The sequence below is a fragment of the Kitasatospora indigofera genome (assembly GCF_014655955.1).
GTDB lineage: Bacteria > Actinomycetota > Actinomycetes > Streptomycetales > Streptomycetaceae > Kitasatospora > Kitasatospora indigofera.
Map to the genome: position 1 here is coordinate 1 of NZ_BNBO01000049.1, position 56524 is coordinate 56524.

51 protein-coding genes and 1 pseudogene (1 of these 52 cut by a window edge) are annotated in these 56524 nt (G+C 76.1%); 29 read left to right on the top strand and 23 right to left on the bottom strand.

Annotated features, from left to right (window positions below; all coding sequences use genetic code 11):
* Nucleotides 1-791: 791 nt before the first annotated feature.
* The 3 genes from IE329_RS30395 (at nt 792) to IE329_RS30405 (ending at nt 3950) form a co-directional block, all read left to right on the top strand.
* Complete coding sequence (locus IE329_RS30395; protein ID WP_190214216.1) at nt 792-2177, top strand: MBL fold metallo-hydrolase; 1386 nt, start codon at nt 792-794, stop codon at nt 2175-2177.
* 235 nt (nt 2178-2412) lie between these two features.
* A complete protein-coding gene (locus tag IE329_RS30400; protein ID WP_190214217.1) occupies nt 2413-3042 on the top strand; it encodes a rhodanese-like domain-containing protein in 630 nt (209 codons plus the stop codon).
* A complete protein-coding gene (locus IE329_RS30405; RefSeq protein ID WP_190214218.1) occupies nt 3039-3950 on the top strand; it encodes a sulfite exporter TauE/SafE family protein in 912 nt (303 codons plus the stop codon). Before IE329_RS30400 ends, IE329_RS30405 begins: the two co-directional genes overlap by 4 nt.
* A 55-nt stretch (nt 3951-4005) precedes the next feature.
* Here the strand turns inward: IE329_RS30405 and IE329_RS30410 are convergent, their stop codons facing one another.
* The 4 genes from IE329_RS30410 to IE329_RS30425 form a co-directional block, all read right to left on the bottom strand.
* Nucleotides 4006-4260 carry a hypothetical protein gene (locus tag IE329_RS30410; protein ID WP_190214219.1) on the bottom strand — a complete coding sequence of 85 codons (255 nt, stop codon included), beginning with the start codon at nt 4258-4260 and terminating at the stop codon, nt 4006-4008.
* A complete protein-coding gene (locus IE329_RS30415) occupies nt 4257-4463 on the bottom strand; it encodes a hypothetical protein (RefSeq protein ID WP_190214220.1) in 207 nt (68 codons plus the stop codon). Before IE329_RS30415 ends, IE329_RS30410 begins: the two co-directional genes overlap by 4 nt.
* A 148-nt stretch (nt 4464-4611) precedes the next feature.
* Nucleotides 4612-5295, bottom strand: a complete 684-nt coding sequence (locus IE329_RS30420; protein WP_190214221.1) for a response regulator transcription factor — start codon at nt 5293-5295, stop codon at nt 4612-4614.
* Nucleotides 5292-6590 (bottom strand): sensor histidine kinase, encoded by a 1299-nt coding sequence (locus IE329_RS30425; RefSeq protein WP_190214222.1) that lies wholly within the window; start codon nt 6588-6590, stop codon nt 5292-5294. The genes IE329_RS30420 and IE329_RS30425 overlap by 4 nt, the downstream gene beginning before the upstream one ends.
* A gap of 86 nt (nt 6591-6676) precedes the next feature.
* Here IE329_RS30425 and IE329_RS30430 point away from each other — a divergent pair, with 86 nt between their 5' ends.
* The 3 genes from IE329_RS30430 to IE329_RS30440 all read left to right on the top strand — a co-directional run bounded on the left by IE329_RS30430 (nt 6677) and on the right by IE329_RS30440 (nt 10241).
* Nucleotides 6677-7621: an ATP-binding cassette domain-containing protein gene (locus IE329_RS30430; protein ID WP_190214223.1), complete on the top strand. Its 945-nt coding sequence runs from the start codon at nt 6677-6679 to the stop codon at nt 7619-7621.
* A gap of 206 nt (nt 7622-7827) precedes the next feature.
* A complete protein-coding gene (locus IE329_RS30435) occupies nt 7828-9297 on the top strand; it encodes a DUF1349 domain-containing protein (RefSeq protein WP_229927891.1) in 1470 nt (489 codons plus the stop codon).
* Entirely contained in the window at nt 9294-10241 is a 948-nt protein-coding gene (locus tag IE329_RS30440) for an ABC transporter permease subunit (RefSeq protein ID WP_229927892.1), read from the top strand. Before IE329_RS30435 ends, IE329_RS30440 begins: the two co-directional genes overlap by 4 nt.
* 308 nt (nt 10242-10549) lie before the next feature.
* Here the strand turns inward: IE329_RS30440 and IE329_RS30445 are convergent, their stop codons facing one another.
* Both IE329_RS30445 and IE329_RS30450 read right to left on the bottom strand, forming a co-directional pair.
* On the bottom strand, nt 10550-10921 hold the full coding sequence (locus IE329_RS30445) for a MerR family transcriptional regulator (protein ID WP_190214225.1): 372 nt from the start codon (nt 10919-10921) through the stop codon (nt 10550-10552).
* 59 nt (nt 10922-10980) lie between these two features.
* The gene (locus tag IE329_RS30450; RefSeq protein WP_190214226.1) at nt 10981-12006 is read right to left on the bottom strand and encodes an MDR family NADP-dependent oxidoreductase; all 1026 of its coding nucleotides are present in this window, start codon (nt 12004-12006) and stop codon (nt 10981-10983) included.
* Nucleotides 12007-12458: 452 nt separating this feature from the next.
* Between IE329_RS30450 and IE329_RS30455 the strand changes: the two genes are divergently transcribed.
* The 4 genes from IE329_RS30455 (at nt 12459) to IE329_RS30470 (ending at nt 17101) form a co-directional block, all read left to right on the top strand.
* Nucleotides 12459-14129, top strand: a complete 1671-nt coding sequence (locus IE329_RS30455) for a glycoside hydrolase family 64 protein (protein WP_190214227.1) — start codon at nt 12459-12461, stop codon at nt 14127-14129.
* 197 nt (nt 14130-14326) lie between these two features.
* Nucleotides 14327-14686, top strand: a complete 360-nt coding sequence (locus IE329_RS30460; protein ID WP_190214228.1) for a DUF6204 family protein — start codon at nt 14327-14329, stop codon at nt 14684-14686.
* 490 nt (nt 14687-15176) lie between these two features.
* On the top strand, nt 15177-16667 hold the full coding sequence (locus tag IE329_RS30465; protein ID WP_190214229.1) for an APC family permease: 1491 nt from the start codon (nt 15177-15179) through the stop codon (nt 16665-16667).
* Nucleotides 16664-17101, top strand: a complete 438-nt coding sequence (locus tag IE329_RS30470; RefSeq protein ID WP_190214230.1) for a hypothetical protein — start codon at nt 16664-16666, stop codon at nt 17099-17101. The genes IE329_RS30465 and IE329_RS30470 overlap by 4 nt, the downstream gene beginning before the upstream one ends.
* A 120-nt stretch (nt 17102-17221) precedes the next feature.
* Here the strand turns inward: IE329_RS30470 and IE329_RS30475 are convergent, their stop codons facing one another.
* Together IE329_RS30475 and IE329_RS30480 are read right to left on the bottom strand one after the other, a co-directional pair.
* Nucleotides 17222-17713, bottom strand: a complete 492-nt coding sequence (locus IE329_RS30475) for a heme-degrading domain-containing protein (RefSeq protein WP_190214231.1) — start codon at nt 17711-17713, stop codon at nt 17222-17224.
* Nucleotides 17710-18804, bottom strand: a complete 1095-nt coding sequence (locus IE329_RS30480; protein WP_190214232.1) for a Gfo/Idh/MocA family oxidoreductase — start codon at nt 18802-18804, stop codon at nt 17710-17712. Before IE329_RS30480 ends, IE329_RS30475 begins: the two co-directional genes overlap by 4 nt.
* 69 nt (nt 18805-18873) lie before the next feature.
* On the opposite strand from IE329_RS30480, the gene IE329_RS30485 reads away from it, so the two are divergent.
* Complete coding sequence (locus IE329_RS30485) at nt 18874-20007, top strand: ROK family protein (protein WP_190214233.1); 1134 nt, start codon at nt 18874-18876, stop codon at nt 20005-20007.
* Between the two features lie 297 nt (nt 20008-20304).
* Here IE329_RS30485 and IE329_RS30490 read toward each other — a convergent pair whose 3' ends face one another.
* The 9 genes from IE329_RS30490 to IE329_RS30530 form a co-directional block, all read right to left on the bottom strand.
* Nucleotides 20305-20664, bottom strand: a complete 360-nt coding sequence (locus tag IE329_RS30490; protein WP_190214234.1) for a peptidoglycan-binding domain-containing protein — start codon at nt 20662-20664, stop codon at nt 20305-20307.
* 79 nt (nt 20665-20743) lie between these two features.
* Nucleotides 20744-21139, bottom strand: a complete 396-nt coding sequence (locus IE329_RS30495) for a peptidoglycan-binding domain-containing protein (protein WP_190214235.1) — start codon at nt 21137-21139, stop codon at nt 20744-20746.
* 111 nt (nt 21140-21250) lie between these two features.
* Nucleotides 21251-22336, bottom strand: a complete 1086-nt coding sequence (locus tag IE329_RS30500; protein ID WP_190214236.1) for a C40 family peptidase — start codon at nt 22334-22336, stop codon at nt 21251-21253.
* 232 nt (nt 22337-22568) lie between these two features.
* The gene (locus IE329_RS30505) at nt 22569-22961 is read right to left on the bottom strand and encodes a peptidoglycan-binding domain-containing protein (RefSeq protein ID WP_190214237.1); all 393 of its coding nucleotides are present in this window, start codon (nt 22959-22961) and stop codon (nt 22569-22571) included.
* Between the two features lie 74 nt (nt 22962-23035).
* Nucleotides 23036-23557 carry a peptidoglycan-binding protein gene (locus IE329_RS30510; RefSeq protein ID WP_190214238.1) on the bottom strand — a complete coding sequence of 174 codons (522 nt, stop codon included), beginning with the start codon at nt 23555-23557 and terminating at the stop codon, nt 23036-23038.
* A gap of 80 nt (nt 23558-23637) precedes the next feature.
* The gene (locus IE329_RS30515; RefSeq protein ID WP_190214239.1) at nt 23638-24003 is read right to left on the bottom strand and encodes a peptidoglycan-binding domain-containing protein; all 366 of its coding nucleotides are present in this window, start codon (nt 24001-24003) and stop codon (nt 23638-23640) included.
* Nucleotides 24004-24376: 373 nt separating this feature from the next.
* A complete protein-coding gene (locus IE329_RS30520) occupies nt 24377-26572 on the bottom strand; it encodes an AfsR/SARP family transcriptional regulator (RefSeq protein WP_190214240.1) in 2196 nt (731 codons plus the stop codon).
* Nucleotides 26573-26956: 384 nt separating this feature from the next.
* Nucleotides 26957-28468 carry an oxidoreductase gene (locus tag IE329_RS30525; RefSeq protein WP_190214241.1) on the bottom strand — a complete coding sequence of 504 codons (1512 nt, stop codon included), beginning with the start codon at nt 28466-28468 and terminating at the stop codon, nt 26957-26959.
* 188 nt (nt 28469-28656) lie between these two features.
* Nucleotides 28657-29340, bottom strand: coding sequence for an MBL fold metallo-hydrolase (locus tag IE329_RS30530; protein WP_190214242.1), 684 nt, complete (start codon nt 29338-29340; stop codon nt 28657-28659).
* Nucleotides 29341-29505: 165 nt separating this feature from the next.
* Between IE329_RS30530 and IE329_RS30535 the strand changes: the two genes are divergently transcribed.
* Together IE329_RS30535 and IE329_RS40970 are read left to right on the top strand one after the other, a co-directional pair.
* Nucleotides 29506-29877, top strand: a complete 372-nt coding sequence (locus tag IE329_RS30535; RefSeq protein ID WP_073922553.1) for a hypothetical protein — start codon at nt 29506-29508, stop codon at nt 29875-29877.
* Nucleotides 29877-30212 (top strand): annotated as a pseudogene (locus IE329_RS40970) (ArsR/SmtB family transcription factor); the annotation flags it as partial. The gene IE329_RS30535 and the pseudogene IE329_RS40970, both read left to right, overlap by 1 nt.
* A 297-nt stretch (nt 30213-30509) precedes the next feature.
* Here the strand turns inward: IE329_RS40970 and IE329_RS30545 are convergent.
* The gene (locus tag IE329_RS30545; protein WP_190214244.1) at nt 30510-31070 is read right to left on the bottom strand and encodes a hypothetical protein; all 561 of its coding nucleotides are present in this window, start codon (nt 31068-31070) and stop codon (nt 30510-30512) included.
* Between the two features lie 382 nt (nt 31071-31452).
* Between IE329_RS30545 and IE329_RS30550 the strand changes: the two genes are divergently transcribed.
* On the top strand, nt 31453-32586 hold the full coding sequence (locus tag IE329_RS30550) for a lactate 2-monooxygenase (protein ID WP_190214270.1): 1134 nt from the start codon (nt 31453-31455) through the stop codon (nt 32584-32586).
* Between the two features lie 160 nt (nt 32587-32746).
* On the opposite strand, the gene IE329_RS30555 is transcribed toward IE329_RS30550, so the two are convergent.
* On the bottom strand, nt 32747-35290 hold the full coding sequence (locus IE329_RS30555; protein ID WP_229927893.1) for a DUF7617 domain-containing protein: 2544 nt from the start codon (nt 35288-35290) through the stop codon (nt 32747-32749).
* Between the two features lie 566 nt (nt 35291-35856).
* On the opposite strand from IE329_RS30555, the gene IE329_RS30560 reads away from it, so the two are divergent.
* The 14 genes from IE329_RS30560 (at nt 35857) to IE329_RS30625 (ending at nt 52125) form a co-directional block, all read left to right on the top strand.
* The gene (locus IE329_RS30560; RefSeq protein ID WP_190214245.1) at nt 35857-36459 is read left to right on the top strand and encodes a carbonic anhydrase; all 603 of its coding nucleotides are present in this window, start codon (nt 35857-35859) and stop codon (nt 36457-36459) included.
* Nucleotides 36460-36502: 43 nt separating this feature from the next.
* Nucleotides 36503-38008, top strand: a complete 1506-nt coding sequence (locus IE329_RS30565; protein WP_190214246.1) for a SulP family inorganic anion transporter — start codon at nt 36503-36505, stop codon at nt 38006-38008.
* A 133-nt stretch (nt 38009-38141) separates the two neighbouring features.
* Complete coding sequence (locus IE329_RS30570; protein WP_229927894.1) at nt 38142-38825, top strand: TetR family transcriptional regulator; 684 nt, start codon at nt 38142-38144, stop codon at nt 38823-38825.
* Nucleotides 38826-38917: 92 nt separating this feature from the next.
* Nucleotides 38918-39697, top strand: coding sequence for an SDR family NAD(P)-dependent oxidoreductase (locus IE329_RS30575; RefSeq protein WP_190214248.1), 780 nt, complete (start codon nt 38918-38920; stop codon nt 39695-39697).
* 118 nt (nt 39698-39815) lie between these two features.
* On the top strand, nt 39816-40856 hold the full coding sequence (locus IE329_RS30580) for an NAD(P)-dependent alcohol dehydrogenase (RefSeq protein WP_190214249.1): 1041 nt from the start codon (nt 39816-39818) through the stop codon (nt 40854-40856).
* 58 nt (nt 40857-40914) lie between these two features.
* Nucleotides 40915-42111 (top strand): AAA family ATPase, encoded by a 1197-nt coding sequence (locus IE329_RS30585; RefSeq protein ID WP_229927895.1) that lies wholly within the window; start codon nt 40915-40917, stop codon nt 42109-42111.
* Nucleotides 42108-42824, top strand: a complete 717-nt coding sequence (locus IE329_RS41670) for a bpX5 domain-containing protein (protein WP_190214250.1) — start codon at nt 42108-42110, stop codon at nt 42822-42824. The genes IE329_RS30585 and IE329_RS41670 overlap by 4 nt, the downstream gene beginning before the upstream one ends.
* The gene (locus IE329_RS30595) at nt 42821-44521 is read left to right on the top strand and encodes a hypothetical protein (protein WP_190214251.1); all 1701 of its coding nucleotides are present in this window, start codon (nt 42821-42823) and stop codon (nt 44519-44521) included. The genes IE329_RS41670 and IE329_RS30595 overlap by 4 nt, the downstream gene beginning before the upstream one ends.
* Nucleotides 44518-47430: a bpX6 domain-containing protein gene (locus tag IE329_RS30600; RefSeq protein WP_190214252.1), complete on the top strand. Its 2913-nt coding sequence runs from the start codon at nt 44518-44520 to the stop codon at nt 47428-47430. The genes IE329_RS30595 and IE329_RS30600 overlap by 4 nt, the downstream gene beginning before the upstream one ends.
* 92 nt (nt 47431-47522) lie before the next feature.
* A complete protein-coding gene (locus IE329_RS30605) occupies nt 47523-48491 on the top strand; it encodes an AraC-like ligand-binding domain-containing protein (RefSeq protein WP_190214253.1) in 969 nt (322 codons plus the stop codon).
* Nucleotides 48492-48656: 165 nt separating this feature from the next.
* The gene (locus IE329_RS30610; protein WP_190214254.1) at nt 48657-49241 is read left to right on the top strand and encodes an RICIN domain-containing protein; all 585 of its coding nucleotides are present in this window, start codon (nt 48657-48659) and stop codon (nt 49239-49241) included.
* A gap of 168 nt (nt 49242-49409) precedes the next feature.
* Complete coding sequence (locus IE329_RS30615; RefSeq protein ID WP_190214255.1) at nt 49410-50171, top strand: MEDS domain-containing protein; 762 nt, start codon at nt 49410-49412, stop codon at nt 50169-50171.
* Entirely contained in the window at nt 50168-51136 is a 969-nt protein-coding gene (locus tag IE329_RS30620) for a sensor histidine kinase (RefSeq protein WP_190214256.1), read from the top strand. The genes IE329_RS30615 and IE329_RS30620 overlap by 4 nt, the downstream gene beginning before the upstream one ends.
* A gap of 395 nt (nt 51137-51531) precedes the next feature.
* Nucleotides 51532-52125, top strand: a complete 594-nt coding sequence (locus IE329_RS30625; RefSeq protein WP_190214257.1) for a choice-of-anchor C family protein — start codon at nt 51532-51534, stop codon at nt 52123-52125.
* Nucleotides 52126-52248: 123 nt separating this feature from the next.
* On the opposite strand, the gene IE329_RS30630 is transcribed toward IE329_RS30625, so the two are convergent.
* Nucleotides 52249-53799 carry an MFS transporter gene (locus tag IE329_RS30630; RefSeq protein WP_373311347.1) on the bottom strand — a complete coding sequence of 517 codons (1551 nt, stop codon included), beginning with the start codon at nt 53797-53799 and terminating at the stop codon, nt 52249-52251.
* Between the two features lie 115 nt (nt 53800-53914).
* Here IE329_RS30630 and IE329_RS30635 point away from each other — a divergent pair, with 115 nt between their 5' ends.
* Complete coding sequence (locus IE329_RS30635; protein ID WP_229927896.1) at nt 53915-54403, top strand: MarR family winged helix-turn-helix transcriptional regulator; 489 nt, start codon at nt 53915-53917, stop codon at nt 54401-54403.
* A 216-nt stretch (nt 54404-54619) separates the two neighbouring features.
* Here IE329_RS30635 and IE329_RS30640 read toward each other — a convergent pair whose 3' ends face one another.
* From IE329_RS30640 to IE329_RS30650, 3 genes are all read right to left on the bottom strand, one after another.
* Entirely contained in the window at nt 54620-54970 is a 351-nt protein-coding gene (locus tag IE329_RS30640) for a nuclear transport factor 2 family protein (protein WP_190214259.1), read from the bottom strand.
* Nucleotides 54963-55574, bottom strand: coding sequence for a TetR/AcrR family transcriptional regulator (locus IE329_RS30645; protein ID WP_190214260.1), 612 nt, complete (start codon nt 55572-55574; stop codon nt 54963-54965). Before IE329_RS30645 ends, IE329_RS30640 begins: the two co-directional genes overlap by 8 nt.
* A gap of 849 nt (nt 55575-56423) precedes the next feature.
* A protein-coding gene (locus tag IE329_RS30650; protein WP_190214261.1) for a sigma-70 family RNA polymerase sigma factor crosses the window boundary here: on the bottom strand, nt 56424-56524 show its final stretch. Its footprint extends 1987 nt past the window's final position; the window shows 101 of its 2088 coding nt (coding positions 1988-2088); its start codon lies off the right edge, out of view; it ends in the stop codon at nt 56424-56426.

Below are 56524 nucleotides of genomic sequence, written 5' to 3' on the forward strand. Positions count from 1 at the left end.
GGCGACCGGCTCTGGCCGGGCGCCGCCCGGCCGCCGTTTCCGGCCGCCGGCCGCGGGTGTGGCCCTCCCCGCCGTCCGGCCGCCCGCCGTTTCTGTCCACCGTGCCGCCCGCCCGGCCGCACTGCTCCGCTGCCTGCTGCCCGGGGCCTCGGCCCGGTTCGTGGTGTGCCGTCCGGTCCGCGGGGGACGTCCGGCCGCGGAGCCGTGGGTCCGGCGGCCGATGTCACCGTCGTCGGCGCCGGCTCCCGCGGTGGCGGGTCGTCGTTCGTCCGCCGGTCCGTCAGTCCTGTTCCCTGGTAGGCGATTTCCCGTGGACTGCTCCGGATTCCTCCGCCCCGTCCGTGGGCGCGCTGAGGTGACCGCTCGGCGCTCGGGCCGGTGCGCCGAGGCAAGGTCTGCTCCGGTCCGCCCGGCCCGGGGTTGATCCGGGACGGGTACCACGGGTGGGCGGGTGCGCTCCCTCCTTTGCAGTTCAGGATACCCCCCTAGGTATGTTCCGCGTTCGTGCGGGTGAGGGTGGAGCCTGCGCTGCGGGGTACCCCGGGGGGTATTTGACTCCCGGCGACGGGTCTGCCTACAGTCGGGTCATGGATACCTAGGGGGGTATTCGAGCCAAGGGTCGGCCCGGGCCGGCCGACGGCGGTCGACAAGGCCCCGGACGGGCCCCGGACGCCCGGTGCCCCGAGTACCCCGCACCCACGCGCTCGGTGCCCCGGGTACCCCGTGTCCACCACCCCGCACCCATCCCCCCGTGCCCCAGCGGGTACGGCAGCACCAGGCGGAGGATCGCCGTGTTCTTCACGCAGTACTACCTCGACTGTCTCTCCCAGGCGTCGTACATGATCGCCGACGAGACCACCGGCCAGGCCGTGGTCGTCGACCCCCGCCGGGACGTCACCGAGTACCTGGCCGACGCCGAGACCCGCGGGTTCACCGTGGTCGGCGTGGTCAACACCCACTTCCACGCCGACTTCGTCGCCGGTCACCTGGAGCTCGCCGACCGCACCGGCGCCTGGATCGGGTACGGCCGCCGCGCCGAGACCGAGTACCCCGTCCGCCGGCTCGCCCAGGGCGACCGGATCTCCCTCGGCGAGGTCACCCTCCAGATCCTGGAGACGCCCGGGCACACGCCGGAGTCGGTCAGCGTGCTGGTGTTCGAGCACGCCGACGACCTGGTCCCGTACGGCGTGCTCACCGGTGACGCGCTCTTCGTCGGCGACGTCGGCCGCCCCGACCTGCTCGCCTCCGCCGGAATGTCCGCCGAGGAGCTCGGCGCGATGCTGCACGACAGCGTGCAGCACAAGCTGATGGCACTGCCGGACGAAGTCCGGGTCTTCCCCGCGCACGGTGCCGGTTCGGCCTGCGGCAAGAACCTCTCCACCGAGCGGCAGTCCACCATCGGCGCCGAGCGGGCCACCAACTACGCCTGCGCGCCGATGAGCCGCGAGGACTTCGTCGCGCTGGTCACGGCCGGCCGGACGGCCGCCCCCGGCTACTTCTCCTACGACGCCGAGCTCAACCGCAGGCACCACCCGCTGTACGACGCCGCCACGGCGCCCGGGCCGCTGGCCCCGGCGGAGTTCGCCCGGCTCCGGGCGGCCGGTGCGGTCGTGGTCGACGCGCGCGGCCCGCAGGAGTTCGCGGCCGGACACCTCCGCGGAGCGGTCAACGTGCCCGCCGACGGCCGCTTCGCCGAGCAGGCCGGGACGGTCCTCGATCCCGCCGCCGACCTCCTCGTCCTCGCCCCGGGGGACCGCGCGGAGGAGACCGTCACCCGCCTCGCCCGGATCGGCTTCGACCGGGTGGCGGGCTACCTGCCCGACCCCGAGGACGCCCTCGCGGCCCTGCCGGACGACACCGTTCCCGCCGGCCAGCTGACCGCGGCGCAGCTGCGCACCGCGCTGGCGGGCGGCAACCCGCCGCTGGTCGTGGACGTCCGCACCTGCGGCGAACGCGGCGCGGACGGCTCGATCGAGGGTGCGGTGCACATCCCGCTGAGCGAACTGCCCGCCCGCACCGGGGAGATCCCCGCCGGCCGGCCGCTGGTCCTGCACTGCGCCGGTGGTCACCGCTCCTCGATCGCGGCCAGCCTGCTGCGGCACCGCGGGTTCACCGACGTGTCCGACCTGCTCGGCGGCTACGCCGCCTGGGCGCGGAGCGCGGCCGCGGACTCCTGACCCGCCGGGACTGAGCCTGACCCGCGTCCGGCCGGCGTCCGGCCCCCGTACCGTCCTGCCGTGCCCACGTCCGGCTCCCTCGCTCCCTCTCTCCATCCCTTGCCGCCCGCCGGGCCGCCTCCTGCCGGTGTCCCGTCCCCTCGTGACGGGCCCGTCGTGCCGCTGTGCCCACGGGCCGGCCCCTGCCTTCCCCGATACCCCCCTAGGTATTTCCCGCCTCATGAACGGAGCCCCCATGGCCGAGAACCCCACCCCGCCGGCCGCCCCGACGGCCCCCTCGATCACCCCCGCCGCCCCGACGGCCCCCTCGATCACCCCCGCCGCCCTGGAGCGGCTGCGCCGGGACGGCCGTGGCCCGCGCGTCCTGGACGTCCGCACCGCGGGCGAGTTCCGGACCGCCCACATCCCCGGGTCCCGCAACGTGCCCCTCGACCTCCTGCGCGAGCACCGCTCCGCGCTGCGGGCCCACCTCGACGGGGACGTCGTACTGGTCTGCCGCTCGGGAGCCCGCGCCGCGCAGGCGGGGGCGCTGCTCGCCGGGGCGGGTCTGCCCGGCCTCCGGGTGCTGGCCGGCGGCATGACCGCCTGGGAGGTGCTCGGCGCCCCCGTCGACCGGGGCGCCGGCCGCTGGGACCTGGAGCGCCAGGTGCGCCTGGTGGCCGGCTCGGTCGTGCTCGCCACCGGGCTGGCCGGAGTGCTGCGGCCCCGGGTGCACCTGGCCGGCACCGCCGTCGGCGCCGGCCTGGTCTACGCGGCGCTCAGCAACACCTGCGCCATGGGCGGCCTGCTGGCCAGGCTCCCGTACAACCGGGGGCCGCGCCCCGACATCCGTGCCGTCGTCGCCGACCTGCGCGGCAAGCCGTGACCGCGCTGGTCGTCGCGGCCGCGCTGCTGGTCGGCGTCAGCCTCGGCGTCCTCGGCGGCGGGGGCTCGATCCTCACCGTGCCGATCCTGGTCTACCTGGCCGGGCAGGACACCAAGGAGGCGATCGCCACCTCGCTGTTCGTGGTCGGCGCCACCGGCGTCGCCGCGCTGGTCCCGCACGCCCGGGCCGGGCGGGTGCGCTGGCGGACGGGCCTGCTGCTCGGAGGCTTCAGCATGGCGGGCGCCTACGCGGGTGGCCGGGTGGCCGGGTTCGTGCCCGGCACGGTCCTGCTGGCCGGGTTCGCCCTGATGATGCTCGCCACCGCCGTCGCCATGCTCCGCCGTCCTCGCCGGCCGGCCCCCGCCACGGCCCCGCGCCGCGAGCTGCCGGTGCGGCAGATCGCCGTCCAGGGCCTGGCCCTGGGGGCGGTGACCGGCCTGATCGGCTCCGGCGGCGGCTTCCTCGTCGTCCCCGCGCTGGTGATCCTCGGCGGCCTGCCGATGGGGGTCGCGGTCGGCACCTCGCTCCTCGTCATCGCGATGAACTCCTTCGCGGGACTGGCCGGCCACCTGTCCGGCGTCCAGATCGACCGGGGCCTGGCGCTGGCCCTCGCCGCGGCGGCGGTCGCCGGCAGCCTCGCCGGTTCGCGCTTCGCCGGGCGGATCCCGCAGGACGCCCTGCGCAAGGCGTTCGGCTGGTTCGTGGTCGCCATGGGCCTGTTCGTCCTCGGGCAGCAGCTCGACGCGGCCGTCCGGTGCCACCCCGCGACCTGGGCCCTGGCCGGTGCGGCGGCCGCGGTCCTGGCCGGAGCGTACGTCAGGCGCCGGGCCCGCGCGGCCCGGCCGGCCGGCGGCGCGGCCGTGCCCCGGCCGAAGGGGCAGGCCAGGGAGGCGGTGGACGGCGCCTGACGGCGGACGGCGGCGGACCGCCCTCGGCCGCCGGGCGGGCGGCGCGACGGCCGGGTCAGAGCACGGTGACGGCGAACACCCAGAGGTGCGGCGGCTCCGGCAGGATCGCGTAGTGCGCGATCGCCGCCCGGGTCGTGACGACCCGCACCGTGTCGTCCAGGTCGTACCGGTCGGCCTGCGGCCAGGACCAAGGATCCGAGGCCGCCTGCTCCAACGCGGCCCGCAGCTCCTTGCCGTCGTCGCCGTCCAGCTCGCGCACGGCGAGGCCGACCTCGCGGGCGAACCGGGCCTCGTACGGTCGCCGCGTCACCGGCCCGGCACCTCGTCCGCGGGCGGGGTCGTCCGGGGTGCGCCCTCGGCCTCCGTCACCGGGCCGGCCGGCGCGGTCCGGCCCGGGGCCGCCGGGCGGAGCGCCCGGCCGGCGGTGCCCGGAGCGGTCGCCGCCGGGTCCGCCGCCGTTGCCGCGCGGGCCGCCGGGGTGGACGGTTCGGGCAGCTCGACCATGGTGGACATGATGACCACCATACCGAGGCCCGCCCCGCCGCGTCGGTGCTCCGGGCACTCCGCGCGCCGTGGCCCGCCCCGCGCGAGGAGGGCGGCGGCGGGCCCGCCGTCAGCACCGGCGGGGCGGCTCGGCCGGTGCCGACGGCGGGCGGGGCGGCTACGGTCCGGCTGGTCCGCCCGGCGGGTCGCCGACGCGGTATCCGACGCCCGGGGTGGTGCTGATCACCGGCGGATCGCCGAGCTTGCGGCGGAGCCGGCCGACCGTGACGGCCACCGTGTTGGTGAACGGATCGGCGTGCTCGTCCCAGACCCGGTCGAGGAGGGCCTCGGCGGAGAGGTGGCCGGGGGAGGCCCGCAGCAGGGCTTCCAGGACGCCGAACTCCTTGACCGAGAGGTCCAGTTGCCGGCCGTCGCGGCTCGCGGTCCGCCGCAGGGGGTCGAGCACCAGGCCGGCGGCCCGCAGGACCCGGGGCTGCGCGGTGGGCCGCCGGCGGGCCAGCGCGCGGACCCGCAGGACGAGTTCCGGGAAGTGGAAGGGCTTGGCGAGGTAGTCGTCGGCGCCGAGGCCCAGCCCGCTGACCCGGTCGCCCGGGCCGTCGGCGGCCGTCAGCATCAGCACCATCGCGCCGTCCTCCCGGTCGGTGATCATGCGGCAGAGGGTGTCGCCGTGGATGCCCGGCAGGTCCCGGTCGAGGAGGACGACGTCGTAGGGGGCGAGGTCGAGCTTGGCGGCGGCCTCCAGGCCGTCGTGGGCGACGTCCACCGCCATGCCCTGGTCACGCAGTCCCTCGGCGACGACCTCGGCCAGCGCCCGGGCGTCCTCGACCACCAGCACCCTCACGACGGACCTCCGCCCGGGCGGTCCGTGAGCGGCGTGGCCACCGGGGCCGCACCGCTCCCGGCCGCGCCCGCCGCGGGCAGCCGGACGGTGGCGCGCAGCCCGCCCGCCGGGCGGGCGTGCAGGTCGAGGCCGCCGCCGTGCGCGGCGGCGACGGCCGCGACGATCGACAGGCCGAGGCCCGAGCCGCCGTCCGTGCCGGTCCGCGCCGCGCCGAGCCGCCGGAACGGCTGTGCCAGCCGGGCGACCTGCCCGGGATCGAGCACGGCCCCGCCGCTCTCGACGGTCAGCCGTACGGTCGCGCCGTCCTCGTCGGTGGTGACGCGGATCCAGCCGCCCTCGTGGTTGTGCCGGATCGCGTTGTCGACCAGGTTCTCGACCATCCGGGTCAGCAGGGTGGGACTGCCCAGGACCGCCGCCGCCTCCCGGCCGGCCGGACCGGACGCGGCGGCGGCCCGCGCGGCGTGCGGTGCGCAGACGTCCGTCCCGGCGGCGGCCGCCGCGCCGTCCGTCCCGCCGTCGAGCACGGTGAGCCGCCCCGCGCCCAGATCCGCGGCCCGGGCGGCCAGGGCCCGCGCGGCGACGGCGCGCAGCGAGAGTCGTCCGGTGTCGGGCAGGGCCCGGTGCTCGGCCCGGGCGAGCACCAGGAAGCTCTCCAACAGCTGCTCCACCCGGTCGAGTTCGGTGCGCACCCGGCCGGCGAGGGTGAGCGTCGTGGCGGCCACCGGCGCCGGTTTGCCGACGGCCACGTCCAGCGAGGCGCGGATGGTGGCCAGCGGGGTGCGCAGCTCGTGGGAGGCGTCGGCGACGAAGCGGCGCTGGGCGGCGAACGAACCCTCCAGGCGTTCGAGCAGCCCGTCGATGGTGTCCGAGAGGTCCTTCAGTTCGTCGGCCGGGCCGTCGGCGGCCAGCCGCTCGTGCAGGTTGTCGGCGGTGATGCGGCGGGTGGCGGCCGTCATCGCGCGCAGCGGCCGCAGCACCCGGCCCGCCACGTACCAGCCGAGGACCACCGAGACGACGGCCATCACCGCCAGGGCGACGGCCGATCCGAGCAGTAGCTGGTCCGCCCGGGTGTCCTGCAACCGGGACACCTCCTGCTGGAGCTGCTCGATCCGGGCCAGGGCCGGCCCGGCGGCCGGGCCGAGGTCCGGCACGGTGCCGGGCACGGCCTCGCTGACCCGGGTGGACCGGGCGGCGAGCAGGCCGGCGAGCGCCAGCAGGGCCGTGCCGGAGAGCAGGAACAGGCCCACGTAGAGCGCGGTGAAGCGCCACCGCACTGTGCCGCGTCGAGGGAACATGCGGGCAGGTTATGCGACCGGGCCTAACAGCGGCATGACAGCGGCCGTTCCGCCGGTGTCACGCCGTCCGGCCCATGCTCCTGGGCATGACTGACGACGACGGCAGGGCGACCATCGAGGTCGACGGCCTGCACAAGAGCTTCGGGGCCGTCCGGGCCCTGGACGGGATGACCTTCACCGTGCGGCCCGGGCGGGTGACCGGGTTCGTGGGCCCGAACGGGGCCGGCAAGTCCACCACGATGCGGGTGGTGCTGGGCCTGGACGCCGCCGACACCGGCCGCGCGCTGGTCGGCGGGCGCCCCTACCGGAGCCTGCGCGAGCCGCTGCGCCACCTCGGCGCGCTGCTGGACGCGGCCGCCCTGCAGCCCGGCCGGACCGGCCGCAACCACCTGCTGTGGCTGGCGCATTCGCAGGGCCTGGGCGCCCGCCGGGTGGACGAGGTGCTCGCCCTGGCCGGCCTCGCCACCGCCGCCCGGCGCCGGGCCGGCGGCTACTCGCTGGGCATGCGCCAGCGGCTGGGGATCGCCGCGGCGCTGCTCGGCGACCCGCCGGTGCTGATGCTGGACGAGCCGTTCAACGGCCTCGACCCGGCGGGCATCGTCTGGATCCGCGGGCTGCTCGGCGCACTGGCCCGCGAGGGCCGCGCCGTCCTCGTCTCCAGCCACCTGATGGCCGAACTGGAAGGCACCGCGGACCATTTGGTCGTGGTGGGCCGGGGCCGGGTGGTCGCGGACACCGGCGTGCCCGAGCTGCTGGCGGCCGCGGCCGGCGGCCGGACCACCGTCCGGACCACCGAGCCGGCCCGGGCGGCCGCGGTACTGGAGCGGGCGGGCGGCAGCACCGCGCCGGCCGGGCCCGGCACGCTCACCGTGTCCGGCCTGAACGGCGCGCGGATCACTGCCCTGCTGGGCGCCGGCGCGGTGCCGTTCTGCGAGGTGACCGCCCGGCGGGTCACGCTGGAGGACGCGTTCCTGGAGCTGACCCGGGACGTGACGGAGTACCGGGCCGCAGGCGCGGAGGCGAACCGATGACGGGGGACGCGGCGGAGAGGGACGCGGCGAAGAGGGACGCGCTGCCGGGGCACGCGGTGACGGGAGCGGCGGTCGCGGGGGAGGCGGGAACGGCCCGGGACCGGACCCGAGCCGGGCGGGCGGACGGCGGAGAGCCCAACGGCACGGACGCGGTCACGGCCCAGGCCGGGCCGGCCGGCCGGGGGAGAGCGGGATTCCGGCGGCTCGTGCGCGCCGAACTGACCAAGTTCCTTACGGTGCGCGGCTGGACCCTCGCGCCGGCCGCCGCGCTGGTGACCGTCCTGGTCGGGCTGCTCGGCACGGCGGCCCCCGGCGGCGCCGACGACGGGGGGTTTCCGCGAGGCCCCGGCGGCCAGGCCGTCAACGACGCCTTCTTCTTCGTGCACCGCACCCTGGACGGCGACGGCAGCATCACCGCCCAGGTCGGCCCGCTCACCGGCCTGACCGACCCCGGGCCCGGCGGGCAGGCCGTCCCGGGCGTCCAGCCGTGGGCGAAGGCCGGCATCATCGTCAAGGCCGGCCCCGGGCGCGGCTCCGGGTACGCGGCCGTGATGCTGACCGGCGCACACGGGGTCCGGATGCAGGACGACTACACCCACGACACCGCCGGCCCCGCCCTCGCCGGCGACGCCCGCAGGCTGCGCCTGGTCCGCACCGGCGAGGACATCACCGGGTACGCCTCCGGCGACGGCGTCCACTGGACCACGCTCGGCACCGCCCACCTTCCCGGCCTGCCCCGGACCGTCCGGGCGGGTCTCTTCGTGGCCTCCCCGCAGGCCGCGACCGACACCGGTGCCGGGACGGGCTACGCCCCCGCCGTCGCCACCGCCGAGTTCGGCCGGCCCGAACTGGTGGGCGGCTGGCAGGGCAACGGCTGGCAGGGCGGACAGGCCGGCGGCGACGCCGGCACCTCCGGCAGCTACAGCGACACCCTGCGCGGAGGGTTCACCGAGTCGGCCGGCCGGATCACCGTCACCGGGGCCGGGGACATCGCCCCGGTGGTCGGCGGACCGCCGATGGGCCCGGCCCACACCGTGGAGAACTTCCTGGTCGGGTCCTTCGCGGGCCTGCTCGTCCTGGTCGTCCTCGGCGCGGTGTCCGTCACCGCCGAGTACCGGCGCGGGCTGATCCGGACCACCCTGGCGGCCCACCCCGGCCGCGGCCGGGTGCTCGCCGCCAAGGCCGCCGTCCTCGGCACCGCCGCCGCCACGGCGGGCCTGGCGGGCGCGGCGCTCGCCGTCCCGCTCGGGCGTTGGCGTTCGCACGCCGCGCACTTCCGGGACCTCCCGGTCACCACGGCCACCGAACTGCGCGCGACGGCCGGTACCGCGCTGCTCTTCGCCCTCGCCGCCCTGCTCGCCCTCGCGGCCGGCGTGGTGCTGCGCCGTGGCGCCCCCGCCGTCACCGCCGTCGTCGCGGCCTTGGTGCTGCCCTACCTCCTGGCGACCTCCGGCATCCTGCCCGCCGGCCCGGCGCAGTGGCTGCTGCGCCTCACCCCGGCGGCCGGCTTCGCGATCCAGCAGACCGTGCCGCGGTACCCGCAGGTGGACGGCGCCTACACCCCCGAGTTCGGGTACTTCCCGCTCCCGCCGTGGGCCGGGCTCGCCGTCCTCGCCGGGTACACCCTGGCGGCGGGCGTACTCGCCACCGTCCTGCTCCGCAGGAGGGACGTGTGAACCGGCCCTCCGCCCGCCGGGTGCCGCCGCCCTCCGCCGCGCCGCCGCCGGCCTGCACGAGCACCCCGCTCCCGGGCACCCCGCTCCCGGGCACCCTGCTCCCGGACACCCTGCTCCTGGGCGCCCTGCGACCGCCGCTCGCCCGCGCCCTGCCGGCGACGCTTACCCTCGCCCGCGCCCTGCACGCGGAATGGACGAAGCTGCGCACCGCCGGCGGCACCTGGACGGCGCTCCTCGCGCTGGTCCTGGCCACGGCCGGACTCGGTGCGGCGGCGGCCGCCGGCGTTTCCTGCCCGGCGGCCGGCTGCGGGGAGGACGCCACCCGGCTCGCCCTCACCGGCGTCACCCTCGGACAGGCGGTGGCGGTCGTGCTGGCCGCGGCCGCGGTCGGCGGTGAGTACGGCACCGGCATGATCCGCACCACCCTGGCGGCCGTGCCCGGCCGGGGCACCGCCTACACGGCCAAGGCCGCCGCCCTCGCCGGCGCGGTGCTGCTCGCGTCGACGGCCGCCGTCCTCGGCTCGCTGCTCGCCGGGCGCCTGATCCTGCCCGGGAGCGGCTTCACCCCGGCGCACGGCTACCCGCCGCTGTCCCTCGGCGACGGGCCGACCCTGCGCGCGGCCGTCGGATCGGTGCTCTACCTCGCCCTGGTCGCGCTGCTCACGGTGGGCGTGGCGACGGCCGTCCGCGAGCCCGCGGCGGCGGCGGGCGTCGTCCTCGGGCTGCTCTACCTGTTCCCGCTGCTCACCCGGGTGGTCGCCGACCCCGACTGGCAGCGCCGGCTCCAGCAGGTCGCGCCGATGCCCGCCGGCCTGGCGGTCCAGGCCACCACCGGCCTGGACCGGCTGCCGGTGCCCCCGTGGACCGGCCTTGCCGTCCTCGCCGGCTGGTCCGCCGGGGCGCTCCTGCTCGGCGCCGCACTGCTGCGCCGGCGGGACGCCTGACGGATCGTCATGCCTGGCTGGTCGCCCGTCCGTCGGTGGGTGGGACGTCCGGGGCACGGGGGCGGCCTGCCAGGGCCCACCGGGTCGCGCGGGCCCGCCATGGGCGGGCCCGCGCGGCATCCGCCGGTCCGGTTCCCCGCCGCACGGGCGGCGGTCCCCCCACTGCGGGCCGGGCCGCCGCCGGTCATCGGCGAGGCCGGTGCTCCGGCGGCCGGCCGGCTCCCGTCTCCCGGGACGGAACGGCGTACCCACTCACCTGCCGGAGCGGGTACCGGTCGCCGGCCCGCACGAGCCCGCGACGGTGGCGGTCAGTCGTCCCCGGACGCCCGCCGGGCCAGACTCGCACGCAGGCCGGCCAGCCGGTCGATCTCGGCGTCGAGGGCGGCCAGCCTGCGGCCGACCACCCCGGAGCCGGGGGCGCCGGGCTCGACCGGGCCGCACCGCCGCGGCGGGTCCTCGCTGAGCAGATGGAGGCGGTCGGCGCAGCTGCGCAGGTCCTCGACGGTCAGCCCGAGCGCGAGGAGGTCCCGGACGACCCGGACGCGCTCGATCTCGCCCGGCCCGTACTCGCGCTGCCCGGAGGCCGTCCGGACGGGTGGGGGCAGCAACCCGCGCTGCTCGTAGAACCGCAGCGCCCTGGGTGTGGTGCCGGCCGCTGCCGCCGCCTCGCCGATCCGCATCCCGCCCCCGCTCCCCGCCCGGTCCGCCTGTGGGAACCCGGGCGCCGTCCCGTCACACGTCACAACTCCACGACGACGGCCCCGAAGTGCCTGCCTCCGATCATGTCCTGCAACGCCCGTGGCGCGCGGTCGATGCCCGGGATCCGGACATGGGGGAAGCGGATCTCGCCGGACCGCAGCCACCCGCCGAAGCGACCGGTCCACTCCGCCGCCGCCCCGGGGTGGTCCGCGCCGCTGTACCCGCGCAGCGAGACGCCCTTGGCGAGGAGGCGGAAGGCGTCGATCTCCACCGGGGCGCTGCCGCCGGCCCGGGCCGGCGACAGCTGCCCCGACAGTGCGCCGACCAGGGCGAACCGCGCGCCCTGGCGGGCCGCGGCCAGCGCCGCCACCAGTTGCTCGCCGGCGACGTTGTCCAGCAGGACGTCGATGCCCTCGGGGGCGAGCCGCGCCAACTGGTCCGCGACGGGCTCCGCGCCGCGCAGCACGACCGCGTCGTAGCCGAGTTCGGACACCAGCCGCTCGGCCTTCTCCGGCGAGCCGGTGCTGCCGATCACCTGGCCGGCGCCCAGCAGCCGGGCGATCTGCCCGGCCAGCGAGCCCACCGCGCCCGCCGCCCCGGTGACGAAGACGATGTCCCCGGCGCGGACTTCGGCGAGGCGGGTCAGTGCCCCGTAGGCGGCCGACCCGGGGGAGAGGTGGGCGACCGGATCGGGGAGCGTGTCGTCCAGCGGGGTGCACCCGGCGGCGTCGGCCAGGGCGTACTCCCGCCAGCCGAGCAGATGGGAGACGGTTTCGCCGACCCGCAGCGGGCTGCCGGCGGGTGCGGCCACGACCTCGCCGACGGCGGGGCCGAACAGCACGTCGCCGGCCCGCAGGGCCGGCAGCGGCAGCCCGTCCACCTCCCCGCCGATCAGGGTGCGCAGGCCGGGGAACACCAGGAAGTACCGGTTCCTGACCAGTACTTGTCCAGGTCCGGGCGCGGGGAGCGGCGTCCGGACGACGGTGAAGTGCTCCGACCGGGGCAGCCCGTCGGGAACGGCGGCGAGCCGGACCTCCCGGCTGGTCGGGGGCAGGGCGGTGGTCATCTTCGGCCTCCTGGAAGGGTTCTGGGCGCCGGTGCGGGGCGCGTCCGCCGCCCGGGTGTGGCGACGCTAACCCTTGACCCGCGCGTCAGGGGCAAGCCGGGGCCGGCCGTGCCCCGGAGGCCGGGCGCGGCCGGCTCCGCCGGGTCCGCGGGGGAGGTCTCCGCGGACCCGGCGGGTGGCATGCGCCGGGCGCCGGCCCGGGGCGGCACCCGGGTGCGGCCGGGACCGATCGGCCCCTGTCGTCACAAGTCGTCGACGCCCGGCGCCGCCGGGCGGGCAAAGTCCAGGTGATCCCGGAATGAGCCCTCGTCAGTTCGTTCTTTCTTAAAGGCATCCTAAATCTGAGAGCGCTCTCTGCTTCATGTATTGACCGGCGCCTGACACACCCCTCAGGGTGAGCGGTACTTCCCGTGCTCGTAGCCGAGCGCGCCCGACCTGGAGGTCCCCCCACCATGCTCACCCGCCGAAAGCTGCTGGCCGCGTCCGCGGGCGCGGCACTCTCCGTGCCCCTGCTCACCCGGCTGCTGGACTCCACCGCCGGCGCGGCGACCGCGCCGACCCTCCCGCTGGACCTGGTCAACACGACCGGCAGCGGCACGGTCTACGCCTACGTGCTGGGCCGGGACCCGGCGGCCGGGGGCAACTGGGCCTTCGTCCAGTCGGACGGGCGGACGCTGTACCACCCGCCGTCCCCGGCCGCCGACCAGACGCCGCTGGGCGTCGACTGCGCGATCGCGCTCAACGCCTCCGGCGCGGGAGCCCGCGGAGTCACCCTGCCGCACCTGGACAGCGGCCGGATCTACTTCTCGGTCGGTGCCAAACTGACCTTCTTGATGAACCGCGGGGGCGGGCTCGCCCTGCCGTCGGTCAGCAACCCCTCGGACCCGAACATCGCCGTCCGGCACGACTTCTGCGAGTTCACCTACAACAACGACCAGCTGTACGCCAACATCACCTTCGTCGACATGGTCGGCCTGCCGATCTCGTTTCGGCTGGACACCACCGGCGCCACCCAGACCGTGCGCGGCCTGCCCTCCGACGGCCTGAGCCGGGTGGCCGCCGCGCTGCGCGCCCAGTCGGCCGCGGACGGCTCCGACTGGAGCAAGCTGATCGTCCCCGGCGGCGGCTCGGACCTGCGGGTGCTCAGCCCCAACCTGGCCATCCGCGGCAACAGCGCGCTCTTCAAGGGCTACTTCGACGACTACGTCAACCAGGTCTGGGACAAGTACCGCAGCACCGACCTGCGCATCGACACCCAGTTCACCTGGGGCACCGTCACCGGACGCGTCTCCGGCGACCAGCTGACCTTCCCCGGCGTCGGCAGCTTCGGCAAGCCGTCCACCCTGGCGATCTTCTCCTGCAGCGACGCGCCCTTCACCACCGGCAACGACGAGATGGGCAACCTCAGCGCCCGGCTGGCCGCCGCCCTCAACCGCACCACCCTGCTGGACAACGCGTTCCAGCCCACGGGCGAGAACCCGGCCGCCTTCTACACCCGGGCGCGCACCAACCACTACGCCCGGATCCTGCACTCCACCACGCCGGACGGTCTCGGCTACGCCTTCCCGTACGACGACGTGCACCCGGCGGCGGTGGACTTCGAGGGCAAGGTGCAGTCCGGCGCGCCCACCCGGTTCACCATCACCGTCGGCGGCTCGGCCGGCGGCCCCGGCCCGTCCCCGTCGCCCACGCCCACCGCGACCGCGACCGGCGGGACGGGGGCCTTCGGCACCATCCAGGCCGAGACCTTCAGCGCCCAGGCGGGTGCCGCGGTGGAGACCTGCTCCGACACGGGCGGCGGCCAGGACGTCGGCTGGCTGGCCAACGGCGACTGGCTGAAGTACTCCGGCGTGCAGTTCGGGAGCACCGGCGCCACCCGCTTCTCGGCCCGGGTCGCGTCCGGGGCGGCCGCCGGGATCAGCGGGCTGGTGCAGGTCCGCCTGGGCAGTCCGACGGCCACACCGGTCGGCGGCTTCGCGCTGGCCTCGACGGGCGGCTGGCAGACCTGGCGGACCGTCCCCGCCGACATCAGCCGGGTCACCGGCACGCAGGACGTCTACCTCACCTTCGACAGCGGCCAGCCGGCCGACTTCGTGAACCTCAACTGGTTCAGCTTCGGCTGAGCCGCCCGCCCCGGGCCGCCGGGCCCCGGCCGCCCCCTTCGGCCGGGGCCCGGCTCCGTCCGGGGGCGGGTACCCGGGCCAGGGCCCGGCTCCGGGCCCGCTCGGCATCGCGGCCGGGCGGCCGGCGCCCCGGCGGGTCCGCCGCGGCACCGGAAACACAGTGGAAGCCGAGGCCCGGACCTGCCTAAGGTCGGCGGATGAGCACACGCACCTTCCGTATCACCGTCCGCGGTGTCTTCGACGGGCTCGACGCCGGCCAGCGTGCCGAGCTTCTCGCCCGCGCCTCCGAGCACGACGTCCTCCAGGCCGCCTTCACGCCCGAGGGCCATCTCAGCTACGACCTCGCCGCGCGCCCGGCCTTCACCTTCCGCTTCCGCGACTCCGGCGAGGCGGAGGAGGACATCCTGGCGGCGACCGAACGCGCCGAGGGCGCGGCCCGGGCCTGGCTGTCCGAGCGCGGCTACGGCTGGAAGAGCCTCAGGTCCCAGGCGGAGGACCTCTCCCAGGCGCCGCTCGGCAAGCGGCAGCGCCGTGAGGCCGCCCGGCAGGACGGCTGACCCGGGGACGTACGCGCGCCGGGCATCCCGCGCCGGGCGTCCCGCGCCGGCCGGCGGGCGCCGCCCGGTGGCCGGCGCCCGGCGTTCCCGTCCCCCCGCAAGTCATCGGCCCGGCTCTGCCGCCGAGGCGGCCGGCCCCCGCCCGCCGCCCCCTGTCCGCCGCCCCCGCCCGGGACCTCCACGGGCCGTCAGGCGCCGTCGCGGGGGCCGCAGCCCCGCACAACGCCGGCTCCACCGGCCGCGCACCCCGGCCGGCTCGGACCCCGGCCGGCTCGGACCCCGGCCCTCCCGCGCGCCGGCCACAGCGCGCCCCCGGCCACAGCGCGCCCCCGGGCGTCCGGTACCCGAACGGCCCTGCGCGCGGACCGGCCCGCGTCCAAGGGGCCGTGCACCCGAACGGTCCATCGGCTGTGCGGTGGCTGCGTACGGTGATCAGCATGGAGGTCGTGGCGTGCTTCTCCGCGCGCGGCTTGCTATGAGGAGGTACCCGATGAGCGCTGGAGATGTACCGGCCGACGACTCCGGAAGGGCAGGCCGGGCCAAGGCGGCCAACCCCGTCCGGGCCGCGGCCGGCTCCCAGAAGATCACCTGGTTGACGCTGGCCCTGATGACGACCAGTTCGGTCGCGAGCCTGCGCGCCGCGCCCACCATGGCGGTGTACGGCCTCGCCTGCGTCTTCCTCTACCTGGTGCCGGCCATCGTGTTCCTGCTGCCCACCGCCCTGGTGTCGGCCGAGCTGGCCTCCGGCTGGAGCGGCGGTGTCTACAACTGGGTGGCGCAGGGGCTGTCGAAGCCACTGGCCTTCCTCGCCGTCTGGTGCCAGTTCGCCATGACGATCTTCTACTACCCCAGCCTGCTGGCCTTCGTGGCGAGCACCATCTCCTACGTGATCAACCCGGCGCTGGCCAGCAACGGCGTGTACACCGCGATCGTCATCGTGGTCCTGTACTGGACCGGCGTCTGGGTGTCCTCCCGGGGCACGAACGCCGTCGCGGGGCTGGCCTCCGGCGGCCTGATCATCGGCACGCTGATCCCCGGAGCGCTGCTGGTCCTGCTCGGCTTCGTCTTCCTGGGCCAGGGCAACGCCTCCGCCGCACCGATGACCGCCTCGCACATCCTCCCCGAGTGGACCGGCATCGCCAGCCTGGTGCTGATCGTGAACAACTTCCTCAGTTACTCCGGCATGGAGATGAACGCGGTCCACGTCAACAAGCTCCGCGACCCGGCCAAGGAGTTCCCGAAGTCGATGTTCCTGGCCATGGGCATGGTGCTGCTGATCTTCATCCTGCCGGCCCTGGCCATCAGCTGGGTCATCCCGGCCGACCAGCTCAGCCTCACCGCCGGCGTCATGCAGGCCTTCGACGCGTTCTTCCAGTACTTCCACATCGGCTGGCTGGTCCCGATCGTCGCGTTCGCGCTCTGCGCCGCCTCGCTCGGCGGCATGCTCACCTGGCTGGCCGGCCCCTCCAAGGGCCTGCTGCTGATCTCCCGCCAGGAGGGCTACCTGCCGCCGTTCCTGCAGCGGCTCAACAAGCACGGCGTCCAGCAGAACATCCTGGTCACCCAGGGCCTGCTCACCACGGTGATCGCCCTGCTGTACGCGCTGATCCCGAACGTGTCCAGCGTCTACTGGATCTTCTCGGTGATCACCACCCAGGTCTACCTGATCATGTATCTGCTGATGTTCCTGGCCGCCATCCAGCTGCGCCGCAAGCTGCCGGACCACCCGCGCGGCTACCGCGCCCCGATGCTCACCGTGCTGTGCGTGGTCGGCTTCGTCGCCTCTGCGCTGGCCATGGTGATCGGCTTCATCCCGTCCTCCCAGTTCGGCAACGGCAGCAACTGGGCGTACGTCGGCATCGTCGGCGGCGGGCTGCTGCTGCTCGGCGTGGTCATCCCCTTCGGCTTCCTGCGGGCGCGCAAACCCAGTTGGCGGCAGCCCGACGCGGACGCCGTGCCGGTGGACGGAGGCCTGGCATGAGCCCGACCCGGATGTGGTCCGAGCACCGCTGGATCTACATCGGTGCGATCGTGGTGCTGGTCGCCATGATGATCATCGGACTGTTCACCTACACCCAGCAGCGGAACACCAACGAGGCCTACCGCAAGGCGAACCAGCTGAACGACGCGCTCGTCGCCAACGGCTTCGCCGCGCGGAACCCGAACAACATCGCCAACACCCTGGGCACCGACGGCGGCCCGATCTGCGAGGACCCCAACTCGTCCCTGCGGCGGGGCCTGTGGCTCGTCCAGCTCGCCAACGGCGCGGGCGGCCCCGGCATGCGCCCGGTCATCGTGGACAAGCGGATCCTGGAGGCCGGCGCCGAGGTGATCAAGGTCTACTGCCCGGACGTGCTGGCCGGCTACCAGGAGAAGATCAACGACCTCAAGACCTCGGACACCGTCAACGACTGAGCCGGGCGGGCGGGGCCGGACCCGTCGAAGGTCCCGCCCGCCCGGCCCGGCCACGCCGACTCCGTCGACTTCGCGGACCCGTCCCGGCCCGCCGCCCGGCAGCACCTGCCGGGCGGCGGGTCAGACGGTTTCGAGACGCCGGTCCAGGTGCCGCTCCAGGGCGGTGACCACCAGGCGGTGGTCCTCGGCCTGCGGGAGGCCGGAGACGGCGACCGTGCCCACCACCCCGACGCCCTCCACGTGGACGGGGAAGGCACCGCCGTGGGCGGCGTAGGTGTCGGGGTCGAGCCTCGAATCCACCTCGAAGCTCTGCCCCTTGGCCGCGAAGCGCAGGCCGACCAGGTACGAGGAGCAGCCGTAGCGGTCCACCGTGCGGGCCTTGCGCAGGATCCAGGCGTCGTTGTCGGCCGAGCTGCCCGGCAGCGCGTAGTGGAAGAGCTGCTGGCCGTTGCGCCGGATGTCCACCACCACGGGTGCCTCCTCGGCGCGCGCCAGGCCCACCAGGAGGGTGCCGAGCAGCCAGGCGTCGTCGTTGTCGAAGTGCGGCAGGCGCAGCCGGCGTTCCTCGTCCTCGATCCGCTCGATCAGGACTTCGGCCTCGGCGGGGGTCATCGGGAGCTCCTTCCGGTCAGGGTGACGGTGCGGCCCTCGGCGGCCGAGCGGCGGGCGGCCTCCAGGACGGTCAGCGCGGCGACGGCGTCGCGCGGGTCGACCGGCGCCGGTGCGCCCTCGCGCAGGGAACGGACCACGCCGGCGTAGAAGGCCGGGTAGTCGCCGGGCAGCGAGGGGTGCCTGACGGCGCCGTCCGTGGTGCCGAGCAGGCCGTGCCCCGCCTCGGGGACCTCGCCCCAGCCCGGGCCCGGGCGCTCCCCGGCGCGCAGCGCGTCCTCCTGCGGGTCCATGTCGTCCACGGTGTACGCGGAGCGGTCGCCCAGGACGCGCAGGCGCGGCCCGAGCTGCCCGGCGAGGGCGCTCATCCACAGGTGCGAGCGGACCCCGCCGGCGTGGGTGAGCGCGACGAAGGCGTCGTCGTCCACGGCGGCGCCGGTGCGGCGGGCGTCCACCTCGGCGTACACCTGGACGGCGGGGCCGAAGAGGGTGAGCGCCTGGTCGATCAGGTGGCTGCCCAGGTCGTAGAGGATGCCGCCGGCGTCGGCCGGGTCGGCGGACTCGCGCCAGCCCTCCTTGAGCTCCGGGCGCCAGCGCTCGAAGCGGGACTCGTAGCGGTGCACGCTGCCGAGCGCGCCGTCGGCGATCAGCTGCCGGACGGTGCGGAAGTCGGCGTCCCAGCGGCGGTTCTGGAAGACGGTGAGCAGCAGGCCGCGGGCCTCGGCGAGCGCGACCAGCTCGGCGGCCTCGGCCGCGGTCGCGGCCAGCGGCTTGTCCACCACGACGGGCAGCCCGGCCTCCAGGGCGGCCCGGGCGAGCGGTACGTGGCTGCGGTTGGGGGAGGCGACGACCAGCAGGTCGACGGCGCCCGGGCCGGCCAGCAGCTGCTCGGCGGTGTCTACGGCGCGGGCCTGCGGGTGCTCCCGGCGGAGCTGCTCGCGCCGCTCGGGGTCGGCCGTGACCACGGCGTCCAGGCGGAGGCCGGGCGTGCCGGCGATGAGCGGGGCGTGGAAGGCCGCACCGGCCAGGCCGTAGCCGACCAGTCCGACGCGGAGGGCGGGGTGCCCGGTACCGGGGGTGCTCTCGGGGGTCATGCGATCCAGTTAAACAACACTGTTTCCTAAGTGCAAGCCCGGACGCCCCGGCCCAGGCAGAATGAGCCCATGACGACGCCCCCCGGCCCGGCCGGCCACAGCCGCCCGGCCGGCACCAACCTGGCCGGACTGCGCGACCACAACGCCGCCCTCGTCCTCGGCCTGCTCCGGGCCGCCCCGCAGGGCGGCAGCCGCGTCGAACTCGCCACCCGGACCGGCCTCACCCCCCAGGCCATCGGCAAGATCACCGCCCGGCTGCTCGCCGAAGGCATGATCGTGGAAGCCGGCCAGGCGGCCTCCACCGGCGGCAAGCCCCGCACCCTGCTCCGGCTGCGCGCCGAGGCCGCCTGCGCCGTCGGGGTCCACCTGGAGCGTGACGAGCTCACCGTCCTGCTGGTCGACCTCGCGGGCCGCCACCACCACGTCCACACCGAACCCGTGGACCGTGCCGTCACCCCCGCCGAGGCCGTCCGCCTGATCACCGCGCGGATCGGCCGGGCCGCCGCGGACCTGCCCGCCGGGGCGCGGCTGCTCGGGGCCGGGGTCGGCTGCCGGGGACCGCTCGACCACGCCGCCGGCGTCCTGCACTGGTTCACCCCGCCCGGCACCCGTGACCCGGCGGGCTGGGACCGTTACCCGCTGCGCGACGAACTCGCCGCCCGGCTGGACGGCCTGCCCGTCGTCGTCGACAAGGACACCAACACCGCCGCCCTGGCCGAGGCGCCGGCCATCCCGCGGCCCGTCGGCGGCCTCGCCTACGTCCACCTCGCCGCCGGCCTCGGGGCGGGCCTGCTCCTCGACGGCGCCCTGCACCGCGGCACCCGCACCAACGCCGGCGAGTTCGGGCACCAGACCGTGCAGATCGACGGGCCGCCGTGCGACTGCGGCAACCAAGGCTGCCTGGAGGTGCTCTGCCTCGCCGAACTGCGCCGCGGCGACCACGCCGCCGCCGCCCGGCTGCTCGGCGTGGGCGTCGCCAACCTCGTCCGGCTGCTGGACATCGACCGGGTGGTGCTCGGCGGGCGGGCCGTCCTGTCCGCCCCCCAGGTCTACCTCGCCGGCGTCACCGCACAGATCGAGGCCCGGATCCCGGACCCCGACTGGCAGCCCGTCCCGGTCTCCGTCAGCACCGCGGGCCGGCTGGCCGTCGCCGTGGGCGCCGCCGAACTCGTCCTCGGCCCGCTGTTCGGCCGCCGGACCTGACGGCACCCGAGGGCGGCGCGCCGTGCGGGCGGAGGCGCCGGGCGGGGAGCAGGACGCGGCCGGGCCCGCCGCCCGAGCCCGGGAGGCGCCGGACGGCCGACGGCCCGGTCCCACCACCCCACGGGGAGCGGTCGGACCGGGCCGATCGGTGCGGTCGGGTCCGGTCGGGTCGTGCAGTAGGGGCCGCCGTACTGGAGCAGGTGCTCGCCCGTCATCCGCCCGACGATGCCGTCCGGCCCGGGGCGCGGCCGTGGCCGTGGCCGTGGCGTCGGCCGGTCCGGGCCGGACGGCGGACGGTCAGCAGGGGATGTAGCCGCCGTAGTTGCTCCAGTGGTCCAGCGCGGCCCAGGTCTTCGGGCCGACGATGCCGTCCTTGTCGAGGTGGGCGCAGCCCTGGAACCTGACCACGGCGTTGTAGGTCAGCCCGCCGAACTTGCCGTCCTCCGCCAGGCCGGTGTTCGCCATCGCGGAGTTCAGCTCGCACTGCAGGGCCTGGACCGGGGCCCCGCCGTCGCCGAAGCTCAGCTCGGGTTCCTGGGTGGACCAGTGGCCGCAGTTCGTCGGGCTGGTCGCGGCGGTCGCCGGGGCGGCGCTCGCGAGGGCCAGGGCGGCGAACAGGGCGGCGACGGTGCCGAGGGCGGCGGACTTCTTGCTCATCGGTGTGCTCTTCTTCGTTCGGGGGTGCGGGTGGTGGGGCGCGGCGGCCGGGTGGGCCCGGCCGCCGCCGCGCCGGGGATCAGGTGGTGTGGGAGATCAGCAGCTGCCAGGTGAGCGGGCCCGCGACGCCGTCGGCGGACAGGTTGTAGGAGGCCTGGATGCGGCGCAGCGCGGAGTCGGTGCGGGGGCCGAACTGGCCGTCGACGAAGTCGCCGTTGCCCCACTCGTAGTCGGTCAGGCCGAAGGCGGCCAGGTCCTCCTGCAGCTCCCGGACGCAGACGCCGCCGGCGCCCTGGCGCAGGTACACGTTCGGAATGGTCCAGCCGCCGTTCGGCGAGGTGCGGGTGCCGACGGCGTTGAAGCAGGCGGAGCGAGAGGTGGTGGCCTGGGCCGGGGAGGCGACGACGACGCCGGCGGTGAGGGCGACCAGGCTCAGGGCCGCGAGGGAGCGGGCGGAGCGGGTGACGCGGGACATGCGGGAGACTCCTTCTGTTGACAGGGGATCCGTGGAACGGCCGGCAACGGCGGGGGCGATGTCCTGCCGCGCCGGAGGCAGGGAGCCGGGTGGCGGTGGGCCGGCCCGGGCTCAGCTGTAGTGGTAGTAGCCGATCAGCGCCGAGTGGGCCGAGACCGGCTCGGCGGACACGAACCGCCCGGTGGCGGGCGCGTTGATCATGGTGGGCACGCCGCCGGGTGCGCCGGTGTAGATGCCGACGTGCGCCGGGTTGGTGGCGCTCGCACCGAAGAAGACCAGGTCGCCGGGGATGGCCGCGCCCTGCGCGACCGGGTGGAAGCGGGGGTTGGCGATCTGGTTGTCGGTGATCTGGCCGATGTCGCCGACGCCGGCCTGCCAGTACACCCAGCGGGTCAGACCGGAGCAGTCCAGGCCCACCGTGTGGTCGGCGGGGCAGGGCGTGACGACACCGGTGTAGCCGTCGCAGGTGCCGGTCGAGGGACCGGTCGAGCCGTCGTGGCCGCCGCCCCAGACGTAGGGCAGGTAGGAGTTGAGGGCGGCGTCGGCGAAGTCGACCACCGCGGCGTACCGGCCCGCCCCCCGGTCGGCGGGGGCGGCCGGCACCGGCTCGCCGTACAGCCCGGCCTTGGTGGCGGGGCCGACCAGGCCGTCCGGGCCCAGGCCGTTCGCGGACTGGAAACTCTTGACGGCGGCCAGGGTGGCGGGTCCGAAGTCCCCGTCGACGGTCAGCGAGGCGCCGCGGCCGTTCAGCCGGCGTTGCAGCTCGGTCACGCAGCCGTCCCGCTCGCCCTGGCGGACCATCACGGCGCAGTGCGGCGAGGTGAGCCGGACGGCGGCGGCCGGCGAGGCGTACAGGGCGCTCTTGGTGGCGGCGCCGGCCTGGCCGTCGACGGTCAGGCCCACGGCGGACTGGAAGCCCTTGACCGCGACCGTGGTGGTCGGCCCGAAGTCCCCGTCGGCCACGATGCTGGCGCCGTGGGTGTCCAGCAGGTTCTGCAGCTCGGTGACGCAGCCGTCCTGCTCGCCCTGGGCCATCACGGCGGGGCAGGAGGCCGAGGTGAGCGGGACGGCGGCGGGCGCGGCCTGCGCGGCGCCGGTGCTGCCCGCGAGCAGGCAGCAGGCCGCGGCCACCGCGGTGAGCAGCGCGCCCGGGCGGCGGAGCCGGTGCGGTCGGGGGAGCGGAAGGGTCACGGGCATGGGTCTTCTCCGGTCGGTCGGGAGCGGGACGGGCCCGACCGGCGTGCGGCGGGCGGGCAGGCGGGCAGGCGGGCAGCGTGGAGCCGGGCGTGGAACCGGCGCGCCCCCGCGGAACGGCGGGGGGCGCGCCGGCGTCCGTGCGCGGCGGGGGTCCGCGCACCCGGTGGTGCGTGCCGCACCGGTCTCGGTCGGCGGGGCGGTCCGGGCGTGCCGGGGGCCGGCCCGCCGCGATTCAGTCGGTCAGCCCGGAGTCGCTGGGTATGTGGGCGAAGCAGGAGCCCGAGGTGCCGCCGTAGCCGGGGTCGCCCCGGTAGAGGAGGTTGTCCCCGGTGAAGGGACCGACGATCCCGTCCGGCGTGACCCCCACGAAGCTCTGGAACCACTGGACCTGGGCCTTGGTCCTGGGCCCCCAGAGCTTGTCCTCGGCCACCGTGGCGCGGCCCTGCTGCCTGGCCACGTGGTTGGCCAGGTGCTGCACGCACCAGACCCCTTGCGGGGTGTTGGGGTAGCCGTCGCCGATCCAGGCGGCACCCGACGAGGCGCCCGCGGTGCCCGTCGACAGAGTGGCGGCCAGGGCGGCCGCACCGGCGACCGCGAAGCCCCGGCGCCAGAACCTCTCGCGCATGTCTCTCCTCCCGGTCCTGACGACCGATGGTGGGGCGGCCCCGAAGGCTGGGACCGCCGGGGGCGAACGGTGGCTCAGCAGCCGTCCGGGTAGGCGTAGTCGGCCTGGGTGAAGCCCCTGACGGGGCCACGGAAGCCGTAGGCCCCGCTGGTGGTGTTGCGGACGAAGTAGACGGTGCGCGCCTCGTCGGCGAAGCCGACGATCCCGTCGGAGGACAGGAACAGCCGCCCGCCGGCCTTGCCGAAGGTCTGGCCGCCCACCGCACCGTCGGACGTCACCCCGTGGTTCGACTGCCACTGCCGGGTCGCGCTGTCCGTCCCGTTGCCGAACTTGCAGTCCACACCCGACTCGGAGAGGTAGCCGTCCGCGTAGAGGACCATCTGCCACAGCCCGGCGGCGCCGCTGTGGTAGTGCTGGGTGGCGGACAGCACGCCTTCGTCGTTCCAGTCGTCGCCCACGGCGTCGAAGCCGTTGACGTATCCCTGGCCGACGGCCGCCTGGGCGCCGGGGGCGGTGGTCAGCACGCCGGTGACGGCCAGGGCGAGGGCGAGGAGTGTCGTCGTGGCGCCCGTCCGGACGCCCTTCCTGCTGCTCATGGGTGGTCCTTCTCTCTGCGAGGTCTGTCGGTCCGGGCATCGCCCGAGGTGGTGCCGTGCCTCCCCCCCCGGGGGCGCCGTCAGCAGTTGAGCTGCGACTCCGCGGGGAGGTAGCTCGCCCCGTCGAGCCGGCCCCAGGTCTTCGGGCCGACGATCCCGTCCTGCTTCAGGCCCGTGCAGCCCTGGAACTTGACGACGGCGTTGTAGGTGAGGCCGCCGAAGACGCCGTCCACGGTGAGGTGCGTGTTGGCGATGTCCTCGTTCAGCTGGCACTGCAGGGCCATCACCGCGGGGCCGGTGTCGCCGTAGCTCAGCTGCGGCTCGCTGGTGGTGTAGCCCTTGCCGCAGTACTGCGAGGCGGTGGCGGCCGAGGCGGCGGGGGCGGCGGTGAGGCCGACGCCGGCCAGGAGGGCGGCGGCGCCCAGAGCGGCGAACTGCTTGCGCATCAGGGAGTTCTCTTTCGTTGGCGACGACGGCGTACGGGGAGGAGCGGCGTCCGTCGTGCCGGTCGGTGGCGGTCGGTGGAGCGGCGGTCGACCGCGGCCGGACGTGCCGTGTCCGCGGTCGACCGGGGTGCGACGGAGGGCAGTCGGGCGCCGGGCCGGCATCACGCGGTCCTCCGGCGATGGGGGAGTGCCCGTCGGCAGCACGTCCCCGCCCGCTGCACGCCCACTCTCGCACCGGCGTCTTCCCGGGCCCCTCCCGTTCTCTTCCCGCCTTCTTCGCGGATCCTTCCCGGCCCTTCCCCGGTCCGTCGCCCCGTGGCCGGGCCGCCCCGGGCGTCCGCCTTCGGCCCGGCCCCCGCTGCCTCCGGGCCGGTCAGCCGACGGCGCGCAGGCCCGCGGCCCCGTCGGTGACGCGCCGGTCGTCCCGGTAGGCGGTGAGGGGCACGGCCGGGGCAGCCGCGGGCGGGCGGCCGGGGAAGAGCAGGGCGTCGGCCTCGACGAGACCGCCCAGGTACCAGTCGGTGACGCGTTCGACCGCCGCCCGGCGGGCCGCCTCGGACTCCTCGGCGGCCGCCCGCTCCGCGGCGAAGAGGCGCAACAGGTCGTGCAGCCGGTAGTGGGCGGGGGCGGGCGACTCCAGCAGGCCGGCGTCCACGAGGTGTTCCAGCACCTCGTCGGCCTGCCGCGGGGACAGGTCCAGGAGGGCCGCCGCGGCGGGCCGGCTGATCACGGAACCGGGCGCGATGCCCAGCAGCCGGAACGCCCGGGCCGGGTCGGGAGCCCGCCCGCGGCCGCCCGGCGCGGCGAGCCGGCGGTAGCTGGTCTCGAAGCAGGTGCGGACGGCGAGGTCGTCGATGCGCAGTTCGTCGAGCCTGCGACCGTGGTCGCCGAGCCGGGCGGACATCGCGGCCACCGTCCAGTGGCGCCGCACGGTGAGGCGGGCGGCGACGATGCGCAGGGCCAGCGGCAGGCCCGCGCAGGCGGCCAGGACCTCGGCGGTGGCCTCCGGTTCGGCGGCGGCCCGCCGGGGGCCGAGGGCACCGGCGAACAGGGTGTGGGCCTCGGTGTCGTCGAGTCGTTCGAGGTCCACCCGGTGGGCGCCGACCAGGCCGGCGAGCTTGCTGCGACCGGTGACCACCACCGCGCACCGGCCGGAGCCGGGCAGCAGCGGGCGGATCTGGGTGGCGTCCCGGGCGTCGTCCAGCACCACCAGCAGGCGCCGGTGCGCGAGCACGCTCCGGTACAGGGCCGCACGGTCCTCCGCCGCCGCGGGGACGGCGCCGGCGGGCACGCCGAGGGCCCGCAGGAAGCCGGCCAGCACCTCGGCGGGCGCTGCGGGCACCCGCTCACCGCCGCGCAGGTCGGCGTGGAGCTGCCCGTCCGGGAAGAGCCCGGCGGCCCGGTGGGCGGCGTGCAGGGCCAGCTCGGTCTTGCCGATCCCGCCGGGCCCGGTGACCGCGCAGACCCGCAGACCCGGCCCGCCCGCCTGTCCGGCGGCCTGCCGCAGCTGGTCCTGGAGCTCCCCGAGCTCGGCGCACCGGCCGGCGAAGTCCGCTACCGCCGGCGGTAGTTGGGCCGGACGGAACTGGGGGGCGACGGAGCGGGGCGAGGGACCGGGGGCCGCCGGCGGGTCGAGGGCCGGGGAGGGCCCCGGGGCCTGCGACGGGCCCGTACCCGGCGACGGGACGACGGGCTGCCGCTCCGGCGGCCCGGCCGGGATCGCGGCCGACTCCCGGGGCCCGGTGCGGGGGGCGCCGAGGAGCGCCGGGTCACCCCGCAGGACGGCGCTCTCCAGGTCGCCGATGGCCCGGCCGGGATCGAGGCCGTACTCCTCACCGAGCCGCCGGCGCACCCGGCGGACCACTGCCAGCGCGTCGGTCTGCCGCCCGCTGCGGTACAGCGCCAGGACCAGGCGCTCGGCGATCCCCTCCCGGGTCGGGTAGCGGTCGAGCACCGCACCCAGCTCGGGCACCAGCTCCTGATGGCGCCCCAGCGACAGCTCCAGGTCGGCGAGCAACTCCTGCGCCGCGAAGCGCTCTTCCTCCAGGTGCGCGCGGGCGGCCCCGGCGAACGGGGCCTCCAGCCCGGCGAGCGCCGTCCCGCGCCAGAGGCTCAGCCCCTCGCGCAGCGCCGACGCGGCCCCGGCCCGGTCGCCGTCGCAGGCCAGCCGGCGTGCCCCGTCCACGCCCTGCCGGAACCGTACGACGTCGACCGTCGCCCCTTCGGTGAGCAGGCAGTAGCCGCCGTTGCGGGAGACCAGCGGCTGGGAGCCGCCGGCGCGGAGGGTCTTGCGCAACTCCGAGACCGCCGCATGGACCCGGCCGCGTGCGGTGGCCACCGGATTCTCGCCCCACACGGCGTCCACGAGCTGCTCGGTGGTCACCAGCCGGTCGGCGTGCAGCAGCAGCCAGGTGAGGACGGCGCGGTGGCGCGGGCGTTCCAGCGCGGCCGGCCGGCCCCCGTGACGCACCTCCAGGGCGCCCAGGATTCCGTACCGCCACACCTCGGCGGCGGGCCCGCCCGGGTGCTCGTCAGGACACCCGGCCGTCCGGTTCACGGTCGTACTCATCGCGATGATCAACCCCCAGGGATATCGCGCAGCGGATCTTCAACCGACGGACCGTAAACTAACTTTCGACACCAACGGATTCTTAACGTCTCAACAACACCGGTCCGGGGTCTCCCGTCGCTCCGCGCCCGGACGGGGCTGTGGCCGGGCCCGTCCGGCTGCCGCGGGCCGCCGCGGGCCGCTGATCGGCGGAGGGTGCGCCGGGTTCGGGCCCCCGGGACGGCCGAGCGCGCCGCCCGCGCAAGGCCCGCGGACGGACCCGCCGCGGTGGCGGCACGGGTCGGTCCGTACGTACGCCGGTCCACCCGCCGTACGCCTGCCTGCCCGCCTGTCCGTCCGTACGCCTGCCCGTCCGTACGCCCGTACGCCGGTCCGTCCGTCCCGTCAGGCCCGGTTGAGCGAGCGGGTGACGCCCGCCAGGACGGCGGTGGTGAGCAGCCAGCCGGCGCCGATCAGGCCGTAGCCGAGCCACTGGTGGTAGCCGGTCCAGTACCAGGCGGTGCGCTGCCCGAACCCGCCGATCGGGACCAGCAGGTCCAGGGTGTAGACGAACGGGTTGAAGGGCGCGCCCTGGCCGGGCTGGACCGGCGAGGGCGCGCCGCGCCCGAACACCGTCGTGCCGGCCGCCACCAGGCCGAGCAGCCACAGGCCCGCCTGCCAGGGGCGGTACCCGTAGCCGACCGTGACGTCCAGCAGCAGCCCCCAGGCCCGGCCCAGCGGGCTCAGGGTGCGCCGGCGCCGGCGCTGCTTGGCGAGCAGCACCCGGCGGGCGTCGTCGTCGTGGCCGATCTTCCGGTACCAGGCGGCGAGTTGCTCGTAGGGCTGCGGCGCGTAGCCCGGCAGCGCGTCGAGCCAGTCGAGGCGGGCGGCCACGCCGTCCGCGCCCTGGCCGCCCGGCGGCAGCTGGAGGGAGCCGTAGACGAACCCGTCGAGACGGGTGTCGGCGGGCCAGCTGTGCTCGTTGTCGTGCAGCACGGCGGCCTGCGCCTCGTGCAGGACCACGGCGCCCACCGGCGCCGTGGCGGTGGTGAGTTGGAGATCGCCGACGCGCAGCCGGGTGGCGTCCAGGGAGACCGGGCCGCCGGTGAGCCGGGCGCCGTCCAGGGAGAGCCGGCTGCGGACGGTCGCACCGGGCAGCCGGATCGCGCCGTTCGTGGTGAAGCCCTCGCTGAGCATCATGGTGGAGGCGGTGAGGTCCTCGCCGCTGAGCGCGTCCCCGCCGGGGTTGTCGACGGTGGCGCGCTCCATGAACAGTCCGCCGTTGAACTGGGCGCCGACCAGGCGCAGTCCGCCGCGTGCGGTGAAGCCGTGACGGGCGAAGCAGCCGCCGTCCATGACCAGGCCGCCGGCCCACAGGGCCCAGATCCCGGCGGCCCGGGTCGCGTCGTCCGCGGCCTCGACGCCGAGCAGCTCACGGGCGGTGAGGCGGACGCCGCTGAGCCGCAGCTCGCCGGTGATGTGCGCGCGGGTGAGGGTCAGCCGGCCCTCGATCGTCGAGTCCTGGAAGAAGAGGTTGCCGTCGACCTGGAGCAGCCAGCCGTCCAGGCCTGGTATCCAGCAGTCGATGAGGCCGGTGGAGCGCATCGAGGCGCCCCGCAGCACCACGGGCCGTTCGAACCGGCAGCCCTCCAGGGTGAGCGTGCCGCCGACGGTGCTGTCGGCGAGGTCGAGCTCTCCGGTGATCAGCGCTCCCGCGAGCCGCAGCCGGCCCGCCGAGCCGCCGAGCAGCAACGCCCGGAGCACCTCGGCCCGTACGGTCCGTTCCTCGCCCCAGCCGGCGCCGGCCCGCGGGTCGTCCGGCCCGGCGGAGCCGCTGCGCAGGTCGACCAGGGTGCCGGCCGCGAAGCCGTCCCACACCCGCTGCTCCGGCCCGCTCAACTCCGTGTACGTCAGCACCCCGTGCCTCCCCCTGCGTCTCCCCGGCCCCGGAGCACCCTAGCGCCCGGGCGGGCGGGCCGGGCCCGCGGGTGATCGGAACCGCGTCGGGCCGGCGGGCGGCGGCCGGTCGGCGAGGGCGAGGGGCGGGTCTTGAGGCGGAGCGAGGGGCGGGGCCAGGGGGCGGGGTGAGGTCTCGCCGGCCGTCGTCACCGGGTGTGCGCGGCGGCGTCCGCGGCGGCGGTGCGGAGGGCGGCCGCCGCGCCGGTGACGACCGGGTCGCCGTGTCCGAAGACCGCCGATTCGACCTTGAGTTCCGCGAGCCGGTGCAGGGACTCGACGGCCGCGGCCCGGTCGGTGTTGAAGACGCCCAGCATGGTCCGGCCGACGTTGGCGACCGCGTCGCCGGTGAACAGCAGCCGGGGGCCCGGCAGATGGAGCGCGATCGACCCGTCCGTGTGGCCGGGCACCCCCACCACCACGGCCCCGCCGCCGAACTCCAGGACGTCGCCCGCCTCCACCTCCCGGTCCACCGGGCACGGCGGAGCCGGCGGCAGCGGCGGCAGGGCGGCCCGGATCGGGATCTCGAAGTCCTCCAGCACCGGCGGCGCCCCCGCCGTGCGCCCCCGGACGACGGGGGCCTCCAGGCGGTGCGCCACCACCTCCGCCCCGTGCCGGGTGGCCAGCTCGGCGGCCGAACCGGTGTGGTCCTCGTGCCAGTGGGTGAGGACGATCCGGCGGAGCGGGCCGTCCAGCAGCGTCTCGATCTCCGCCGCGCGGTCCGCCGTCCCGGTGTCCACCAGGGTGAGTTCGCGGCCGTCCCGCCAGAGGTAGGCGGCGCCGACGGGGAAGCGCAGCATGCGCAGGCCGGGCAGTACTTCGATCACGTCCATGCCCGTCATCCTGCGCGGGCCGGCCGGGCGTCATGCCACTGTTCGCTGACGGCTCATCCAGTGCGGGGGCCATCCTCCCGGGCAAAGTACCGCACCGGATCCATGAATTGCGGACTTTTGCAATTTACATGATGCACAGTCAGTTCAAGGGCTAGCGTTGCGGTCATGGCACACACAGACGTTGCGTTGAAGGAAGCGATGATGATCGAGGGCGCGATCGGCGTCGCCCTCGTGGACGTGGGCAGCGGCATGGCCCTCGGCACCCTGGGCGGCGACCGTGACTTCGACCTGGCCGTCGCCGCCGCGGGGAACACCGACCTGGTCCGCGCGAAGGCCCGCACGATGGAGATGCTGGGGCTCAAGGACTCCATCGAGGACATCCTGGTGACGCTCACCAACCAGTACCACCTGATCCGGCCGCTGACCTCCCGCAACGGCAGCGGGCTCTTCCTCTACCTGGCGCTCGACCGAAACCGCGCGAACCTCGCGATGGCCCGCCGCCGGCTGCAGCTGGTCGAGAGCGAGCTGGAGGTCTGATGCCGCAGCCCCCGCTCTACCAGGTCAAGGCCGAGTTCTTCCGGATGCTCGGCCACCCGGTGCGGATCCGCGTGCTGGAGCTGCTGCAGGGCGGCCCGCTCCCGGTGCGGGCCCTGCTGGCCGACATCGGGGTCGAGCCGTCGAACCTCTCGCAGCAGCTGGCCGTCCTGCGGCGCTCGGGCATAGTCGTCTCCCACCGCGAGGGGACGGTGGTGCTCTACGCCCTGGCCGGCGGGGACGTCGCCGACTTCCTGCGCTCCGCCCGGCGGATCCTGACCGTGCTGCTCTCCGACCGCGAGGGCGTGCTGGAGCAGCTCCGGGAGGAAGGGGTCCCCGGTGAGGGTCAGGCGGACGTCCCCGCCGGACCGGTCGTGGGCCTGGCGGTGACGTCCCATGCCGGTGCGGACGATTCGGGCCCGGACGGTCCGGACGTGGACGGTCCTGGGGCGCACGGCCCGGAGGCGCACGGCCCGGGCGCCCACTGCTTCACCACGAGCCTGCCGGGGGTGGACGGGCCCGGCGTGGACGGGTCGGTCCCCGTCGGTGCGGCCGGCGCCCGCGACTGACCGCGGGCAGGCCGCGGGGCTCCGCGGCCCCGGTCCGGGGTCACCCCTCGGGGGCACCGCCCCGGACTACGGCCCGGGCCCCGGCCGGCGCCGCAGCGACCGGCTCCACCACCGGCGGCAGCCGGACACCGTCGCCTTCAGCGCGGCCGCCGGACCGTCCGGAGCGGCGGCCGGGCGGCCGCCCGTCCGGCTCAGCCACACCATCGCGAGGGGATCGGCCGGGCCCGCCGCCACCCAGGACGGCCGGTAGGGCGCCCGCAGCCGCGCGGCGGCGGAGGCCTGCGCGGCGGACGGCTGCGGGGCCGGGGGCTGAGCGTCAGGGGGTTGCGCGGTCGGGGACTGCGCGGTCGGGGGCCCGGCCGAAGGAGGCTGTCCGGCCGGGCGGCGGTCCGGTCCGGAGGGCCGCCCCCGACGAGCGCCGCCGACGACCCACCACGTCGGTGCGCCGTGCACCCGGTAGCCGCGTCGCAGGCGGAAGAAGTACGCCAGCGCGGCCGGAGCCGCCGCCGCCACCTCGGTCATCTCCTCGTCCGGATCACGGGGGCGGGTGAAGCAGGTCCAGCTGCAGCAGGAGAAGGGGTTCCACGGAACCTGGCGCCCGCAGCCCTCGCAGGTCATCGTCGGCACGGCTGCGCACCTCCCGGGCCTGGGGCCGTCCTCGCTTCCACCGTACTCGCACCCGCCCGGCCCCGAGGGGACGGCGGGCCGCGGACCGCCGCCCCGGGCGGTCCGGGGCGGTCGGGCGTCCGGAGCCGTTCTGGGCGAGCCGACGGGGGAGCGGGCTTGCCGGTGATCGTCGGCGGCGTCCGCCCGGCGTCGCGTCCGGCCCGCGCGGCGTCCGCCCGGCGCGGCCGCCGGTCCTTGACGGAGCCGGTGGGCGCTTGCAGGCTACCTCTCGCACGGGATCACCCGCCGTGCCCATCCGCCTCGGGAGACAGCCTTGACGCAGGAAGCGCCGCACCCGCCCGGAAACTACGGCGACCACCAGCTCGGCATCTACCTGAACGGCATGTTCGCCGACCGGACCCCTGACCTGACGACCGATCTGGCCGCCCTGGAGGACCAGGCCCGCGCCGCCCTCGCGCCGGAGGCGCTCGGCTACGTGGTGCCGAGCGCGGGCAGCGGGGCCACCGCCCGGGCCAACCGGGAGGCCTTCGACCGCTGGCGGATCGTGCCGCGGGTGCTCCGCAGCGGCGCGCGGCGCGACCTGAGCTGCGAGGTTCTCGGCACCTCGATGCCGGCGCCGCTGCTGATCGCCCCGATGGGGGTGCAGACCCTGGCCCACCCGGACGGCGAGCTGGCCACCGTGCGCGCGGCGGCCGCGCTGGGCGTGCCCTACGTCCACTCCACCCAGGCCGCGCACTCCTTCGAGCAGATCGCCGAGGCCGGCGGGGACGCCCCGCGCTGGTACCAGCTCTACTGGCCGACCGACCGCGAGGTCTGCCTGAGCTTCCTGGAGCGGGCGAAGGCCACCGGCTTCTCGACCCTGGTGCTCACCCTCGACACGCCCATGCTCGGCTGGCGGCCCGCCGACCTGAACCGCGGGTTCCTGCCCTTCCTGCGCAACGTCGGCATCGCCAACTACCTCACCGACCCGGCCTTCCTCGCCAAGCTCGACAAGCCGGTCGCGGAGGACCCGGGGGCCGCCGCGCTGCACTGGGCGAAGATGTTCCCCAACCCCGGCCTGAGCTGGGCGGACCTGCCCTTCCTCCGGGAGCACTGGGACGGGCCGATCCTGCTCAAGGGGATCAGCGCCGCCGAGGACGCCCGGCTCGCCGCCGACCACGGGATGGACGGCGTGGTGGTGTCCAACCACGGCGGGCGGCAGGTGGACGGCGCGATCGGCGCGCTGGACGCCCTGCCCGCCGTCGCGGACGCCGTCGGCGACCGGATCGCCGTGCTCTTCGACTCCGGGGTGCGCACCGGAGCCGACACGGTCAAGGCCCTCGCGCTCGGCGCCCGGGCCGTCCTGCTCGGCCGCCCCGTGCTCTACGGGCTGGCCCTGGCCGGGCAGGAGGGCGTCGACCACGTGCTGCGCTGCCTGCTCGCCGAACTGGACCTCACCCTCGCGCTGTCCGGGTACGTCAGTCACCGCGGGCTGAGCCGGGAGTCGCTGGCCTGCGCCCAGCGGTCGGCCCCCTAGGCCAGGCCCCGACGGCGGGCCCCTACGCCAGGCCCCGAGGCCTCGCCCCGGGGCCAGGTCCCGAGCCGGTGGCCCGGACCTCGACGGTCCGGGCCACCGGCCCCACGCGGGCGATCGCGACCGGCCCCCGGGGAGGCCTTCCCCCGGGGGCCGGTCCCGGTCACTCCCGGCCGGGCGCCGCCAGGATGCACAGCAGGGAGCAGGCCACCGCCGAGGACGGCGCGGTCGTGGTCGGGGCGGTGCCGGCGGGCGAGTTCGCGGGGACGAAGCTCGCGGTCGCGGTGTTCTTCAGCGGCAGCGCCAGCAGGAACGAGTCGCAGTGGATCCGGCGGCTGCTCCCGGCCGCCAGGGTGAAGGTCCCGGCGGCCTTGCGGCACCCGGGCGTCACGGCGTCGTTGACGGTCACCGACACCGCGTCCACCGGCCCCGCGTTGGTCACGGTGATCCGCCAGTAGGCGGTGCCGAGCAGGCTGAGCAGGCCCACCGGGCTGCTCTTGGCCCAGGGACCCGGGCCGTCCGGCCCGCAGTCGTGCGGGTGGCCGGACGCGCAGATCTCCTTCTCCACGCTCACGACCGGCCGGCAGCCGGGGCCGGGGGCGACGGCGGTGGTCACGGTGTTGGAGGTGAGGGACCCGGTCGCGTCGGTACCGGTCGCGGTGTTGGTGAGGGCCGTGGTCGCGCAGTCCGGCGTGACCGTGGTGCGGAAGCAGATCTGCGGTGCGTCGCCCTGGTACTCGACCACCAGGGCCGGGTGGTTGTCGGCGGTGAAGTCGCCGGCCGCGGTCAGCACCAGCTGCACCGTGACGGTGATCGCGGGATGGGCCGCGACGGGGACGCCCGACAGGTCGACCGTGCCGGACCCGGTGAGGGCCGGGGTCGCGACCGGGGTGCCGTCCGGGTCGGTGACGACCACGCGGGAGGCCGCCAGGTCGACATGGGAGAGGTCGATGTCCGTGAGCCGGGCCCGGGTGTACGCCTGCACGTGGCCGGAGCCGCCGTCGCAGTAGAAGTCGGCCGGCTTGAGCGTGACGGCGGCGCCGCTGTGCACGCAGGGGGAGGCGCCGGTGGCGGGGTCGAGGGAGAACAGGACGCCGGCGTCGCCGAGGCCGATCAGGCACCGGGTGGTGGCGTCGTAGGCGTAGCCGTAGTCACGGGTGCTGCCGCCGTTGACGCCGGGGTGGAGCGCGGGCACCGGGAAGCCGGCGCACGGGGCGTCGTGCGTCCAGTCGTGGCAGACCGTCGCCCCCGGTACGCCGCCGCCCCAGACGGGGAACCAGCTGCGGGTCACCCCGTCCGCGGTGACCGCCTCCGGGTTGAAGGTCAGCACACCGCCGCCCAGCGCGGCGAGGGTGGCCGGCGCGGTGCGCGCCGAGCCGTCCAGGCCGTAGCAGGTGGTGAGCAGGGCCGGGCCGCCGACGGTGGTGGTGCAGACGCCGTCGGGCCGGCCGGCGGTGTCGTAGGCGGTGTACGCGTTGTAGGTGTAGTAGCCGGCGTTCGGGCCGGCCGGGTGCGGTGAGTCCCAGCCCGCGCAGACGGCCCGGGCGGTGGTGTCGAAGCAGCCCAGCACGGGCGGGCCGGAGGCCGTGGAGCCGCCGCTCTGCGGGGAGGAGGACGCGAAGATCCTGTCCCCGACGACGGTCAGCGCGCCGAGGTAGAGGGCGGTGGGTGTGCTGGGCAGGTCGTGGTTGGGGACGACGACCGGCGCGTACGGCTGGCCGGCGCACGGGGTGCGGTGGGCCAGCGAGAGGCAGAGGACCTGCCCGGTGGTGGCGACGCCGTAGAGGCTGCCGCCGGCGGCGACCAGGCCGGCCAGGCTGTTGGTGCTGCCGGGCGAGCCGCCGGTGCTCTGCAGGGCCACGAAGCCGCAGTTGGCCCGCGCGTCGAGGTCCAGGCAGCCCACCCCCACCGCGCCCGCGGTGACGGCGGGGTAGTACAGCAGGCCCGGGCGCTCGGGGTCGAGCACGTACTGCGGTGTCAGGGGACTGCCGATGTCACCGGTGTTGCCCGCGCCCAGCGGGCCGACGGTGGTGTTCAGCGGCCGCGGCCAGGGGCCGCCGGCGCACGGCAGGCCGGTCGACAGGCTGCTGCAGACGACCTGCCGGGCGGTGGGGCCGGCGTGGTGGTAGATGTTCCACGACTCGACCTCCCCGGAGGCCGTCCGGTGGAGGATCGGGGTGAATCCGTCGCCGCCGGTGGACTGCGCGGTCGGCCGGACGGGGGCGAGCAGCGGCGCGGAGAGGCCGGTGCCGCCGCTGCGCGCCGTGGGGTTCTGGGCCCGGACGGCGGCGGTGGCCGCGCCCGGGTCGGTGGCCGTCCAGGAGGTGCCGTCGGTGGACCAGGACGGCGTCCAGCCGGGCGGGACGTGCAGGGAGCCGGGGAGGTAGGCCTGGGCGCTCCCGGCGCCGGTGACGGGGTCGGTGACCGTGGCCGGTGCGGCGGCGTCGCCGGGGGCGGCGTTCTCGTACCGGACGGTCCAGTTGACGGTGTCCCCGTGGTCGACCGGGACGGCCCCGGGGTGGGTGACGTTCTGGACGCTCTTGACCAGCGTGGACGCCGCTGCGGCGGGCGCGCCGTCGGCGGTCGCCGCGGCGGCGCCGGGGGCGGTGTTCCCCAGGCCGAGCAGGAGGAGGGCGGCGGTGAGGGCGGCGGCCGTGACGGCGCGCAGCGGGCGGATCGGAACGGGCGGACGCGGGCTTCTCAGCACTGGTTCTCCACCTCAGGTCGCCAGGCGGGCTGACGGTTCGTCAACCCGCGCTTCCGATCACGCTAGGTCGTGCGGAGAGCATCACAGGGGGCATTTTTTCGTATTGGTCATGTCATGACCGAAGTTGACTGAACTGTCGGGGGTCCGCTCGCGTGACGGCCGGGCGCTTCCGGCGGGCCGGCCCGGCCCGGTCGCGCGCGCTCCCGGGGTGCCGGGCCGGGTTGGCGGGCCGGAAGCGCCGCCCCATGGGCCTTGCTCCCGGCGGGCGTTCGGCCCGTTCCGGAACACAGGCTTCCGCCCGGGCGCCAGCACGGGGCGGTAACAAGATGTTAACCGGACCAGCACAGGTTCCTCCCAGGCACGGGTTTTGCCTTTCGGATACCCATGCTTTACTGACGCTTGACGAAGCATCAGGTCACCGGCAGGTCACCGACGGTCATCGGCGCGCGGCCCTGCCGCGCCCGGCGGCCGGTCAGGGGCCCGGGGCCGGTGCCGACGACCACTGCCCCGATCCGACCGCCCGCCCCCGCCGTCCACGGCGAGGAGGCAGAAGGAGGCACCCCCTCATGGAACCGCTGATCGACCGCGCCCGGGCCTTCCCGCAGCGCGCCGGCCGGTCCGGCCGCGAGCTCGACGGCCTCGCCACCGGCCAGTCGCCGCAAGCGCTCTTCATCACCTGCTCGGACTCCCGGGTGGTGCCGGCCCTGATCACCGGGGCCGACCCCGGCGACCTGTTCGAACTGCGCACCGCCGGCAACATCGTCCCGCCGTACCGCGCCGACGCCGCCGCCGGCGAGACCGCCACCATCGAGTACGCCGTCGAAGCCCTCGGTGTGCGGGACGTCGTGGTGTGCGGCCACTCGCACTGCGGGGCGGTCGGCGCGGTGGTCCGCGGCGACGATCTCAGCGTGACGCCCGCCGTCCGGTCCTGGCTGCGCAACGCCGACCGCGGCGTGCTGCTGGCCGACGGGACGGACGTCTTCGACCCGACCGTGGCCGGTCCGGTGCAACGCCACGTCCTCGCCCAGCTGGACCAGTTGCGCGGCTATCCGGGCATCGCCCGGAGGCTGCTCGACGGCCGGGTCCGGCTGCACGGCTGGTTCTACGAGGTCCACACCGGGCTGGTGCTCGCGCACCGGGCCGACTCCGGGCACTTCCTCCCGCTGTGACCCGGCCCCTGCCCTCCGTCCACTCCGTCGAACCGAGGACCTGATGATCCGTCGTCCCGCCCTCCGGCCCCCCGTCGGCCGCTCGTCCGGCGCGGACCGGCTCGCCCGCCTGCGAGCCGATCTCCCCGCCTCGCTCGTCGTCTTCCTGGTCGCGCTGCCGCTCTGCGTCGGGGTCGCCGTCGCCTCCGGCGTCCCGGCCGAACTCGGCCTGCTCACCGGCATCGTCGGCGGGCTGCTCACCGGGCTGCTGCCGGGCAGCAGCCTCCAGGTGTCCGGACCGGCCGCGGGGCTCACCGTCCTGGTGTTCGCCGCCGTGCAGGAGCACGGGCTCGCCACCCTCGGCGTGATCACCGCCGCCGCCGGGCTGCTCCAGGTCGCCATGGGCGCCCTGCGGCTCGGGCGGCTGTTCCGCGCGATCTCGGTCTCGGTCGTCCAGGGCATGCTGGCGGGGATCGGCCTGGTGCTGATCTCCGGCCAGCTCTACGCCCTGGCCGACGCCGAGGCACCCGGCAGCGGACTCGGCAAGCTCGCCGGCTTACCCGGCCTGCTCGCCTCCACCGCGGCCTCGCCGCGGGCGCTCACGGCCGGCGCGATCGGCATCGGCACCGTCGCCGTCCTGGTGCTCTGGCCCAGACTGCCCGCCCGGGTCCGGGTCGTCCCCGCGCCGCTGGCCGCCGTCGCCGCGGCCACCGCCGTCACCGCGCTGCTCGACCTCTCCGTCGGCAAGGTCCAGGTCGCCGGCCTGGCCGGGGTGGTCGACCTGCCCGGCGGCGCGGACCTCGCGGCGCTCGGCGAGGGCGCCGTCCTCGGCACGGTGCTCGCCTTCGCCCTGATCGCGTCCGCCGAGAGCCTGTTCAGCGCCGCGGCGGTGGACCGCCTGCACGACGGCCCGCGCACGCACTACGACCGGGAGCTGATGGCCCAGGGCGTCGGCAACACCGTCTGCGGCGTGCTCGGGGCGCTCCCGATGACCGCCGTCATCGTGCGCAGCGCGGCCAACGTCCAGGCCGGGGCGCGGACCAAGGCCTCCCGGGTGCTGCACGGCCTCTGGCTGCTGCTGTTCGCCGCGTTCTTCCCCGCCGCCCTCTCGGTCATCCCGCTCGCCGCGCTGGCCGGCGTCCTGGTGCACGCCGGGGCCAAGCTGGTGCCGGCCAAGGCGCTCGTCCCGCTGTGGCGGGAGCACCGCGGGGAGGCCCTGATCCTGGTGGTCACGGCGGTCGCCGTGGTGGTGACCAACCTCTTCGAGGGCGTGCTGCTCGGCCTGCTGCTCTCGGTGCTGAAGAGCGCCTGGGACACCTCGCACCTCCAGGTGGACGTCGACGAGCGCGCGGACGGGGTCCGGGTGACGCTGGCCGGCAACGCCACCTTCCTGCGGCTGCCCCGGCTCCTGGACGCGCTGGAGCAACTGCCCACCGGCCGGATCGTCCAGCTGGACCTGACCGGCCTGCGCCATCTCGACCACGCCTGCCGGAGCGCCCTGGAGACCTGGGAGGAACGCCACAACCGGGTGGGGGAGGCGGTCGTCGTCCGGGTTCCGGCCGGGGTCTGACGGCGGCCGGCCGCCGGGTCGGACCATGATCCGCGGCGCGGCGCCCGTCGACGGCGGGTGCCGGGCCGTCCCCCTTTTTGTCCCGCCGGGACTCATGTCCCAGTGGGACATTTCCGGGTGTACGGTGGACGGCGTGAGCATCGAGAAGGCAGCAGACCCCGAGCGGTCCGGGGCGACGGAGCAGGCACCCGCCGGACGGCGCGCCCGCAAGGCGCTCCGGACCAGGGAGTCGCTGGCCGCCGCCGCGCTCCGGCTGGTGCTGGAACGGGGCCTGGCGGCGGTGTCCGTCGAGGACGTCACCGACCTGGCCGACGTCTCCCGGCGCACCTTCAGCCGGTACTTCCCGTCCCGCGAGGACGCCGTGCTGGACTGCCTGCGGGCCGACTTCGCCCGGATCAACGCGGCGCTGGCCGCCCGCCCGGCCGACGAGAGCCCGCTGACCGCCTACCGGGCGGCGCTGCGGGTCTGGCTGACGGACGAGCACGATCCCGCCTGGCACCGGCGCCCGGGCGTGCGCGAGCTGTTCGGGCTGATCGCCGAGGAGCCGACGCTGACCGCCGCCTACCGGCGGATCTGCGTCGACGAGGAGGAGACCTCCGTCCGGATCGCCGCCGGCCGGCTGGGCCTGGACGCCGGGCGCGACCTGCGCCCCGCCGTCGCCGTCGGCCTCGGCGTGGCCGCCCTCCAGGCCGCCTCCCGCGCGTGGGTCCGGCACCCCGGGACCGGCCCGGCCGGCGCCCCCGGCCTGCCGGAACTCGTCGAGGAGGCCTTCGCCCTGCTCGCCGCCGAGCCGCCACCGGACGGCCCGGACGTGTGACCCCGCGCGCCCGGACGCCTGACCCCACGCGCCCGAAGCGTGACCCCGCGCGCCCACCCCCGCGCGCACCCGCAAGGAAAGGACGTACCGCCATGACCGCGACCGCGGACATCACCGACTACACCCGGGAGTTCACCGGACGGGTGGCCCTGATCACCGGCGGGGCCTCCGGCATCGGCCTGGCCGTGGCCCGCCGGCTGGCGGCCGGCGGCGCCGCCGTCGCGGTCGCCGACCACGACCTCGAAGGCGCCCGCAAGGCCGCCGCCGGCCTCGCCGCCGACGGCGCCCGCACCCTGGCCGTCGAGGTGGACGTCACCGACCCCGAGTCGGTGCGCACGGCCGTCCGGGCGACCGTCGACGGCCTCGGCGCCCTGCACCTGGCCGTCAACAACGCCGGCATCGCCGGCCCGTCCGCCCCCACCGGGGACTACCAGCCCGCGGACTGGCGCCGGGTACTGGCCACCAACCTCGACGGGGTCTTCTACTCGCTGCACCACGAGCTGCCCGCCATCCTGGCCTCCGGCGGCGGCGCGGTGGTCAACATGGCCTCCATCCTCGGCACCAACGGCTTCGCCGGCTCGCCCGCCTACGCGGCCGCCAAGCACGGCGTGGTCGGCCTCACCAAGACCGCCGCGCTCGAATACGCCGCGCGCGGCGTGCGGATCAACGCCGTCGGCCCGGGGTTCATCGACACCCCGCTGCTGCGCGACGCCGACCCCGCGGCCCGGGACGCCCTGGTCGCGCTGCACCCGGCCGGCCGGCTCGGCCGGGCCGAGGAGGTGGCCGAGCTGACCGCCTTCCTGCTCTCGGACCGGGCCTCCTTCGTCCACGGCAGCTACCACCTGGTGGACGGCGCCTACGCGGCCCGCTGACCGCCGACCCCCTGACCGCCCGCCCGTGGACGGACGGACGTCACGGGCGGGGGCGGGGGCGGGGGCGGGGGGAGAGACCCGGGGGGCCGGGGGCCGCACCGCAGAGGAGAAACGCATCATGAAGGCAGTCCAGTACCGCACCGTCGGCGCCGCCCCCGAGGTGGTCACCCTCCCCGACCCCGAACCCGGCCCCGGGCAGGTCCTGCTGAAGGTGACCGCGGCCGGCGTCTGCCACTCCGACATCGCCGTGATGAGCATGCCCGCCGGGCAGCTGCCCTTCCCGCTGCCGCTCACCCTCGGGCACGAGGGCGTGGGCACCGTCGCCGCCCTCGGCGCGGGCGTGACCGGCCTCGCCGAGGGCGAGGCGGTCGCCGTCTACGGGCCGTGGGGCTGCGGCCGCTGCGCCAAGTGCGCGGAGGGCAAGGAGAACTACTGCCTGCGCGCCGCCGAACTCGGAATCCGCCCGCCCGGCCTGGGCGCCCCCGGTGCGATGGCCGAGTACCTGCTCGTCGACGACCCGCGGCACCTCGTCCCGCTCGGCGGTCTCGACCCGGTGCGGGCCGTCCCGCTCACCGACGCCGGCCTGACGCCGTACCACGCGATCAGGCGCTCGCTCGGCAAGCTGCTGCCCGGCAGCACGGTCGCGGTGATCGGCGCCGGCGGCCTCGGGCACGTCGCGGTCCAGCTGCTGCGCGCGATGACCGCGGCCCGGGTGGTCGTCCTGGACGTGACCGAGGAGAAGCTCGCCCTGGCCCGGGCGGTCGGGGCGCACGAGACGGTGCTCTCGGACGCCTCGGCGGCGGCCGCCGTCCGCGAGCTGACCGGCGGTGCCGGCGCCCAGGTGGTGCTGGACTTCGTCGGCGCCCCGCCGACCGTGGCCGCGGCCGGCGCGATGGTGGCGGTCGAGGGCGACGTCACCATCGTCGGCCTCGGCGGCGGCACCCTCCCGGTCGGGTTCGGCGCCCTGCCGCACGAGGTCTCGGTGGCAGCCCCCTACTGGGGCACCCGCGCCGAGCTGATCGAGGTGCTCGACCTCGCCCGGGCCGGCGCCGTCGAGGTCCACGTCGAGACCTACAGGATCGACGAGGCGCCGCTCGCGTACGAGCGGCTGCACGCGGGGCGGGTCGCCGGCCGCGCGGTGATCCTCCCGAACGGCTGACGGCGCCGCGGAAACCCGCTGGTGGGCGTCGGCGCGGCCGCCGTAGACTCCGGTGCTCGTGACCGAGATCAGCACGCACCCGACCACCGATCCCGCCGCGACCGGCCCGGCGTCCCCGACGAGTCCCGCCGGGGACGCCGAGCTGGTCGCCGCGGCCGTGGCCGCCGCCGGGCGGGGCATGACCGACCGTGAGACGGTCGCCGAGGTGGTCACGCTCTGCGCGGTGGCCGGCGAGCACCTGCTGGTCGTCGGGCCGCCGGGCACCGCCAAGTCCGAGGCGGTGCGCCGGGTCGCCGGGCAGTTCGGCGGCCGCTACTTCGAGTACCTGCTCGGCCGGTTCACCGAGCCCAACGAGCTGTTCGGCCCGGTGGACCTGCGGCAACTGCGTGAGGGGAGGGTCGAGTTCGAGACCGCCGGGATGCTCCCCGAGGCCGACGTCGCCTTCCTGGACGAGGTGTTCCTCGGATCGACGGCGGTGCTCAACACCCTGCTCGGCCTGCTCAACGAGCGGGTCTTCCGCCGCGGCCGCACCGTGCTCGCCAGCCCGCTGCGGGTCTGCGTCGGCGCCGCCAACCACCTGCCGGACGACCCCGCCCTGGCCGCCTTCGCCGACCGCTTCCTGGCCCGGGTGTTCGTGGAGCCGGTGGCCGACGCCCGGCTGGAGGAGCTGCTGGAGGAGGGCCGGCGTCCCGCACCGGCGCAGGCCGGCCCCGGCGGCCCGGCCGGCCTGCTCGCCGCCGTGGACCGGCTGGCGTCCGCCGCCCGGACCTGCGACCTGGACGAGGTGACCCCGTTGGTGGCGGCCGCGCTGCGCCGGCTGCGCGGGGCCGGCGTCCCGGTCAGCGACCGGCGGGCGGTGCGCTCGCAGAAGCTGGTGGCCGCCGCCGCCGTGCTGGACGGCCGGAGCACCGCCTCCGCACGCGACCTGTGGGTGCTCCCGCTGATCGCCCCGACCGCCGACACCCAGGCGCTGGCCCGGGACACCCTGGCCGACCTGATCGAGAAGGCCGCCAACCGCAGCCTGGTGCACGCGGCCGATGAGCTCTCCCGCAGCACCGCCGCCCGGGCCGAGCGGATCGCCCGCACCGGTACCGCCCTGCTGGCCGAGCACCGCGGCCTCCCGGCCGGGCGCGACTCACGGTTGCGGCTGGAGGCGGCCCTGCGGGAGATCGACGCCGGCTTCGACCCGGCCGACCTGCCGGTCGCGCTGGCCGGCATACGCGCCGAGCTGGTCGCGGCGGTCGCGCCCTCGTGAGCACCCCGACCCCGCCCGGCCCGCCGTTCGGCGCACCGTCCGACTCACCGTCCGAGCCCCCGGCCGGCCCGAAGCCCGGTCTGTCGCACCTCGCGCCGTCCGGTGCCCGGCCCGGGCCGCCGTCCTTCGCGTTGCGCTGGGAGCGTCGTGAGCCGCCGCTGCCGGCCGCCGCCGTGCTGGCGGTGGGCGACACCGTGCCCGCGCTGGCCGCCGCCACCCGGGACCGGCTGCTCGGCGGTGCCCGGCTCGCCGTCCTCGCCGACGACGGACCGCTGCAGGACGACGGCCCGCCGGCCGACACCCTCGCGCCGCCGGCCGCCGTTGCGGTACCGGGTGCCTCCGGGGTGCCCGCTGCCGGCGACATGCCCGCTGCCGCCCGGACGCCCGCCCCCGTCGGCCGGCCCGACGGCGGTGGCCCGCCGGCCCCGCCCGGCCCTCGCGCCCTGCCCGCGGCCCCGCCGCTGCTGCTGGTGCTCGGGGCCGAGGAGGACCTGCCGTGGGCCGACGGCGCCCGCTACCTCGGCCTCGACGCCGGCCTGCTGGTCCCGACCACCGCCCGCCCGGGGCCCGCCCCCGCACTCTGGCGCCGCGCCCTCGGAGCGGCGGAGGGCCGGCTCTGCGTCCTCGTCCCCGGCCACGCCCTGGTCGCCGACCCGCCACCACCCGCCACCCCGGCCGCCCTGGAGCCGTACACCGGGAGAACCGCCCGATGACGACCGCCCGACTGCCCGCCGCCCTGGCCCCCTGGGCCGCCACCCTCGCCGCACTCAGCCCCGAACTCGCCGTCGCCCTCGGCCCGTTGCTCCGCCGGCTGGACACCCTGGTCGGCGAGCGCGAGCCGCTCACCGACGGCCTCGGCGACCCGGAGGGCCTCGGCGGCCTCGCCCGCACCGGCCGTCCGGACGCCCTGCTGCCCGCGGAGTGGCTGCTCGCCGACGCCTACCCGGACGAGTTCATGCGCCGCCTTGTCGACGGTGAACTGCTCTATTTCGCCCCCGAGTTCCGCACGCCCGCCGCCCGCGGCCGAGTCGTCGCGCTGGTCGACACCGGCCCCCTTCAGGCCGGTGCCGGGCGGCTGGTCCAGCTGGCCGCGCTGCTCGTCCTGCACCGCCGGGCGGCCGCCCGCGGCACCGAACTGGTCGTCGGCGTACTCGGCGACCCGGCCGGGGGGTGGCTCACCGGTGACCTCGCGGAGCTGCTGCCGGCCTGGTTGGAGGCCCGCCGCCATGCCGACCCCACCCCCGAGGACGTGCGGAACGCGCTGGAGGGCCTCGACGCCGACGACCGGGTCTGGCTGCTGACCTCCCCCCAGCCGGCCGGCCGGCACCCGGCCCGCGTCCGGGTGCTGACCGGCGAGCCGAGCCGCTGGTCCGCCACCGGCGCCACCCACGTCACCGTGCACCTCGACGGGACGGGCGCCGAACTGCCCCTGCCCGCCCCCGAGATCGCGGTGCGGGCGCTGCGCGGTGCGGAGTTCCGCCGGGCCCCCGACCCGACCGTCGCAGAGCTGCCCGCCGGCGTCCGCGGGGGAGCCCTGCCCGCCTTCACCACCGACGCCCGGACCGTGCTCGCCCGCGGCCCGCGCGCGACCACCCTGCTCGCCGTCAACCTGCCCGGCGGCGGCTACGGCTCCCACGCCACCCCGGTCCGGGCCCGGCGCCACCGGCTGCCCGGCCCGGTGGTCGCCGCCGGGCGGATCGGCCGGCGACTGATCGCCCTGTACGCCGACGGAAACCGCCTCACCCCCTACGTGAGCGGACGCCCGATCAGCGGACGCGGCGGCGAGCCGGGCGGCTTCACCGCCGAACTGGGCGCCTTCGGGCTGGATCGCGACCTGCCGGCCGCCCTCCTCACCCGGCCCGTCCTGCCGCTGCTGCGCGACGGCGACGACCTGCTGCTCCCGCTGGCCGGCCGCTGGTGGCGGGTCACCCCCGAGGGCGCCGTCACGGACGACGGGGAGACCGCCGGCGGGGCCGAGGGGCAGCTCCCCTTCGACCGCTTCCGCGAGCCCCGCCTGTTCGCCGGGCCCCTGCCGCCCGAGGCGGCCGGAGCCCGCCACCTCGTGCACAGCGGCGCCACCGTCGGCTGGTCGCCGGACGGCAGGAGCTGGCAGCTGCGGACCGGGACGGACCGGCCGGTGCGCCTCTCCTTCCGGGAGAACGCCGACGTGATCGGCCTGGTCCACCACGGCGGGACGCCCAGCCTGATCACCTGCACCCGCGCCGGCCGCCTGGTGCGGGCCGTCCGTGCCGACGGGGTCCGCACGCTGAGCCGCTTCTCCGGCGGTCCCACCCCGCCGGCCGTCCACCCGAGCCTGCCGCTGATCGCCGCCGAGACCCGGCCGGGCCGGATCGTGATCGGCGACGCGCACACCGGCCGGATCCACCACCTGATCGGGAGCGACGATTGAACGCCACCCCCGCCGCCACCCGAGCCGCGGCGTCCGGCGCCGGCCTCGCCGCCGGCTTCGTCCTCGACGTGCCCGTGATCGGCGCGGCCGAGGCCGCCGGGCGTGTCCTGGCGCACTGGCAGGAGGGCGCCGAGCTGCGCGAACTCCCGGACGGCCGCTGGCTGCTGGTGCTGGCCGAGCCGGTGTGGACGAGGGCCGACCGGGCCCCCGGGCTGCCACTGCGACGCACCGGCGCCGGCGTCCTGCTCGCCCTCGGCACCGGCACCGCTGACGGACCCCCGGCCGAGCCCGGCCACCTGGTGCACCCGGTGGGCGGACGGACGCTCACCCACCGGATCTCCGGTCTGACCCTGCTGGACCCGGCCGGCTGGCTCGACCCGACCGGCCTCACCCTGCACCGCCCGCGGCCGCTCGGATCCGCCGACGGCCGCACGGCCGAACCCGTCCTGGAGGCCCTGCCGCCCCACCCGCGGCCCGACCTGAGAACGGCCGCCGGCATCGGCCCCCGCACCGAACGGGCCCGCCGGCTCACCGAGGACGCCCCGGGCCGAGCGGGTGGCCGGTCGTTCCTCCGGCGGCGGCCGGCCGTCCTCGCGGCGCTGTCCCGCCAGGCCGCACGCGGCGTCGCTGCCGTCCGTCCGGCGGCCGCCGTGCTGCTCGTCCTGCCGGCCCTGGCCGGGCTGCTGGGGCTGATCGGCCTCCTGCGGCTGGTCGGCGAGCACGGCCTGAACCCGCTCGTGCTGATCGTGGCGATCGCCGTCGGGCTGTCCGCCGTTCGCCGTCGCACCGGCTCCGCGGCCGGTGCCACCCACCGCCCCGGAGCGCCCGGCCAGGCGTCGCCCGCCGCCGGGCGCAGGCCCCGTCGCCGCCCGTTGGCCGACCTGGTGGCCCGCCTGACCATGCGCAGCCCGGCCGGGCGGCTGGTGGCCGGCCGGCACGCCCGCTACCTGCGCGAACTCACCCACGCCTTCGAACAGCGCCGCTGGGAGGACGCGCTGCGCGACGCCGTCCGGGTCGCCGGGGACACCCCGGGCACCCAACGGCCATGGCTCTCGCTCACCCTTCCCCGCCGGTACACCGGCGAGCTGCGTGCCACCCCAGGGGAAGCCGGGCCCGGCGGTGCCTCACCGCTCTCCGCCCCCACCGTCCACCAGCACCTGTCCGGTCTCTACCGCGGCGCCGCCGAGGCCCTGGAACGCGAAGGCCGGGTCGACGAGGCGGCGTTCGTCCTCGCCGACCTGCTGAACGCGCCGGAGGAGGCCGTCGCCCTGCTGGACCGGCACGGCCGCACCGCGCAGGCCGCCGAGCTGGCCGAGGGCCGCCGGCTGGCCGCCGACCTGGTGGTCCGGCTCTGGTGGCGGGCCGGCGAGCACGAGCGCGCCGTCCGCACGGCGCACCGCCGGGGAGCCTTCGCCACCGCCGTGGACCGGCTCACCGCCGACGGCCACCCGCAGGAGGCCCGCGACCTGCGGCTGGCCTGGGCGCGGCACTGCCGGGAGGCGGGGGACCGGCTGGGCGCCGTCGAGGCGGTCTGGCCCGACGAGGCGCTGCGCCCCACGGTCGTCGGCGACCTGCGCGACGCGGTGGCCCTCGGCGGCCCGGCCCGGGGCCGGGCGCTGCCGCACCTGCTGGCGCTCGGGGCGGGCGAGTCCACGAAGGGGCTCGCGCTCGCGGTGCTGGCCGGCGACGGGGACCCGGGGCGCACCGGGCGGTCCGCGCTGGCCGTGGTCCTCGCCGGCCTGCCGGCCGCCGACCCGGCCACCGACCGTGAACTCGCCACCGCGGCCGCCCGGGCCGCCGTGCGGGACGGCGGCTTCGGCGACAACCCGGGCGGCCGGACCGACACCGCCCTGTTCGACCGGCTCGGCCGCCGCGCCGACCCGCTGGCCGTCGCCGACCTGCCCCGGCCCCGGGGGCGCGCCCGCACCGCCGGGACCACGCCCCTCCACACCGCCCCGGACCGGCCCGGCACGCTGCCGGTGCTGGACGCGGCCCTGCTCGGGTCGGGGTCGGTGCTGGTGGCCTGCGGCCACGCCGGGGTGCGGCTGCTCGCCGCCGACGGCCGCACCAGGGCCCGCTGGGACGTGCCCGCCGACCGCCTGGTGCTCGCCGACCACGGCGGCAGCGCACTGCTGGTGGCCGGCTACGGACGGGTCCGCGAGGTCGCCCGGCTCGACCTCGCCACCCGCGCCGTCCGGTCCTGGGCGACCTTGCCGGCCGCGCACTTCGTGCCGTCCTTCGACGGTCGTCACCTGATCACCGCCGACCAGGAGGGCATCTCGGTGCTGGACACCCTGACCGCCCGGCCGAGCGTGGTCTGGCGCGAACTGGGCGACGGGCAGAGGCTGGTGGGCCGGATCGCCCGCACGGCCGGGGGCTGCTCGGCCGTGGTGGTCTCGACCCTGCCCGACGGCTCGCCGCTCACCGAGCTGTGGCGCTGGGACCTGCCCGGCTGGGAGCTGCGCTCCCGCCGCCGGCTGGACGACGCCGAGGCAGACCCCGCCGCCTCGGTGGTGCTCGCCGCCGGCGGACTGCTCACCACCGCCCTGCCCGACGGGCCGGGCGCGGAGCCGGCGCGGACCACCACGCTCCGCCGGGCCACCGAGTCCGGCCGGCCGGCGCCCGAGCTGACCGTCGAGGGCGTCGCCCCCGGCGGCCCGGTGGTGGACGGTGACCACTGGGCGCTGACCGTCCCGCGCCCCGACGGCTCCGGCCTCCTGGTGCACACGGGCAGCGGCCCGGCCGCCGGGCCGTCCGCGACCGTGGCCCTCCCGCACGCGGACCCGCCGGTGGTCGGGATCCGGCGGCACGGCGACGCCCTGACCCTCTGGCACCGCTCCGGCCGGGTCCTGGCGACCTCCGCCGACGGCTCCGCCGTCCTCGCCGCCCTACGGGTCACGGCAGACTGAGGCCGGGCCGTCCCGGGCGCCCGGGACGGCCCGGCCTGCCGGCAAGCCCACGCAGCGATCACTGATGACCCGAACCTCCAGGGGGATGCCGCATGATGCTTTCGCTGTCCTCGGCCGACGTGTCACGGGAAGAGCGGTTCGACTGGTTCGCGGACCTGGTCGGGCGCGCCATCTCGCCCACCGAGATCATCCACGACCGGTCGGGGGACTTCGCCGCCGATGCCTCCGTCCTCGGCCTCGGGCCGGTGCAACTGTCGAGCTTCTCCTACACGCCGCTGCGGTCGCGTCGCACCCCCGGCCTGATACGGCGGGGCGATCCGGAGCAGTACCACCTGGCCGTCGTGACCGGGAGCCCGATGTGGATCAGCCAGCAGGGCTCGGAATCGGGACTCGTCACCGGCGCCATGGTGCTGTGGGACACCTCCCGCCCCTACGAATCCGGAGCCAGGGACGACGGCTCCCCGGTGCGGTCGACCATTCTGCAGATCCCCAAGACGGACATCGGTCACACCCTGTCCAACAGGATCGACCGATTACTGGCTCGCCCGCTGCAGGTCGATTCCGGCATCGGAGCGGTCCTCGCCCAGTACCTTTCCTCCTTGGCCGTGCACGGCGACGAACTGGCGGCGGACGACCGCGGTCGCCTGGGGAGAATCGCCACGGACCTCTTCACCTCACTCATGGCGCAGCACCTCGACACCGCCGCCCGTCTCCCGCCCGAGTCGCTGGCCGACACCCTGCGAGCGCGAATCACCCACTTCATCGACGAGAACCTCGGTGATCCCGCTCTGACCCCCAGGACCGTCGCCGCCCGGCACAACATCTCGCTGCGCCGCCTGCACCAGCTCTTCGAGGGCCGGAGCGAGAGCGTCGCCGCCACCATTCGTCATCGGCGGCTCGGCAGGTGCCACTCGGACCTGACCGACCCCCGGCTCCGCCACCTCCCGGTGTACGCCGTGGCGGCCCGGTGGGGATTCGCCAGCGCCGCCGCCTTCAACCGCAGCTTCCGCCACGCCTACGGCATCACCCCCACCCAACTGCGCCGGCAGTCCGGAGCGTAGGACTGCACGGCAGGCCAAGAACCTCTGCACGGAGGGTGAAACAGCGCCGCGCGGATCCTCCTAGGCTCCCTCAGGGGGCGGCCGACGGTCTGCGCGGCGTCCCGGCGGGGGAGCTTCTCGGCTCTCCCGGACATCACTTTCCTGGGGGTTGAAGTGAAGATGTCCTTGCTCAAGGTCGCAAAGAAGGGACTTCGCGCGGGTGGGTCCGCCGCGCTGGGGGTGTCCCTCGTCTCGGCCGCACTGGTCGGGGCGGCCGGCTCCTCCTCGGCCGAGACCGTCTCGTCGGCCCGGACCGCACAGACCCAGATCACTGCCCGGAGCGGCAGCGCACAGCTTTCCGCGCTCGCGGCCGCCGCCCAGCACTACAAGAACGCGAACAGCGGCAAGTGCCTGGTGGTGCAGGGCACGGCGAACAACAGCGGCGCCTTCCAGTACGACTGCGCCAACTTCGCCGACCAGCAGTGGAACGTCTCCTGGAATGCCAGCGGTACGGCGTTCCAGCTCGTCAACAGCAACAGCGGGAAGTGCCTGGTCGTGCAGGGCACCGCGAACAACAGCGGCGCCTTCCAGTACGGCTGCGGCAACTTCGCCGACCAGTTCTGGTACGGCTGGGTGGACAGTGCGGGCCGGTACCAGTTCCAGAACGCGAACAGCGGCAAGTGCCTGGTGGTGCAGGGCACCGCGAACAACAGCGGCGCCTTCCAGTACGACTGCGGCAACTTCGCCGACCAGCTCTGGTGGGTGTACTAGTCCTGGTCCCGTGAGCGCCCGCCGGTCCGACCGGCGGGCGCTCGTCGCGCCCCGACGGCGATCGTTGACCCACGGTGCAGCGTGGGCGGGGCACGTGGGCGTAGGAGCCGCGTGATCGGGCACGAGTAGAGTGGGCCTGTCGGGAGCGGGGCGAGAAAGGGAGCCGGGGTGAGGACAGCACGCGGGGTGGCGACGCTCGATCCGGTGGACGTCGGGGACCACATCTGCTGGATCGCCGGTCCCGGTGAGGACACGGCCGGGCCGGCGCGTGCCTTCGTGGCCGACGGCGAGCTGTTCGGCGACATGGTGCTGGTCCTCGGGAGCGCCGGCGATGCGCCCTGCGGACCCCAGTCCTGGGAGTCGCTCTTCCGTGAGGTACGGCGGGGTACCGAGCGTGCTGCCCGGGAGGGGTTCCGCGCCCTGCGGGTGCTGGCGGACCTGAGCGGTCTCGCCGGCACCGAAACCCGCCCGGACGTCCTCGCCCGGCACGAACTGAGGCTGGACGCCCTGGTCGCCGACAGCGGCGCGATCCTCGTCTGCCGCTACGCCCGGGCGGTGCTGACCCCGGAAGCCGTCGACCAGGTCGCCGGAGTACATCCGCAGCATCTGGGCAGAGGACCGGTCGGCCCGGCGTTCCGGCTGTTCCTTGCGTCCCGGGACAGGTGGAGCGTCAGTGGTGTCGTGGACACGGAGGGCGCCGAGACCTTCCGCACGGCGCTCGGCGAGCTGCTCAGTTCGGCACCGGTGTTGCACCTGGAATGCGGGGATCTGGAATTCATGGACAGTGCCGGGATGACGGCCCTGGCGGCGGTGGCCCGTGGGTTGCCGGACCGCCGTATCGAACTCCACCATGCCAACGCGACCCTGAGCCGCAGTTGGTCGCTGCTCGGGTTCGAGCACCCCGAGATCCCCGTGGAGCTGAAGCGGTGAACCACCCCGACACGGCTTCCGCCGCCGTCCCCGCGCCGGAGACGGGGCTCCGGCACGTCCTCTTCCCCTACGCCGACGAGGACGGGTTCCTGGCCGGCACCGTCTCGTTCGTCGAGCACGCGCTCGGCGCGGGCGAGACGGTCGTGGTCGCCGTCTCGGGCCCGCGCGAGCAACTGCTGCGCGAGGCGCTCGCGGACACCGGCAGCGCGGACGGGGTGGCCTTCCTGGACGCCGGCGGGATCAGCAGCAACCCGGGCCGGCTGATCCCCGTCTGGCAGTCCTGGATGGAGAAGGTGGCGCAGTCGGGGCGTCCGGTCCGCGCCATCAGCGAGAACCGGTGGACCGGGCGTACCAGCGCCGAGAGCGCCGAGCTGCGGTACCACGAATGGCTGCTGAACCGGGCGTTCGCGGAGTCCCCGGTGTGGTGGCTGCTCTGCCCGTTCGACACCGGGGCCGTCGCCGACGGGACTCTGGAGGCGCTGGAAGGCTGTCATCCGCTGTTGCTCGGCCAGGACGGCCCGGTGCCGGCCGCCGGGTACGCCGAGGTGCCGTACGCCTTCGAGGCCCTCGGGGACCCTTGTGATCCGGACGAGGAACTGGTCTTCTCGGCCGGCGCCCTCGCCGCGGTCCGTGAGCGGGTCACCCTCTGCGCCGCTCGGCACGGTCTGCCCGGCGACCGTCTGCGGGATCTGCTCGTCGCCGTCACCGAGGTCGCCGCCAACAGCATCAAGTACGCGGGCGGCGGGACGCTGCGCACCTGGGCCGAGGACGGCCGGGTGATCTGCGAGGTCCGCGACGGCGGGTTCATCGCGGACCCGATGGCCGGCCGGATCAGGCCGACGCTCGACCAGAACGGCGGCCGCGGCCTCTGGCTCGTCCAGCAGATGTGCGACCTGGTCCAGATCCGGACCAGTGCGGAGAACGGCACCGTCATCCGTCTCACCATGGGCACCGAAGGCGCCTGAGCACCCGGCCGGTGCGCCGAGGCGCGGCGTCGTGCGACGGCGCCAGGACCTCTCAGGAGGGCTCAGCCACGATCCGGTGTCCGACGAGGCGGCCGGCGGCGACGCGCACCAGGTCAGGACCGTGCGGCCGCGCACCGCAGGCCGGCGGTCGGCGGCGGCCTGCGCGCACCGCAGCGGCGCGGCGCCCGGGCCGGCCGGTCCCGCGTCACCGGGCTCGCGGGCGGCCTGTTCCTGGTGCGCGGAGCCGAAAACCGGACGGCCAGGACGTCGAGGCGAGCGCCTTTGATGAGATGAAATGTCTTTTCCCCGGGGCCTTTTTCCGGCCCCCAGGAATCCGTACCTTATTCGTGGACACACCACTTATGGATGCTGCCGAACCTTCGGGAGGGGAATTCATGCTCGCCGTGCGCGCCTGCGTCATCGCCGCCACCACCGTCCTGCTCGCCGCCGCCGGGGCCACGGCCTCCGCGCAGACCGTCAGCCGTTTCGACGACGGCAGTTTCGAGAACCCCAGGGCGGCGGTCAACAGCTTCAACACCCTGACCGCGGGACAGACCGTCGGACCCTGGGGGGTCACTGCGGGGAGCGTCGACCTGATCGGCGCGGGTTTCTGGCAGGCGGCGGAAGGAGACCAGTCCGTCGACCTCAACGGCAGGGGGCCGGGCGCGGTGGCCCAGACCTTCAGCACCGTCCCCGGCGCGACCTACACCGTCACCTATGCCCTGGCGGGCAATCCCGGAGGCGGCCCCGCCCTCAAGACCGGCAGTGCCCTCGTCGACGGGCAGGACTTCCAGGACTTCTCCTTCAACACCACCGGCAAATCGTTCACGAACATGGGATACGTCAACCGGCAGTTCACCTTCCGGGCCACCGGTACGGCCACCGTCATCGCTTTCGCCAGCACCACGACGACCGGACCGTACGGTCCGGTCGTCGACGACGTCCGGATCGAGCGCTGCGCACCCTGCCCGCCCTGCGGCAACGGCTGACGGGCGCGGCACGCGGGCCCGGCCCGAGCGCCTGACGCCGGCCCGGCCGTGCCGGCCACCCGGCCGGCCGGGACCCGTACGGCCCTGGGGCTGCCCGGAGCGGGCGGCCCCGGGGCCCCGTGTTCACACGGCGGCCCGCTCCTGGCCGGAGGGGCCAGCGGCGCCGATGCCGTGCTGCTCGTCCTCGGGGCGTCCCCGCCGGGGCAGCAGGAGGGTGACGGCGAGGAACGCGACCAGCAGGCAGGCCTGGACGACGAGGGCGTGGTGGAAGGCGCCGGTGAAGTCGGCGCTCCTGGCCCGGGCGAAGAAGACCGAGCCGAAGATCGCGACGCCGATCGACCCGCCGACGGCCTGCACCGCGGACAGCACCCCGGAGGCCGAGCCGATCTCGTGGTCGTCCACCGCGGCGAGGACGAAACTGAACAGGGCGGCGATCACCAGGCCCGCTCCGACGCCGGAGAGGGCCACACCCGCGGCGATGTCCCAGATCGAGAACGAGGCCGGGGAGAGGCCGTCGAGCTGGAACCAGAGCAGGGCGGCGCCGGCCAGCTGGACCAGCGGGCCGATCTGCAGGACGGCGCGGCCGATCCGGTCCGCCAGGAACGCCCCGCTGAGCGCGCCGCCGATCGCCGTGCCCACCGCCAGCGGCAGGTTGCCCAGCCCCGCGTCGCCGGCGCTGAACTGACGGCCGATCTGGAGGTAGAGGGTGAGCACGAGCTGGGTGCCGACGAGCCCGCCGAAGAACAGGGCGATGCCGCCGAGCCCGACCGTGAAGGCGGGCTTGCGCAGCAGGCCCGGGGTCACCAGCGGTTCACGGCCGGCCGCGGCCGTACGGCGCTGCCGCAGGGCGAACAGGGCGAACCCGACGACCGAGGCGACCAGGCACAGCCAGGTCCACAGGGGCCAGCCGTCCTGCTGCCCCTGGTTCAGCGGCAGGACGAGGAGCGCGCACGCGGCCGCGACCAGTCCGGCGCCGACGGTGTCGACGCTCACGCCGGGGTGGCCCGGCTTCTTCGGTACGAACCTGGCGGCGATGACCAGGGCCACGATCCCGACGGGCAGGTTGACCAGGAACACCGACCGCCAGCCCAGACCGAGGAAGTCGCCCTCGACGAGGAAGCCGCCCAGGACCGGGCCGATGATGCCGCCGAGCCCGAGGACCGGGCCGAAGACCGCGAAGACCTTGGTGAGTTCCGGCCCGTCGAAGTTCTCCCGCAGCAGGCCCAGGCCCTGGGGCAGCAGGACCGCGCCCGCGGCGCCCTGCAGCAGCCGCAGGACGATCAGGAGCTCGATGGTCGGGGCCAGCGCGCACAGCAGGGAGGTGGCGGTGAAGGCGCTCAGGCCGATCAGGAACATGCGCCGGCGCCCGTAGCGGTCGCCGAGCCTGCCGCCGAGCACCAGCCCGGCTCCCAGCGTGAGCGCGTATCCGCCGATCACCCATTGCAGGCCCACGGGGCCGGCGCCGAGCGATTCCTCCAGGGCGGGGCCGGCGACGTTGACGATCGAGGCGTCCAGCAGGTCCATGACCTCCGCGACGAGCATCGCCACGAGGATCAGCCAGCGCCACCGGTAGGGGCCGGTGGTTTCGCCGGGGGTGGTGGTCTCGCCGGGGTCGGCGGTCGTGCCGGGGTCGGCGGTCCGGTAGGGACTGGTGGCGGGGGACGGGTCTCGCACGGTTGATACCTCCATCATGAAGTAATTCCATGGTGAAGGTAAAGTGGGGACGGTAGGTTGTCAAAGCGGGCGCCGAAGCGGACCGCGCGGCAGGCGAGAAGGGTGGCGGGCCTCCATGGCGGGACCGGACGGCGACGGTGTGGCGGCGCAGCGCGAGCGACTGATGGAAGGACTGCGGATCTACGGCGGTCAGTACGCCGAACTCGGCCGGCGCTTCGCCGCCTGGCTGGGACTGCACTCCACCGACGCGACGGCGGTGCTGGAGATCGCCGCCGCCGAAGAGCGCGGGACCCCCCTCTCGCCCGCCCGCCTGAGCGAGCGCATCGCCCTGTCCACGGGCGCCACCACCGCGCTCCTGAACCGCCTCGAAGCGGCCGGGCACATCACCCGATCCCGCGAGCACCCGGACCGGCGCATCGTCACCCTGCGCAGCGGCGCGCACATCCAGGAACGCGCGGACGAGTTCTTCGGCCCGCTGGCCCACCGCCTGGACACCGCGATGGCCGACTACCCGCCGGAGCTCCTCCAGCGCTTCGAGGCCTTCGTGGCCGACCTGAACGCGACCCTGGAGGCCCACCTCGCCGAGCGGAAGCCGGGCGACTGAGGAGCCGCGCCGCCGCCGGGCCGCCCCGGCTGTCCCGTCCGCCCCGACGGGAGTGGCTGGTCCCGGCACGCGGTGGTCCGCCGGTGCCGCCGGTGCCGCCGGTCCGCCGACAGCGCGAGGGTGCCCGCCCTCGGTCGGTGGGACCGGGACGGGCACCCCCGCGCTCGCGACGCTCCTCGGCGCCGGACCCGGAGCCTAGGCCGGGTCCGACACGGCCTAGGCCGGGAGGAAGAAGCCGGTGATCTCGGCGAGGCGTCCGTCCTCGTGGTGGCGGGCGGTGCTGATGCCGGCCGAGGCGCGCTCGCCCCGGCCGTCGAGCTGGGTCCAGCGCGCGAGGGAGCGGTCGTGGTGCTCCAGCACCTCGTCGATGCGGAACCGGTGGCCGGGGAAGGCGTCGGCGAAGCCGGCCATGTAGGCGGCGAGTCCGGTCAGGCCGCCGACCTCGGTGCCGGGGTCGCGATAGGCGACCTCGTCCACCGCGACCGCGCCGAGGGCGGCCGGCCGGTCCGCGGGGGCGGCCGACCAGCAGGCGGCGTAGTCGTTCCAGAGCTGCTGGGTGTCACTCATGGTCGTCCTGCTTCCGTGGGGTTCTCAAAGAACCGATCGACGCGATCGCGCCGTCGGTGACGCCGTGCAGGGTGGTGCGGGGCAGGCCGGCCCGGACGAGCACCAGCAGGCCCTGGTAGAGCGCGAGCAGATGGGCGGCGGTGGCCGCGACGTCGAGGTCGGGCGGCGTGTCGCCGCGGTGCCGGGCGCGGGTCAGCGCGTCGGCGAAGCCGCCTTCGATCGCCGCCAGGCCGTGGTGCACGCCGGCCGCGGCCCGGGGGAGGGTGAAGGACTCGACGGCGGTGTTGGTGAGCAGGCAGCCCGGGTCGGGTTCGGCGCCGGTCTCCACCGCCGAGGTGAAGAACGAGCGGATGCCGGCCAGGGGGTCCGCCGGCTCCAGCAGGTGGACCCGGACCCGGCCCTGCACCACCCGCTCGTTGTAGGCGTCCAGTGCGGCGTGGAACAGGCCGTCCTTGTTCCCGAACGTCCGGTACAGGCTCCCGGGGTGCAGTCCGGTGGCCTCCTCGATGTCCCGCAGCGAGGCGCCCTGGTACCCCCGGTGGCGGAAGAGCCGCATGGCCGAGGCCAGCACCTCGTCCTGGTCCCAGAGTTGTTTGCGCCCCATCGCGGCCTCCGTAGTTGAACGATTGCTCACAAAAATAGCACGGCCTGGGCGGTCGGCTCGCCGTGCTCAGCTGGATGTCGGTCCGGTCGGCCGGCCACGCTCCCCGGCCCCGGCGGCACGAGGACGGCCCCAGTACTCCCTGTGCCGGCCCAGGGGGCCCACGGGCGAGCGACCGGGGACGCGCGACCGGGGCGTTCCGCTGTCTCCGGGGCCGGCCGTCGTGATCGCCCTGGCCCCGGAGCTACGACTGGTGTCCACCCAGGTGGCGCTGAAGGCGATCAACCCCGAACCGCGGTACCGGGCCGACCTGCTGCGCCGCTTCGGGCGCGAGACGTAGGTGGTGGCCCATGGACCCGGCCGCCTGCGGCGGACGGGCGCTGGGCCCCGGGCCCCGGGGTGGGCGCCGGGCGGTCGTACCGGGCGTTGTAGTCGCCGGACGGGCGGCCGTACCGCGCGATGGAGTCACCGGGCGGGCGGGCGCTCGACGCCCGCCCCGGGGCAGGGGCCGATCCGCTCGCCGCAGGCCGTGCGGGTGCCGGCCCGGGCACCGGCCGTGGCGTGGTCCGTGGTGCACCGGCTCGGCCTGGTCCACCGCGACCTCAGGGCCGCGACCATCACGCTGACCACCGCCGGACCGCGCCTGCGCCGGCTCGGCTTCGCGGCGGCCGGCACCCGGTCACCCGCGGCGGCGGCGGACCGGGGACCGTCACGTACGTGACGCCGGAGGAGTGCGGCGACGAGCATCCGGGCCCGGCCGCCGACGTCCGGGCCCGGGCGTGCCGGGTGGTGTGCGCCGCAGCGCCGCGGTGCGCCCGGACCGGGCACACCGCGGGGCTCCGGCGCCGGCGGTCAGCGTCCCGCGGCGGCGTAGGCGGAGCCGACCGCGTTCGGCGCACCGCCGGGCTGGAACAGGCCGGTCGCCCCGGGCTCGGTGGCGGGCAGCGCGAACC

Bases quoted from the DNA above. Each gene is read 5' to 3' on its own strand.
- IE329_RS30515 (WP_190214239.1), bottom strand. From the start codon at position 24,003: ATGCGCAAGCAGTTCGCCGCTCTGGGCGCCGCCGCCCTCCTGGCCGGC.
- IE329_RS30400 (WP_190214217.1), top strand. From the start codon at position 2,413: ATGGCCGAGAACCCCACCCCGCCGGCCGCCCCGACGGCCCCCTCGATC.
- IE329_RS30490 (WP_190214234.1), bottom strand. From the start codon at position 20,664: ATGAGCAAGAAGTCCGCCGCCCTCGGCACCGTCGCCGCCCTGTTCGCC.
- IE329_RS30595 (WP_190214251.1), top strand. From the start codon at position 42,821: ATGACGACCGCCCGACTGCCCGCCGCCCTGGCCCCCTGGGCCGCCACC.
- IE329_RS30560 (WP_190214245.1), top strand. From the start codon at position 35,857: ATGGAACCGCTGATCGACCGCGCCCGGGCCTTCCCGCAGCGCGCCGGC.
- IE329_RS30580 (WP_190214249.1), top strand. From the start codon at position 39,816: ATGAAGGCAGTCCAGTACCGCACCGTCGGCGCCGCCCCCGAGGTGGTC.
- IE329_RS30430 (WP_190214223.1), top strand. From the start codon at position 6,677: ATGACTGACGACGACGGCAGGGCGACCATCGAGGTCGACGGCCTGCAC.
- IE329_RS30485 (WP_190214233.1), top strand. From the start codon at position 18,874: ATGACGACGCCCCCCGGCCCGGCCGGCCACAGCCGCCCGGCCGGCACC.
- IE329_RS30455 (WP_190214227.1), top strand. From the start codon at position 12,459: ATGCTCACCCGCCGAAAGCTGCTGGCCGCGTCCGCGGGCGCGGCACTC.
- IE329_RS30415 (WP_190214220.1), bottom strand. From the start codon at position 4,463: ATGTCCACCATGGTCGAGCTGCCCGAACCGTCCACCCCGGCGGCCCGC.
- IE329_RS30465 (WP_190214229.1), top strand. From the start codon at position 15,177: ATGAGCGCTGGAGATGTACCGGCCGACGACTCCGGAAGGGCAGGCCGG.
- IE329_RS30645 (WP_190214260.1), bottom strand. From the start codon at position 55,574: ATGGGGCGCAAACAACTCTGGGACCAGGACGAGGTGCTGGCCTCGGCC.
- IE329_RS30575 (WP_190214248.1), top strand. From the start codon at position 38,918: ATGACCGCGACCGCGGACATCACCGACTACACCCGGGAGTTCACCGGA.
- IE329_RS30445 (WP_190214225.1), bottom strand. From the start codon at position 10,921: ATGCGGATCGGCGAGGCGGCGGCAGCGGCCGGCACCACACCCAGGGCG.
- IE329_RS30550 (WP_190214270.1), top strand. From the start codon at position 31,453: ATGTTCGCCGACCGGACCCCTGACCTGACGACCGATCTGGCCGCCCTG.
- IE329_RS30500 (WP_190214236.1), bottom strand. From the start codon at position 22,336: ATGCCCGTGACCCTTCCGCTCCCCCGACCGCACCGGCTCCGCCGCCCG.
- IE329_RS30460 (WP_190214228.1), top strand. From the start codon at position 14,327: ATGAGCACACGCACCTTCCGTATCACCGTCCGCGGTGTCTTCGACGGG.
- IE329_RS30450 (WP_190214226.1), bottom strand. From the start codon at position 12,006: ATGACCACCGCCCTGCCCCCGACCAGCCGGGAGGTCCGGCTCGCCGCC.
- IE329_RS30475 (WP_190214231.1), bottom strand. From the start codon at position 17,713: ATGACCCCCGCCGAGGCCGAAGTCCTGATCGAGCGGATCGAGGACGAG.
- IE329_RS30495 (WP_190214235.1), bottom strand. From the start codon at position 21,139: ATGTCCCGCGTCACCCGCTCCGCCCGCTCCCTCGCGGCCCTGAGCCTG.
- IE329_RS30635 (WP_229927896.1), top strand. From the start codon at position 53,915: ATGGCGGGACCGGACGGCGACGGTGTGGCGGCGCAGCGCGAGCGACTG.
- IE329_RS30470 (WP_190214230.1), top strand. From the start codon at position 16,664: ATGAGCCCGACCCGGATGTGGTCCGAGCACCGCTGGATCTACATCGGT.
- IE329_RS30530 (WP_190214242.1), bottom strand. From the start codon at position 29,340: ATGGACGTGATCGAAGTACTGCCCGGCCTGCGCATGCTGCGCTTCCCC.
- IE329_RS30480 (WP_190214232.1), bottom strand. From the start codon at position 18,804: ATGACCCCCGAGAGCACCCCCGGTACCGGGCACCCCGCCCTCCGCGTC.
- IE329_RS30640 (WP_190214259.1), bottom strand. From the start codon at position 54,970: ATGAGTGACACCCAGCAGCTCTGGAACGACTACGCCGCCTGCTGGTCG.
- IE329_RS30565 (WP_190214246.1), top strand. From the start codon at position 36,503: ATGATCCGTCGTCCCGCCCTCCGGCCCCCCGTCGGCCGCTCGTCCGGC.
- IE329_RS30505 (WP_190214237.1), bottom strand. From the start codon at position 22,961: ATGCGCGAGAGGTTCTGGCGCCGGGGCTTCGCGGTCGCCGGTGCGGCC.
- IE329_RS30625 (WP_190214257.1), top strand. From the start codon at position 51,532: ATGCTCGCCGTGCGCGCCTGCGTCATCGCCGCCACCACCGTCCTGCTC.
- IE329_RS30425 (WP_190214222.1), bottom strand. From the start codon at position 6,590: ATGTTCCCTCGACGCGGCACAGTGCGGTGGCGCTTCACCGCGCTCTAC.
- IE329_RS30605 (WP_190214253.1), top strand. From the start codon at position 47,523: ATGATGCTTTCGCTGTCCTCGGCCGACGTGTCACGGGAAGAGCGGTTC.
- IE329_RS30510 (WP_190214238.1), bottom strand. From the start codon at position 23,557: ATGAGCAGCAGGAAGGGCGTCCGGACGGGCGCCACGACGACACTCCTC.
- IE329_RS30520 (WP_190214240.1), bottom strand. From the start codon at position 26,572: ATGAGTACGACCGTGAACCGGACGGCCGGGTGTCCTGACGAGCACCCG.
- IE329_RS30535 (WP_073922553.1), top strand. From the start codon at position 29,506: ATGGCACACACAGACGTTGCGTTGAAGGAAGCGATGATGATCGAGGGC.